Raw genomic sequence first — 55,185 nt, 5'->3', positions numbered from 1 at the left:
AACTCCGCCTGGGCGGGTGCCGGGTGGGGCACCGGCTCGCCGACTCCGCGCAGGTCGAGCACGGTGTCGGCGTAGCGCGCACCGGCGGGCCCGATGGAGTAGAGGCGGATCCGGGACAGCTCGTACATGGCGGCGGACTCTCGTTGTTTCTCGGTGTGTCTCGGTACGTAGGGCAGGTCGGGCGGCGGTGCTCGGCGGCGGGCCTCAGGCGTGGAAGGGCAGTCCGGCGTCGGCGGCGAGCTCCAGGTCGTCGCCCTCGGGCGGCGGGAGGAGGCTGGCGGAGCCGTCGCTGACGGGGACCACGCCGAGTTCCAGGAGCTCGGCCATGGCCGCGCTGCCCGCCATGTCGCGGACCTGGAGCTGGTAGCGGGGGGTGGTGCGGTAGGTGCCGCCGGCGTCGTCGCCGGTGCGCTGGAGGAACCCGGAGTCGGTGAGGAAGGCGGCGGCCTTGCCGACGATGCCCGTGGTGGAGCCGGCGAGGCGGCGCGCGTCCTTGGTGGCGCCGGTCGCACTGCGGCGGGCGTAGACGCGCCAGGCGGCCTCGAGGCCGGGGGCGCCGGTGGCCGGGTCGGTGTTCTCGCCGAGCTCCTCGGCGCGCTCCTCGAGGCGGCGGCAGGTCTGCCGGACGAACGCGTCGACGCCGTTGACGGTGACGCGGCCGATGTAGCCGTCGTCGGCGAGGTCCTCGGGCCGCGGGAAGGCGAGGGCGGCGACGGCGAGGTGGGCGAGGCCGTGCAGGAAGCGGTCGGCGGAGTCGGCGGTGGTGCGGCGGGCGTAGTCGCCCATCCGGACGGCGAAGACGGAGTCCTCGCCGGCGGCGACGGCCATGCCGGCGCGCGGGGACACCTCGAGGACGACGAGGCCGAGGCCGGTGGCGACGGCGTCGGCGAGACGCCCGAAGGCCGGGTCCTCACGGTAGCGGCGCAGCAGTTCGGCGTACTCGGCGTCGCGGGCCGGGAGGAGCTTGGGCTGCAGCCCGAAGGCGACGAGCCGTGCCGCGTCCGCGGCGTCGGCGGGGGTGACGGACCCTCCGGGGGCGGGCGCGACGGGAGCCGACGGCGCGTCGGGCTCGCTCCACGCGGGGTTCTCGGCGTGGTGGTCGCTCACGGGTGGATCTCCTCGGCGGTGGGGTGGTCGTGATGTACGGCGGCGGGGCGCCCGGCGGTCGGACCGGCGGCGACGCCGGTCCGCGGGCGCGGGCGGCGGCCCGGGCGGACGGCGGTCATGCCGCCTCCGTGCGGTCCGCGGTCATCGCGGCCGCGTCCAGGAGGGCCGTGCCGACGATCAGGTCCGCGCCGCCGAACTCGGGGTCGTCGAGCTCCGTGCCGTCGTCCACCGCGAAGAGCAGCCGCTCCTCGCCCTGCCGGTACGCCGTGCCGACCGCCGGGCTCGCCGCGTGGACGGCCAGCAGGGCCACCAGGTACGGCAGGTCCGGGTCGCTGCGCCGGGCCTGCGCGAGCAGCCCGGACAGGCGGCGCGGGGCGTCGTGCGGCAGGTCCAGGAGCTCCATCGCGGCGGCCAGCTGCTCCTCGCTGAAGCGGCTGTCGTCGGGGGTCGCGATGAGGTCCGGCTCCGGCATCTCCGCGCCGAGGTGCTCGCGCTCCACCGGCGGCGTCAGCAGTATCTCGACGAGGTCGGCGACGCGCACGGAGACGGGCGTGCGCAAGCCCGCGCCCGCGGCGAAGAAGGCGTCGGTGACCCGTCCGGCCTGCGCGACCGGCAGCGGCAGGATCGGGGCGACGAGCTGCCCGTACAGGTCGATCCCCGAGCGCGGGGAAGGCGCCGCGAAGGCCTGCCGGTCCTGTTCGGCACGGAACAGCGGGCCCGCGTCCAGCAGTCGCGACTGGAGCTGGGTGTGGCGGCGGATGCAGTCCTTGACGATGTCGACGAGCTCGGCGGCGCGCCGCTTGTTCTCCGGCTCTTCCGCCTCGTCGCGCGCCCGGCGGATGTTCGTGAGGATCGCGTTCTCGTGCCGGTAGCGGTCGGCGACATGGTCGAGGGCCTCCTCGATCATGTCGGGCACGGACTGCAGCCAGTCCACCGCCCGGACGTTGCGCCGGGTCGCGTCCAGCGTGCGGCGCAGCGTCTCGGCGTACTGGACCGTGCGGTACCGGGCCTGCTCGGCGGCGAGCTGGGCGTCCGCCAGGCGGCCCCGGCTGATCAGGACCTCCAGCTTCACCTCGGCGGCGATCTGCGCGCTGGTGACGTCCGTGTCGAGGGCGCCGACCAGCACGTTGACGGCTTCGTCCGTCGTACGGAGGTAGACCGCGCCGCCGTAGCCGGGGACCTCTTCGATCAGCTTGAAGTCGTAGTCCCGCCGTACGTACACCCCGTCGGGGCCGAACGTGCCGTAGATCGCCCGGAAGCCCCGGTCCACGCTGCCGACGTTGATCAGGTTCTCCAGCACCCAGCGGGCCACCCGCTCGTGCTCGGCGGCCGGTCGGTGTGGTGCCTGCGCGGCGATGCGCGGCAGCAGCCGGGCCACTATCTGCTCGTGGTCGGCGCCGGTGTCGAAGTCCATGTTGAGCGTGACCAGGTCGATCGCGGCGAGCGCGACCTCCGCCATCGCGTAGATCCCGTACTCGCCGGCGAGATTGGCCTTGCGTACGTCGAGGTCGTGCAGCGGGGCGGTGCAGGCGAGCGCGCGCAGCCGCCGGGCCAGGCCCTCGTCGGCGGCCGGGCCCGGCGCCGGGGACGGAAGGGTCTTCGCCGGGGCAGGGAGAGTCACGGACAAAGACTAGGCGCTGACACGGACAACATCCCAAACGGCATGGTTCGGCCGGATCGGTCCCGGGCACCCGCAGGCGTGGCACCGGACGTCCCACCGAACGCGCGGCCGAACCCCGTCACCGCCGTGCGGGCGCTGTTCTACGCTCACCGCATGGCTGCCATGATCACACCTCTGATCGATCTCAACGCCGACCTCGGCGAGGGCTTCGGGCGCTGGACGCTGACCGACGACGAGGCCCTGCTGTCCGTCGTCACCAGCGCCAACGTGGCCTGCGGTTTCCACGCCGGGGACCCGTCCATCATGCGCCGGGTCTGCGAGCTGGCCGCGGAGCGGGGCGTACGGATCGGCGCGCAGGTCTCGTACCGGGATCTGGCGGGCTTCGGGCGGCGCTCCATGGACGTGCCCGCGGGCGAGCTGGCCGACGAGGTGGCGTACCAGATCGGGGCACTGGAGGTCTTCGCACGGGCGGCCGGCTCCCGGGTGTCGTACGTGAAACCGCACGGTGCGCTGTACAACCGCACGGTCCACGACGCCGGCCAGGCGGGCGCCGTCGTCGCCGGCGTGCGGACGGCCGCCGGGGCCGGCGACCTGCCGGTGCTCGGCCTGCCGGGCTCGCTGCTGCTGGCCGCCGCCGAGGCGGCGGGCCTCACGGCCGTACCGGAGGCGTTCGCCGACCGGGCGTACACGCCGGCCGGGACGCTGGTGCCGCGCAGCGAGCCGGGGGCGGTGCTGCACGACCCGGACGCCGTGGTCGCCCGCGCGGTCGGGATGGCGACCGAGGGCGCGGTGACGGCCGCCGACGGCTCCCGGGTGGCACTGGAGGCGCGCTCGCTGTGCCTGCACGGGGACACCCCGGGGGCGGCGCAGCTCGCCCTGCGGGTCCGCGAGGCGCTGGGCGCGGCCGGCGTCCGGGTGGAGGCCTTCGCGTGAGGCCGCTGGTGGTGGGCGGTGAGGCGCTGCTGATGGAGCTGGACTCGGCGGCGGAGGTGGCCGCGCTCCACGCGGAGCTGCTGCGGCGGCGGGACGCGGGCGAGCTGGGAGCCGTACGGGACGTCGTGCCGGCCGCACGGACCGTGCTGCTGGACGGCGTGCGCGAGCCGCGTGCGCTGGCAGAACGGATCGCGCGCTGGGAGGTTCCGCCGCTCGCGGAGGCCGAGGGGCCCCTGGTCACCGTCCCGGTGCGGTACGACGGCCCGGACCTGGCGGAGGCGGCCCGGCTGTGGGGGGTCGCGGAGCGGGAGGTGGCGGGCATCGTCGGGGGGACGGTGTTCCGGGTGGCTTTCTGCGGGTTCGCCCCGGGATTCGGATACCTGACGGGGCTGCCGGAGCGCTACCACCTGCCGCGGCGGGCCACGCCCCGTACGGCCGTCCCGGCGGGCTCGCTGGCGCTGGCGGGCGAGTACGCGGGGGTGTACCCGCGCTCCTCCCCCGGCGGCTGGCAGCTGATCGGGAGCACGGACGCGGTGCTGTGGGATCCGGAGCGGGAACCGGCGGCACTGTTCGCGCCGGGGGTACGGGTGCGGTTCGAGGAGGTGGCGGGGTGAGCGGTGCTGCGCTGGAGGTGCTCCGGGCGGGGGCGCTGACCACCGTCCAGGACCTGGGGCGGCCCGGGTACGCGCATCTGGGGGTGCCCAGGTCCGGCGCGCTGGACACGGGGGCGCACGGCCTGGCCAACCGGCTGCTGGGCAACCCGCCGGAGGCTGCCGCGCTGGAGACCACCCTGGACGGGGTCGGCCTGCGGGCGCTGACGCCCGTGACCGTGGCGGTCACGGGCGCTCCCTGTGCGGTACGGGTGTCCGGCCGGGCGGTGGCCTGGGGAGCCCCGGTCCGGCTCCGGGCCGGGGCGGAGCTGGAGGTGGGCCGGGCGGAGTCGGGGGTGCGCAGCTACGTCGCGGTGCGGGGAGGCTTCGCCGTACCGCCGGTCCTGGGCAGTCGCTCGACGGACCTGCTGTCGGGGCTGGGGCCGGCCGTCCTGTCGGCCGGGACAAAGCTGCCGGTGGGTCCGCCCGGGCCGGATCCGGTCAGCGGGGCGGATGCGCTGCGGGTGCCGGGGGCGCCGACCGAGCTGGTGCTGCCGTTGCGGCTGGGGCCGCGGGCGGACTGGTTCGAGCCGGCTTCGCTCGCGGCCCTGTGGCGCGCGGAGTTCCGGGTCTCGTCGGAGTCGAACCGCATCGGACTGCGCACCGAGGCCGGGGCCCCGCTGATCCGCAGCCGCGGCGGTGAACTCCCGAGCGAGGGCATGGTGCTGGGCGCGGTCCAGGTCCCCCCGGACGGCCTGCCGGTGGTGTTCCTGGCCGACCACCCGGTGACGGGCGGCTACCCGGTCGTAGGCGTGGTCCCCCCGGGCCCACCCCTGAACGCAGCAGCCCAGGCCAGACCGGGGGTGGGGGTCAGGTTCGTGCGGGGGTAGGGGGAGGGGCAGGCGGGGGGGGGCGGGGGCGGGGGCGCCGCGCTCGGCGCCGGGGGCGCCGGTCGGGAGGGCGGGGGCGGGGTCTGAGCAAGCGGCGTCGGGGGCGCCGGTCGGGAGGGCGGGGGGCGGGTCCACGCGCTCGGCGCCGAAAGGCTCGATCGGGACGCCGAGGGCGGGGTCCGTGCATTCGGCAGCAGGCGAGCGGATCGGGAGGACGGGGGTGGGGCTCGTGTTCTCGGCGTCGGTGAGGCGAGCGGGGGCCTGGGGAGGCGGGGCGGGTTCTGAGCTGAGCGGCGTCGGAGACATTTGCCGGGATGTCGGGGGGCGGGGTCTGTGTGAGCGGTGTCGGTGTGTGTCCGGGGGCGTCCCGTCAGTCCACTGTCCTTCCGTGTCGTGCCGGTCCCTCAAGGGCGCTCCTCCTTCGTCGTCGCGTCGCTTCGCGATGGCCTTCGGCCACCCTTGACCGACCGACCCGCCCCGGAATGCCATAAGACTGCCGGGAAGCCCCCGAAGGAATGGCCGGGGGGTTCGGATACGGATGAGGGCCCCTCAGAGATGCCGAGCAGGGGCCCCTGTCCATCCGCACCCCATTCCCCGGGACCACCGAGGTGGAGCGGGATGGGGCCAGGGGGAGGCCACAGTCCCCTAAAGGGCCCAAAGGAAGCCCTTTCCGGACCCAGGCAGGGTCAACCTGCACCAGACAGCGGCCAGATGACCATGCCGGGAGGTGTGGGCCCGCAGGCGCCCCAGATCGCTACGCGCTCCTCCCGGCTTGGCGGCTGACGGCCGTCTGGGGCTGGGCATAGGCCGCCCAGACGCCTCGGTGGGCGGGTTTTCGGGCGTCTGCGAGCCGTTCGGGGCGAAAAGCGGGCCAGACGGAGTCTGGTGGCGGATTTCTCAACCTCTCACTCCGACAAGCGCCCGTTCACGTCTCAACTGGGCGTCAAAACGGGACAAACAACCCGCAGTCGCATCCCATGCCGGACCGTGCCGGCCGTGGGCGGCCTATGCCCAACCCCAGACGGCCGGCGGACGCCGAGAGATGAGGAGCGCGTAGCGATCTGGGGCGTCTACGGACCAACTCCTACCGACAGGGGGATCTGGCCGCTGTCTGGTGCGGGTTGACCCTGCCTGGGTCCGGAAAGGGCTTCATCTGGGCCCTTGAGGGAGGCGTTCCCCTCCCCGCGGCCCGGCACCGGCCTGGATCGGTGGTCCTGGTCGCCTGGGTGCGGATGGACAGGGGCCGCCGGTCAGCATCTCTGATCGGGGCCAATCGGAACATGAACCCCCCGGCCATTCCTTCGGGGGCTTCCCGGCAGTCTTATGGCATTCCGGGGCGGGTCGGTCGGTCAAGGGTGGCCGAAGGCCATCGCGAAGCGACGCGACGACGAAGGAGGAGCGCCCTTGACGGGCCGGCACGACACGGAAGGACAGTGGACTGACGGGACACCCCCGGACACACACCGACACCGAGTTCGCGAACCCCGCCCCCTGGCCCCCGATCCACTGTCCTGATGCCGAGGGCGCGAACCCCGCCCCTGGCCCCCGATCCGCTCCCCCGACTCCGATTGCGCGGCCCTGCCCCGACGACGTCCCGATCCGCTCTCCCGGTGCCAATGCGCGAACCCGCCCCCGGCGTCCCCATCCGCGGCCCCGACCCCGCTCGCGCGGCCGCCGGCGTCCCGGCCCGCCCTCCGGTGCCGAGTCCGATGGGCCCCGCCCCCGGCCATCCCGTCGGCTCCTCCGACGCGCCACACGTCCGCCCCCGGCATCCCGCCCGGCCTTCTGCGCCGAGTCCGATGGGCCCCCCGGCATCCCGTCGGCTCCTCCGACGCCAAGTGCCCAGGGCCACCCCCGGCATCCCGCCCGGCCTCCGACGCCGAGCGCCCCCGGCCGCCCCGGTTCCCGCCGCCCGCCGTCCCCGCCCCCAGGCCGGCACCCCCCGCCCTACACCGCCGACTCCGGCGCGATGCGGCTGCGGACGGCCGACTGGACGTCCTCTTCCTCCGCCGGGTCCGACGCCAGCCTGCGGAGCCTCGGCGCTACGCGGGCGTCCGCCGTTTCCGCGTGGCGGGCCGCCACCTCGCGGGTGGTCTCCTCGCAGTCCCAGAGGCATTCGACGGCGAAGCCGGCCGCGAAGGACGGGTCCGTGCTGGCCAGGGCGCGCGCCGCGCGCCCGCGCAGGTGGGACGAGGCCGTCTCGCGGTAGATGTGGCGCAGCACCGGTGCCGCGCAGCCGATGGAGAGCCGGCCCGCCCCGTCGACCAGGGCGAACAGCCGCTGGGCGTCCGGGCCCGAGCCGCGGACGGTGGAGCGGAGGGCGCCCAGGACGAGTCCGGTGTCCTCGGCTGCGCCCCGGGCGGCCAGGAGGGCGGCTGCGGCCGCGCCCAGCGCGTCGGGGCGGTGGACCCACTGCCGGGCCCGGTCGACGGCCGCGGGGCCGCACATGCGCTCGTAGGCGGCCACGGCGGGCTCGTCCCCGGCGGCTTCGATGAGGTCCAGCACGGCCGGGTTCTCCGGCTCGGCGAGGACCAGGTGGTGCAGGGCGGTGGCCCGGGCGGCCTCGCCCGCGGCGCCGGCGGCGGCGGCGAGGATCGCGGAGCGGTCCTCGGGTGCGGCGACGGCGGCGAGACAGCGTGCGGCGGGCACGTGCAGCGGGGTGCCGCGGCGCAGCCCGTCGGCGGCCCAGTCGAAGACGGCCTGTACGCCCCAGCCGGGCCGGGGGCCGTTCGGGGTGAGCTGGCGCTGCCAGCGGTCGAAGGAGCCTTGCTGGCGGGCTGCGCGCAGGCGGTCGCCGTACTCCGGTGACTCTTCCCACAGGCACCACGGCCGGGGCTCGTACGCGTCGCGGACGGCGGCGGCCAGCCGCGCCTCGCCCTCGGCGGTGGCCGGGAATCTGGCGAGGACGGGCGTGGCGAGGCTGCGCAGCCCCTCGTCGTCGTCGCGCAGGGCGAGCTCGTCGAGGGCCCAGGCCCAGTTGGCGCCGGAGGCGGCGTAGCGGCGCAGCAGCATGAGCGCGTCGTCGCGGCCGTACGAGGCCAGGTGGCCCAGGACGGACAGGGCGAGTCCGGTCCGGTGGTCCGTGTCGTCGACGAGGTCGTCGGCGCTGAAGAGGTGGCTCTCGATCTCGCCGAGGGGGCCGTCGAGGTCCAGGTACAGGCGTGCGTAGTACAGCGAGCGGTTCTCGACCTGCCAGTCCTGGCGCGGATCGCTGACCACGCACTGGTTGAGGGCCGCGAGGGCCTCCGTGCGGGGCGCCGCAAGGGCGTGCAGCGTGCCGTCGCCGCGGCCCCGCTGGAGGAGCCCGAGCAGGGTGCCGCTTGGCGCTATGACTGGTTCGAACATGGGAATGGCCTCAAATCAAGCTGGGGACGCAACCGGGAATCGGGATTCACAGGGCCGCGTAACAGCATGTGAGGACGTTCGCCGTCATGTTCCGCTCGATGTAGACCATTGCCTTCTCACTCTCGTCGGTGCTTCGCGACCGGGACGGCCGGTCTGCGCAGGGGGTGGGTACGGACACCCTTCGTGTCCTGCCCGCTCCTGCCCGTCCGCCGTGTTCGCAAATCGAATCCGACGCCATGATGACCCAGCCGGTTTGTGCACCGCGACCACATTTACGGCTGCCGTGATCAACCCGTGAGGTGGCGGACCGGTCGGACCGTGCCAGGTCACGGGCAAAAACGGACTAGTTGGCTCCGAAGAGTTCCAGCAGGTCCGCCTTGGCGAACATGCGGGCGGTGTCCACGGCGGAGGGGGTTCCGGCCGTCGGGTCCGCGCCTCCGGCGAGCAGGGCGCGGATGACGGCTTCCTCGCCCTTGAAGACGGCGCCGGCGAGCGGGGTCTGGCCGCGGTCATTGGCGCGGTCGGCCTCGGCGCCGCGGGCCAGCAGGGCCGTGACGGTGGCGGCGTGGCCGTGGTACGCGGCCAGCATGACGAGGGTGTCACCGCGGTCGTTGGTGAGGTTGGCCGGTACTCCGGCGTCGAGGTACGCGGTGAGCGTCTCGGTCTCGCCCTGGCGGGCGAGGTCGAAGATCTTGGTGGCCAGTTCGATGACGTCCTCGTCGGGAGCGCCCTGGGAGCCGCCCTCGGTGGGCTCGTGCTCGCTCATCTGTCGTACCGCCTTTCACTCGCTGTCGGCATGAGGTTCCCCAGTCCGGCGGGCAGGGGGGCGTACGGCGCTGCGGCCGTACGGGTGAATCGCCAGGGTAGCGCCCGGACCTGCACATACGGGGGCCGGACCGAGGCAAGGATCCCCGTCGGCACTGGTGGGGGCCGGGCCGGTCCGGTTGGCCCCGCTCGGCGCCGGACGCGCCAGCGGGGCTGCGCCGGTCAAGTGAAAAAAGCCCACATTCACCCGTATGCACCTTTTATCGCATTGATACTTCCTGTGAGCCTGGAACAACTGATGGTGACTGTCCCCACCCACCAGGAGAACCTCTCATGATCCTGTCCATCTCAGGCGTCGTCCTGCTCGGCATCATCGCCTTCCTCTTCTTCAAGAAGGACGGGATGAAGCTGTCCCACGCGTTCGTCTGTGCGCTGTTCGGCTTCTTCCTCGCCGGCTCCGCCATCGCGCCGAGCATCACGGCGAGCACCGCGAGCCTCGCGAGCCTGCTCGGCGGGATCAAGTTGTAGGGGGTGCCCGGCGGATCAGGCCCTCCCCGCCCCCCGACCGCACCGTCCCGCTCCACGACAACTCCAGGAGACGCCCGTGGCCCGGCGCCCACTCCCCCGCATCCTCAGCAGCGGCACCACGTCGCTGGCCCGGGGCCGCGACCTTGCTCGCACGGCCGCCGACAGCGCCACGGACGTCCTCCATCCGCTCCTCGTCATCGGGCGCGGCCTGCGCGTCCTGGCCTCGGCCGGGCGGCGCAAGTGGACGCAGACCCCCAGGGACAAGCGTGGTCCCGCGCTGTTCCTGGGAGCCGCCTGCGTCCTCGTGGTCGCGCTCGTCCCGTACGGGCCCCTCGTCGCCCTGATCACCCTGATGGCGGCGGCGGCCTGGCAGGGGCGCGACCGGACCCCGGTGAAGACCGGGCCCAGCGACGCCGAGACCGAACGGCTCGGCTCCCTCTACGAGGCCCTCGTCCCGTACTTCTCCACCCCCGAGGACCCCAGCCCGCTCTTCGCCCACGGCGGGGAGTGGGACAAGGCGTTCAGCGACTACGCCTTCGACGACGCGGGCCGCATCACCCGGCTCCGGATCCGCTACCCCGCCTACTTCACCGACGCCGAGGCCGCCTCGCGGGCCCGGATCGAGGCCCTGCTGCACGCCAAGTCCGGGCGCGGCCGGGAGTACCTCTTCGACTGGGACGAGGAGGGCAACCAGCTCGACCTGACGGTGCTCACGGCGCTGCCGACGGGCATCGCCGCCCAGCCGTTCGTCACCTCTCCCGGCGAGACCGTGCTCGGCTTCACCGATGCCGGCAGTGTGCAGCGCACCCTGCCGGTCCTGGAGGACGACCAGCCGCGCGACGTGCCGCCGGTGATCTGGCGCACCGGCCCCCGCTCCACCGAGCCGCACCTGCTGGCCGTCGGCCAGCCCGGCAGCGGCACCTCGACCCTGCTGCGCTCGATCGCCCTGCAGGCCCTGCAGCACGGGGGCGAGGTGCTGGTCGTCGAGGGCGGCGGCAGCGGGGAGTTCTCCTGCCTGTCCGGGCGTACGGGCGTGCTGGCCGTGGAGTGCGGTCCGGCCGGGGCGCTGGCCACCCTGGAGTGGGCCGCGCGCGAGACCGAACGGCGGCTGATCGCCACGCACCGGGCCCGCGAGGCCGGCCGCCCCGCGCCCGAGGACACCCGGCGGCCGCTGTGGATCCTGCTGGACCGGCCCAGCGTGCTCGCGCACCTCGCGGCGGCCGACGGGAGCCCCGACCCCCTCGCCCGGCTCCAGGTGCCGCTGCGGCACGGGCGCACCGCGCACATCACGGTCGTGGTGGCCGAGCAGTTCGACCACCTGGAGCTGCTGAACGACGCCGTCTGGCAGCACACCCGGGCCCGGGTCGTGCTGGGGGCCGCCGCGATCCAGCAGATCACCGACGTGCTGGGACTGCCGCCGCACACCACCCCGACGGCCCAGGTGCCTCCGGGGCGCGGGTACGCGCGGCTCGGCGCGGGTCCCGTGCACCGCTTGCAGGTGCCCGCCACGCCGGACCCGTACGACGACGCCACGCACCCGGCGCACCGCCATGCGGTGCAGGAGCTGCTGCCCGGCCGGCAGCTGCCGGCCCCGGGCGTGCCGGGCCGCGTGACGCTGTCGAAGCCGCTGCACATCGTGCAGCCGCCGGCCCGGGCGCAGGATCCGTCGGCCGACGCCGAGGAGGCCGAGGAGGCCCCGGCCGAGGCCCCGCCGGCGCGCGGCCCCTGGCCCGTCGGCCCCTGAGCCCTGAACCGCCGGGTCCGCCGTCCCCCGGGTCCTACGCGACGAACGTGCGCGGGGGTTCGGCGCCGCTGCCGCCCGCGCCCGTGCCGACCAGGCGGGCGGCCGCCGCGAGGCGGACCGCGGCCTCCTCGGCCACGGGCCCGCCGACGGTGAACGGCAGCCGGACGTAGCCCTCGAAGGCCCCGTCGACGCCGAACCGCGGCCCCGAGGGGACCCGTACGCCGACCCGCTCCCCCACCTCGGCCAGCCGGGATCCGGACAGGCCGCCGGCGCGGGCCCACAGGGTCAGCCCGCCCTGCGGCACCTCGAACTCCCAGTCGGGCAGCTCCCGGCGCACCGCGGCGACCAGCGCGTCCCGGTTCTCGCGGGCCTGGTCGCGGCGGATCTCCACGGCCTCCGCCCAGCCGCCGGTCCGCATCAGCCAGTTGACCGCGAGCTGCTCGAGCACCGGTGTGCCGAGGTCGGCGTACGCGCGCGCCGCGACCAGGCTGCGGATGACGTCGGGTGCCGCGCGGACCCAGCCGATCCGCATGCCGGCCCAGAAGGCCTTGCTGGCGGAGCCGACGGTGATCACGGTGGAGCCGGACGGGTCGAAGGAGCAGACCGGGCGGGGCATCTCCAGCGCCGGGTCCAGCTGGAGCTCGGCCATGGTCTCGTCGGCGACGAGTACGGTGCCGGCCGAGCGGGCGGCCTCCACCATGGCGCGGCGCTGCTCGTCCGAGGCCAGCGCGCCGGTGGGGTTGTGGAAGTCGGCGACGACGTAGGCGAGGCGGGGCGCGGCGTCGCGCAGTACCTGGCGCCACACGGTCATGTCCCAGCCGGCCAGGCCGTCGGCCATCGCGACGGGCACGAGCCGGACGCCGGCGGCGCGCATGAGCTGGAGGATGTTGGCGTAGGAGGGGGATTCGACGGCGATCCGCTCTCCGCGGCCGGCGAAGAGGCTGCAGATGGCGTCGATGGCGCCCATCGCGCCGGTGGTGACCATGATCTGCTCGGGCATCGTGGGGATGCCGCGCTCGGTGTAGCGGTCGGCGAGCATCCCCCGCAGGGCGGGCAGCCCGGCGGGGTAGTCCCCGTGGGTGTGCGCGTACGGGGGGAGCTCTTCGAGGGCGCCCTGTACGGCCTTGGTGAGCCAGGGCTCGGGGGCCGGGAGCGCGGCGCAGCCGAGGTCGATCATCGAGCCGAGGGACTCGGGCGGCAGCGGTTCCAGCCCCCGGGCGGGCAGCGGGTTCCCGGCCGGTACGGAGGTCCAGCTGCCGGCGCCGCGCCGGGACTCCAGGAAGCCCTCCCCGCGCAGGGCCTCGTACGCGGCGGCGACGGTGGTGCGGGAGAGGGAGAGGGAGACGGCGAGCTCCCGTTCGGCGGGCAGCCGGGCGGCGACGGGGACGCGGCCTTCGAGGACGAGCAGCCGGATGCCGTCGGCGAGGTTGCGGTAGGCGGGCAGCTTCCGCGCCCCGGGGACACCGGGCCGCTCCTGCTGGGAGGTGATGAGACGGGCGAGCTGTGCGGCACCCACCGCCGAGGTCCACTCTGCCATGCTGTCCGGTCCACCTTCATCGAATTGGCCCCGCCCGCTGGCGGGCGCGGCCGGTATTGGATTGCTTCCGCCCCCACAGCCTGTCACGCCGCGGTCCACCCGGGCCAGGGGCGGTGCGGCGTTCACCACGCAGCCATCCGGCCGCTCCCTCCCCGCCGGTGACACCGTGCATACTGCGGCGGGTGACGCACGTACGCCTTCGCCATCCGTATCTGGACCACCCCGCTCCGATCCCCTTCGCGCATCGGGGAGGTGCCGCGGACGGGCTGGAGAACACCGCCGCGGCCTTCCGGCGGGCCGCCGATGCGGGCTACCGGTACTTCGAGACCGATGTGCACGCCACCGCCGACGGGAAGCTCGTCGCGTTCCACGACTCCACGCTCGACCGGGTCACCGACGGGCAGGGCCGGATCGCCGAGCTGACCTGGAGCAAGGTCCGCGAGGTCCGGGTGGCGGGCACCGAGCCGCTGCCGCTGTTCGAGGAGCTCCTGGAGGAGTTCCCCGACGCCCGCTGGAACATCGACGTCAAGTCCGAGTCGGCCCTGCATCCCCTGGTCAATCTGATCGCCCGGGCGGGCGTCTGGGACCGGGTGTGCGTGGGCTCCTTCTCGGAGAGCCGGGTGGCCCGCGCCCAGAAGATCGCCGGACCCCGGCTGGCGACCTCGTACGGGGTGCGCGGGGTGCTCGGGCTGCGGCTGCGCTCGTACGCGATCCCGGCGGCGCTGCGGGTCGGGGCGGTGGCGGCGCAGGTTCCGGAGACGCAGGCGGGCATCCGTGTGGTCGACCGGCGGTTCGTGCGCACGGCGCACGAGCGGGGACTCCAGGTGCACGTCTGGACCGTGAACGAACCGGAACGTATGGAGGCTCTCCTTGACCTGGGAGTCGATGGCATCATGACCGACCGGATCGACATCTTGCGCACGGTGCTGGACCGCCGCGGGGCCTGGGCCTGACGGGCCCGTACGGCCGCCGTGCGGATCCGGTGGGCCGTGCGGTACGGGGACCAGCGAGGGGGCACCTATGAGTGCGCAGACCATGGACGAAGCGGAACCGGGGGCCGAGGACGGCAGAGCCGGCGCGGCCGCGCGCAAGCGCGAGCAGCGGGGCTGGTACTTCTACGACTTCGCGGTCTCGGTGTACTCGGCGAGCGTGCTGACCGTGTTCCTCGGGCCCTACCTGACCTCGGTGGCGGAGGCCGCCGCGAAGGCGCAGGGCACCCCCGGGTTCGTGCACCCGTTGGGCATCCCGGTGCGGGTCGGGTCGTTCTTCGCCTACTCGGTCTCGGCGTCGGTGATCCTCGCCCTGCTGCTCATGCCGCTGGTGGGGGCCGTCGCCGACCGGACCGGCCGGAAGAAGCCGCTGCTCGCGGTGGCGGCGTACACGGGCGCGGCGGCCACCGCCGGAATGTTCTTCCTGGGCGGCGAGCGCTACCTGCTGGGCGGACTGCTGCTGATCGTGGCGAACGCCGCGCTCTCGGTCTCGATGGTGCTCTACAACGCCTACCTGCCGCAGATCTCCACGCCGGACGAGCGGGACGCGGTGTCCTCGCGGGGCTGGGCCTTCGGCTACACGGCGGGCTCGCTGATGCTCGTGGTCAACCTGGTGCTCTACCTGGGCCACGACTCCTTCGGGCTCAGCGAGGGCGAAGCGGTACGGATCTGCCTGGCGTCGGCGGGCCTGTGGTGGGGAGCCTTCGCGATCGTCCCGCTGCGCCGGCTGCGGGACCGCGCCGTGGCGCGGGAGCCCGGGGCGGCACCGGCCGTGAGTGGCTGGAAGCAGCTCGTCGCCACGCTGAAGGACATGCGGCGCTACCCGCTGACCCTGTCGTTCCTGCTCGCCTATCTGATCTACAACGACGGCGTGCAGACGGTGATCTCGCAGGCCTCGATCTACGGCAAGCAGGAGCTCGAGCTCGAGCAGTCCACGCTGATCGCGGCGGTGCTGCTGGTGCAGGTGCTGGCCGTGGCGGGCGCTCTGGGCATGGGCCGGCTGGCCGTGATCTACGGCGCGAAGCGGACGATCCTCGGCTCGCTGGCGGCGTGGGCGCTGACGCTGGCGGCGGGGTACTTCCTGCCGGCCCGGACGCCGGTGTGGTTCTTCGCCCTCGCCTCGATGATCGGGCTGGTGCTGGGCGGCAGCCAGGCGCTGTCGCGCTCGCTGTTCTCGCACCTGGTGCCGGCGGGCAAGGAGGCCGAGTACTTCTCCGCGTACGAGATGAGCGATCGCGGGCTGAGCTGGATCGGACCGCTGGTGTTCGGCCTGACGTACCAGGTCACGGGCAGCTACCGGGACGCGATCATCTCGTTGGTGGTGTTCTTCGCACTGGGTTTCGTGCTGCTGGCACGGGTGCCGGTGCGGCGCGCGGTGGAGGCGGCGGGCAATCCTGTTCCCGAGCGGATCTGAGCGGATCCGGCGGGCGCTCCGGCAGCGGATCCGGCCCGGATCTTCATACGAATTCCGAACGGATTTCGACGTTGAAGCGAAGGGCCGGTAGTGTACGCCTTTGGCCTGCCAGCGGGACCGTTACTGCGCGCTGAAGAAGTGAAGACGTTGGGTGACATCTGCTGCCAGATGTGACAAAACGGGCACTGGTGGGTACAACAAGGGGCGGCACGACGGGCGACGCATCACCCGGAGCGGGAATCTATACCGCCGACCGGACGTTGACCGGATGACGACGACAGCGACACCTGTCCTGTGGGCGACAAGCCCGGGAGGCACGATTCATGAGTGAGCGAGCTCTCCGCGGTACGCGGCTCGTGGTTACCAGCTACGAGACGGACCGCGGCATCGATCTGGCCCCGCGCCAGGCGGTGGAGTACGCATGCCAGAACGGACATCGATTTGAGATGCCGTTCTCGGTTGAGGCAGAGATTCCGCCGGAGTGGGAGTGCAAGGCGTGCGGCGCCATGGCACTCCTGGTGGACGGGGACGGGCCCGAAGAGAAGAAGGGCAAGCCTGCGCGAACGCACTGGGACATGCTCATGGAGCGGCGCACCCGCGAGGAACTGGAGGAAGTGCTGGCCGAGAGGCTGGCGGTCCTGCGTTCCGGCGCCATGAACATTGCCGTGCATCCGCGGGACAGCCGCAAGTCCGCCTGACAGCCGGACACGGAGAACGAAGCCGAGGGCCCCTGCCACGAACTGTGGCAGGGGCCCTCGGCTTCGTTGCGTCTACGGCCCGGCTGCGCCGGATGCCGGTACGGCCTGTGCCGTACGGGGCTCAGGGCGCCAGCGGCGGCCGGTACCCGGCGTCCGGGCCGGGCTGCCGGGGCTCGTCCTCGCGGATGACCTCGCCCTGGACGACCTTGCCGTCGGGGTAGTGGATGCGGGCCTGCTGGAAGGCGTCGCCGAAACTGCCGGCCGGGGCCGTGGCCATCTTGCGCTCCAGGGAGCCCGCGACCCGGCGGCCGATCCACGCCCGGACGGGCGGGAGCAGGCAGAGCAGACCGACCACGTCGGAGACGAGTCCCGGCAGGATCAGGAGCAGGCCGGCCAGCATCGTGAGGCCGTTGCCGCTGCCCGGCTGCTGCGGGGTGGGCTGCTGCCCCTGCTGAGCCTGCTGGAAGGTGGTCGTCAGGTTCTTGAAGGCGCGCCGCCCGGCCCGCTTGATGACCACGACGCCGAGCACGATTCCACCCGCGAGCAGCGCGGCGACGGTCAGCCCGCCGGCCGTGCCGGCGACCAGGCTGAGCAGCCAGATCTCCAGGACCAGCCAGGCGGCGACCGCCAGGGGGAGGAACGTGCGGGCGCGCGAACGCCGCCGGGGGGCCGTCGAGAGGGGAACGCCGGTCGTCATGACACCCAGTGTGCCTGGGGCGGCGTAAAAGCGACCTCAGCCGGAGGTACCGGACATCCCCTAAGGGGCGCCGGGTACCCGTCAGGCGCGGTTCCCGCCCTTGTCCGAGCCCGTGTCCGAGCCGTTGTCCGTGCCCTTGTCCGAGCCGTTGTCCGTGCCCTTGTCCGAGCCGTTGTCCGTGCCCTTGTCCGAGCCCTTGTCCGTGCCCTTGGGCTTGTCCTGGCCGGTCAGCTTCGCCGCGTGGGCCTTGAGCCCCCACTGGGTGACCCGCCACAGGGCCTCCACGACGATGTCCCTGCTCATCTTGCTGTCGCCGAACTCACGCTCGACGAACGTGATGGGCACCTCGACGACCCGGAAGCCCTGGCGCACGGCCCGGCGGGCCAGGTCGACCTGGAAGCAGTAACCCGCAGAGGCCACCTCGTCGAGGCCCAGCCCCTCCAGGGTCTCGCGGCGGAAGGCGCGGTAGCCGCCCGTCACGTCGCGGATCGGGACGTCCAGCATCAGCCGCGAGTACGTCGAGCCGCCGCGGGAGAGGAACTCGCGGCTCTTGGGCCAGTTGACCACCCGGCCGCCCGGCACCCAGCGCGAGCCCAGCACGAGGTCGGCGCCGGCCAGCGCGGTGAGCAGCCGCGGCAGCTCCTCCGGCTGGTGGGAGCCGTCGGCGTCCATCTCGACGAGCACGCCGTAGTCGCGCTCCAGGCCCCAGGCGAAGCCCGCCAGGTAGGCGGCGCCGAGGCCCTCCTTGCCCCTGCGGTGCAGGACGTGCACGTGGTCGTCGCCGGCCGCCAGCTCGTCGGCGAGCTTGCCGGTGCCGTCGGGGCTGTTGTCGTCCGCGACCAGGATGTGCGCCTCGGGCACCGCCGCGCGCACGCGGGCGACGATCGGCCCGATGTTCTCCGCCTCGTTGAAGGTCGGAATGATCACCAAGGCCGTGCCGAGCGGTCCGTGGCCTCGCTGTCCGCCGTCGCTCACTGAGTCCGCCTTCGTGTTCTTGTACGTCCTGTCACAGAGGATGACTTTAGAACAGTGGTCGGGGCCCGCGGTCCTTCGGGCCGGTCAGGCTCCCGCTGGCTGCGGGTCTCCGTGACCGTTGTCTACTGGACCGCAGGGCCCCGACGCGGGGCCACCCTCCCCCGAGCTCCCTTCGGAGCAGGGGGGACCCCCATCCCGACGAAACCTTCCCTCGCCCCCGAGGCGCGGGCGCGCTGAGCAGACGGATCCGCCCGGTACGGACGTCCGGTGGTGGACCCGGCCGAACTTATCCGGGTCCGAGCGCCCGTACCGAACCGAGGCCGACCGGATCACCCCTGTGGCCGTACGAATACCTCCCGCCCGCCGACGACCGTGGCGAGGCACACCGGCAGTTCCCTGCCGGGGGTCAGGTCGGGCAGTCCGGGGGTCCCGGAACGGGGGTCCGTGGACCAGCGGGCGACCCGGTCGTCGGGGGCCTGGACCACCAGTTCGGCGGTCTCCCAGAGCGCGTAGTCGGCGGGGGCGCCGGGCACCAGCACGCCCGCGCCGTCGCGGCCCAGGGCCCGCCAGCCGCCCCGGGTGTGGGCCGTGAAGGCGGCCCGGACGGAGATCCGGTGCTCGGGGGTGCGGTGGAAGGCGGCCGCCCTGACGGTGCCCCAGGGGTCGAACGGGGTGACCGGGGCGTCGGAGCCGAAGGCGAGGGGCACACCGGCCTTGAGCAGTGCGGCGAAGGGGTTGAGGGTACGGGCGCGCTCCGCGCCGAGCCGGTCGGCGTACATGCCGTCCTCGCCGCCCCAGGCGGCGTCGAAGGCGGGCTGCACGGAGGCGGTGAGGCCGAGGTCCGCGAAGGCGGCGATGGTGGCGGGGGTCATCATCTCGGCGTGCTCGACGCGGTGCCGGGCGGCGCGGATGCGGGCCAGGCCGACCTTTTCCGCGGCGGCGCGCACGCCCTCGACGACGGCGGTGAGGGCTGCGTCGCCGATGGCGTGGAAACCGGCCTGCAGGCCCGCCTCGGTGCAGGCGGCTACGTGCTCGGCCACCTCGGCGGCGTCGAGGTAGCCGGTGCCGGTGTGGCCCGCGTCGGTGTACGGGGCGTGCAGGCACGCGGTGTGGGAGCCGAGGGCTCCGTCCACGAAGAGGTCGCCGGCGGCGCCGATGGCGCCGAGCGCCTTGGCCTGTTCGAGGTCCCGGTCCGCCCAGTACCCGAAGACGCGCGGTCCGGGCCTTTCCCGGGCGAGGTTGAGGAGGTCCGCGAAGTCCTCGGCGGAGGAGATGTCGGGCCCGCCGCACTCGTGGACGGAGCCGATGCCGAGGGAGGCGGCCCGGTCGAGGGCGGCCCGCTGGGCCTCGGCGCGCTGGGCGGGGGTGACGGCGGCGAGCGCGGCCCTGCGGACGGCGTGGTGGTCGTCGCGGGTCAGCGGCTCGTCGCCGCGGACGGAGACGGCCGGGACGAGGTCCAGCAGGGCGGTGGTGGCCACGGCGGAGTGCACGTCGATGCGGCTGAGGTAGAGCGGCCGGCCGCCGGCGGCCTCGTCGAGCTCCTCGCGGCGGGGCGCGCGGCGCTCGGGCCACCGGGAGGCGTCCCATCCGTGGCCGAGGAGCACCCGGTCGGCGGGGCGGCGCTCGGCGTACGCGCGGACGAGGCCGAGGGCGTCGGAGAGGGAGGCGGCGCCGGTGAGGTCCAGGCCGGTGAGGGCGAGGCCGGCGGAGGTGGTGTGGACGTGCGCGTCGGTGAAGGCGGGGGTGACGAGCGCCCCGCCGAGGTCGACGACCTCGTCGACGCCCTGTGCGAAGGCGTCGGCGGCGCCTTCGGAGCCGACCCAGGCGATGTGTCCCCGCTCGACGACCATCGCGGTGGCGAAGGGGTCGGCGGGGCTGTGTACCTCGCCCCCGCGGAGGAGGACGGTCCGTTCGGATGCGGGGGCGCCGGCGGCGTCGACGGAGCTGGCGGTGCGGTCAGTCATGCCCTCAGTTTCGCGGGTCCGGTGCCCCGCCTCGACCGCGCCCCCGCGGGGCGCGGCGGAAAAGGCGTCACACGCGGGGCGGGCGGGCCTCGTACGGGGTGGAGAGGACCACCGTCGTGCGGGTCGAGACGTGGGCGAGGGCGCGCAGGCGGCCCAGGAGGTCCTCCAGCTCCAGCGGGGTCGCGACGCGGACCTTCAGGATGTAGTTCTCGTCGCCGGCGACGCTGTGGCAGGCCTCGATCTCCGGTACGCCGGCCAGCCGGTCCGCGATGTCGTCCGGCGCGCTCGGGTCGAAGGGCTTCACCGAGATGAAGGCCGTCAGGGGCAGGCCGACGGCTTCGGGATCGACGACGGCCGCGTACCCGCGGATCACCCCGCGCTGTTCCAGACGGCGTACTCGCTGGTGGACGGCCGATGTGGACAGTCCGGTGGCCTTGCCCAGGTCCGTGTAGCTCATCCGCCCGTCCCGCACGAGCAGATCCACGATCTGGCGGTCCAGCTCCTCCATTGCGCTCATAGCCGCTCAACCTAAGGCCCAAGGGCGCTTCAGGCACAGTGCTGTCCACGTACAAGTGGCACCTGCGGCGGGCATGTGACCAAGGCCACAAGGGTATGCAGGCGTACGCCGGGATGTTGTGGTTACTCGTGCCGCGCGGCGGGAAGTGCTTCGTGTGGCCGAGGCCGCAGAACCTGCCCGCCCGGCCCACCCAAGGGGGAGTACAACCATGCTGAACACCAAGCGTGCCGGTCGCACCGCACCGGAGCCCGCGGAATTCGACGAAACCGGGTACCCGGACGACGGGGAGTACCTCGAAGACGTCGACGGTTTCGAGATCCACCACGCGATCTGCCCCGACTGCGGCCAGTCGATCGCCCTCGTCGCGGACGAGGAGTACCTGCCGGAGCACGCGCTCTGCCTGACCCCGTGGAACCCGTTCGGGCTCACGGTGTGCGCGGGCACGGGCCGCCCGGCGTCCGAGGCGCTGCCGACCGTGGGCAGGGGCCTCGAGGAGCCCCAGGAGCTCGAGGTGGTCCTGCTGGACCTGCCGCAGGGTCTGGACTGGCGGACGCAGCCCTTCTCGCACGTCGGCGGTCCCGGTTCGCGTCCCGTGCGGATGCCGGCGCCGACGCTGCTGCCGCAGATGCGGCAGCACGCGCAGGCGGCCTGAGGACTTTCCCGGCCGGATCCGCCGCGGATCGGGATCCGCCGGATGGTCCGGATCTGCCGGATCTGCCGGATCTACCAGTACGTGCCCTGCACCATCGCCGCGAGGCTGGCGTGGTGCAGGATCAGGCCGTCCGGGTCCGCGGGGACCTCGACCTCCCCGAAGTACGCCTGCCGGTAGGCGATCCGCAGCATCACGATCCCGTGCCGCAGGGCGGCATACAGGGTGTGGAACTCCATGTCCCGCGGGCTGTGGCCGGTGAGTTCGGCGTACCGGCGCTCCAGGTCGGCGCGGCGCAGGAAGTCCGGCAGGCCGCTCTGGCCGAAGCCGACGGTCAGGTCCTGGAAGAAGCGGTGCAGGTAGACGGTCCAGCCGAGGTCGACCTCGCGGGGGGCGTACGCGGCCATCTCCCAGTCCAGTACGGCCACCGGCCGGAAGCCGTCGGCTTCGTAGACGACGTTGCCGATGCGGGCGTCGCCCCAGTTGAGGACGGCGGGGCCCTCGTCGGCGGGCCACAGCTCCTCCAGCCGGTCGAAGGCCCGCTCCAGCAGCGGTGACGGCGCGAGTCCGTCGACCACCCAGGCGTAGTAGGCGCGTTGGGCGTCGACGTGCCGGCGCAGCGGGCTGCCCGTGCCCTCGGGGAGGAGGAACTCGGCCTCCTTGGCGGGGAACTGGTCGTGCAGCCGGGCCAGCAGCGAGATGCTGGCCTCCTGGAGTACGGCGCGTTCGGAGTCGCTCGCGGCGTGCAGCCAGTTTCCCTCGTACGTGTAGGGCATGACGTCGGGCGGGACCCGGCCTTCGGCGCGGGCCATGACGAAGAACGGCGCCCCGAGCGGGCCGGGGTCCTGTTCCAGCCACAGCACGCGCGGGACGGGCAGGTCGGTGTGGTCGGCGACCAGGCTCATCACGCGGTGCTGGCGGGGCATGTCGTACGTGGGGAACACGCTGTAGGCGGCCGGGTCGGCGGCGAGGCGCAGGGCGCAGGCGCGGACCGGGGTGTCGGGGTGCTCGATGTCGAAGAGCAGGGTCTCGCTGGACATGCCGTTGGATCCGGGGACGGAGACGCCTGTGATCTTCGCGCCGGGGAGCTCGGCGTCGAGCCATGCGGCGAGGCGCCGGCGGAGTTCCTCGGGTTCGCGGGTGGAGGTGCGCGGGCGTGGTGCCGGTGCTGCCATGACTTCCCCTTCCTTCTGCTGGCTTCTCGTACGGGGGCGTTGCTACGGGGCCACCGAGCCGTAGTCGGTGAAGCCGCTCGGGTCGTGGCGGCCGAAGCTGCCGTGCTCGAAAATGCCGAAGCCGGTGCGGCCGTCGAGGGTGAAGCGGGCGGAGTGGTCGGTGACGCCGAAGGCGGCCATGGGGTGGGCGGCGGGGTCGGAGAGGTCGTAGACGCGGCGGTCGGCCCAGCCGCGGCCCTGCCAGGTGCCGTGCTGCCAGTCGGCGGCGGGCGGGTAGCCGGCGCCGACGGCGAGCGGGGAGGAGCCCAGGATCTCGACGCCGAGTTCGAGGGGTTTGCGGGCCGGGTCGGCGAGGTGGACGACGGCGCTCTCGGGGTGGCGGGTGCCGGGGCGGTAGCGGATCTCGGTCTGGGGCCAGCCGAGCTGTACGTCGCGGCGGCCGCTGTCCTCGGGGAAGACCTGGACGGCCTCGTTCAGGCTGCGGTGCCCGTCGGCGTCCTCCTGGGCGATGACCATGACGAAGCGGTCCTCGAAGCGGACCGGGATCCAGAGCCAGTGGAAGCCCTCCGGCCGGTACTCCTCGGCGGCCCGGCCGCCGTCCTCGCCGGGTATGGGGCGCACGCCCCAGCTGCGGTCGCGGGTGCCGGTCCACTCGGCGGCGTTGAGGGTGTACTGCTCGCCCTTGGCGCGGATGGTGCCGGTGACGCCGCCCGCCTGGACGAAGCGGCGGCCTTCGAGCATGAGGCGGTCGCCGCGCCGCTGGACGTGGTGGGGTTCCCAGACGGCGGGGAATTCGGCGGTCCAGGTGATGTCGTACGAGAGCCCTGCGGGGTCGGCGGGGTCGGCGTCGCACTGGAGGGTGATCCGCTTCAGGGGTTCGTCGACGACGATCCGCAGGGGGCCGACGGAGAGGTTCATGCGGTCGTCGGTGAGGGCGTCGGAGGCGCGGACCGCGAGGAGTTCGTCTCCGGTGCGCAGGGTGGCGTAGGCGTCGATGACCCCGGCGTTGGGGTACACGCCGAGGCCGAGGATGAGGACGGCCCGGCCGGCATGGTCGAAGACGTGGAAGATGCAGCGGTCGTAGGCGTTCCGGTCGCCGCTGACGAGGTGCTTCATCGACAACGGGGCCTGGTGGACGGGGTATTCGTCGAGGGGTACGGGTCGGTCCGCGGGCATGGCAAACCTCCTGGGCGGGGCGGTGGCGCGGGGGGTGCGGGGCCGCGGGGCGCGGCGTCGGCTCGAGCGGATATGACGGTACGTCAGAAACTGTGCCTTGGGCCAGACTTCTGTCATTGCCTGACAGCCCGGCACGTCTGGTCACGTGCGGGGAGGCGCGGCGGGGACACCTCGAACGGATACCCGGAGGGCGGGGGCGGTTACCCGTGCGTCGGGTGGCGCGTTGGCGCTGTATGACCACGCTCGAAACCCCTGGGGCAAGAACGGGACGGCGGCGGCGGCCGACGCCGCCCGGCTACGAAGAATCGGTTCCGCAGCGGCAGCCCGATCCGCCGATCTACCGTGCGCTGCTGGCCCGTTGGGCCGACGACGGCCGCACCCTGCCGGGCCGGCGCGATCCGGAGTGGTCCCGGGTCGTCTCCTCCCCGATCTGGCCGACCGGCCGGCTCTTCGGCGGCGGTGGTACGTAGGGGTGTCGGGGTGACCCGGCGCACCTCTCGTGCGCTCACCGTGCGCCTCGCCGGGCCGCGGGCCGCGCGGCACGCTGGGGGCCATGAGCGACCCGACGCAGCTCCTGGCCGCATACCGCCGCGACGGCTTCGTCGTCGTACCCCCGATGACTCCGCACGAGATATGGGCGCCCCTGGCCGGGGGAACTGCCTTCGGTCCTCGCGGAGGCGGGGCCGCAGCGGTTCTTCGAGGAGGACGGCACGACCGTGCGCGCCGTGTACGGACTCCACCGCAAGGGCGGCCCCTGGCGGGCCCTGGCCGAGGCGTCACCGCTGACGGCCCTCGCCCGGCTGCTCATCGGCGAGGACATGTACGTGTACCAGTGGAAGGTCAACCCGAAGGCGGCCCGGCTCGGCGACCGCTGGCAATGGCACCGGGACTTCGACTTCTGGCAGGCCGCCGACGGGATGCGGCGCCCGGCGGCCCTCACCGCCGCGGTCTTCCTGGACGAGGTCACCGAGGAGAACGGCCCGCTGCGCCTGATCCCGGGCACGCACACCGACCGCCCGGCCGCGCACCCGCACCCTCGCCCTGATCAGCTACAACGCGGTGTCCAACGCACCGCCCGCCCGCCATCTCGGTGCGCGCCCGGACTTCTTCGTCAACCACGACGCGAAGCCCCTGTCGGTCGGGGAGGACTAGGGGGTGCCGTCAACGTCCCTCCCCCAGCTACTGCCGGGAGGTGCCCCCGGGCCGGGCCGCGCCGGACGGCTCGTCCGGTTCGGCGTCGGCCGAGGGGGCCGGGCGTACCTCGAGGACCGGGTCGGTCCTCAGCGCGACTCGGGACCTGCCAGGTGGCGGGCGATGACCATGCGCTGGATCTGGTTCGTGCCCTCGACGATCTGGAGGACCTTCGCTTCGCGCATCAGCCGCTCCACCGGGAAGTCCGCGGTGTAGCCGTAGCCGCCGAGGACCTGGACCGCGTCCGTGGTGACGGCCATGGCGGCGTCCGTGCAGAACAGCTTGGCCATCGCCGCCTGGCGGGAGAACGGCTTGCCCGCGTCGCGCAGTCGCGCCGCCGCCAGGTACAGCGCCCGGCCGGCCTCGATCTTGGTCGCCATGTCGGCGAGCATGAAGCGCAGGCCCTGGAAGTCCGCGATGGGGTGCCCGAACTGCTTGCGGTCCAGGGCGTACGTGAGGGCCTCGTCCAGGGCGGCCTGCGCGACGCCGATGGCGCAGGCGGCGATGCCCAGGCGGCCCGCGTCCAGGGCGGCGAGCGCGATGGTGAAGCCCTGGCCCTCTTCGCCGATGCGGCGGGTGTCCGGGACGCGGACCCCGTCGAAGTGCAGCTGGGCGGTGGGCGAGCCCTTCATGCCCATCTTCTTCTCGGGGACGGCGGCCGTCAGACCCTCCGCGTCGCCCGGCACCAGGAAGGCGGTGATGCCCTTGGGGCCCTCGCCGCCGGTGCGCGCGAGGACGGTGTAGAAGTCGGCGACCCCGCCGTGGGTGATCCAGGCCTTGGTGCCGGTGATGATCCAGTCGTCGCCATCACGGACGGCCTTGGTGGTCAGCGAGGCGGCGTCGGAGCCCGAGGCGGGCTCGGAGAGGCAGTACGCGCCGAGGAGGCCGCCGCCGAGCATGGCCGGCAGGTGGGCCTTCTGCTGCTCCTCGGAGCCGTATCCGGCCAGGCCGTGGCAGGACAGGGAGTGCACGCTGACGCCGAGCCCGACGGTCAGGCGGGCCGCCGCGAGCTCCTCCAGGACCTGGAGGTAGACCTCGTACGGCTGCTCGCCGCCGCCGTACTCGCCCGCGTACGGGAGACCGAGCAGGCCGGCATCGGACAGCAGAGTGAAGATCGCACGCGGGAACTTCCCGGCGTCCTCCTCCTCGGCGGCCACGGGGCGGATCTCCCGCTGGGCGATCTCTCGTACGAGCGCGAGGAGGTCCCGGGACTCCTCGGTGGGCAGCTGTCGGTCCACCGGCTGCGGGGCGCGGTCAGTCATGGCGGCGCTCTCCTCCCTCGTCGGGCACGGCGGCGACGCGTGAGGTGTGGGACGCGCCGCCGGGTCTCGGTGCTCTCACAGCCGATACTGCCCTCCCGGATCACGGAAGGGGCAGTTCAGTGGCTGCGGCGGCTTGAGTATGCCCGATCAGGAGCGTCCCGTCACCGGGGCAAGATCACCGGCTTTCTCGAACGCCCCTTCGGTAAGGGGTGGCGGCGGACACTCCGGGACGAATTCCCCGATCACCGTCAGCGTCGCGCGCAGCTGGCGCACGAGCAGGGCGCCGAGCCGGGCCCGGTCGGGCTGCGGTGACACGCCCTCGGCGCAGGCCTCCACCGCTGGGTCCGCCTCGGCATTCGCATCCGCATCTTCGCCGGCCTCGGCCTCGGCCTCGACGACAGCGTTGTCAGAGGCTTCCGCAGGGGCGGCCCGTGCGCCGATCCACTCCAGGGTGGTCCCCTCGACCGCGGACAGCCAGCCCACGAGTGCGAGCCGGGCGATCGGCGGGACGGTGCGGCGCCCGTACGCACCCTCGGCGATGGTGGCCACCAGTTCCTCGCGGACCGCATCGCGGATCGCCAGCACCTCGGCGTCGGAGCCGACTCCCCCGGTGACGATGGTCCGGTAGGCGGCCTGGTGGTGCTCGGCGTAGTCCAGGTAGCCGTCGACGGTGCGGCGCACCCTCTCGACGTTGGGCAGGTCCGGTTCCCCGGCGGCGCAGGCGACGAGCTCGGCGACCGAGTCCTCGACGATGGCGAGGTAGTAGCCGCGCTTGCTCTTGAAGTAGTAGTAGATCAATCCCTTGGCGACGCCCGCCTGTTTGGCGATGTCGTCCATGGAGAGCGCGTCGTACGACGTATCGGCGAACAACTTGCGGCCGATTGCTATGAGTTCGGCCCTGCGGACCTGCGAACGCCCGGTCGCACCACGCTGTTGACTAATATTCAAATTCGGCCCTAGCCTCGAACTGCCACAGGATGCCCGCAGTATGGCAGAGCTGTCTCATGGCACTTCCCCTGCGCACCGGACGGCTTACGGGAGGCACTTCGATGGCCGCGGTCGTGGCGCGGGGCGCGCCCGCCGCGTCGTTCGCCGTTTCGGGGAGGCTGCGCGCCTGACGCCGGACCCGGCCGTTCCGGGGCGGGCCGCCGGTGCTCCCGGGCGGGGCCGAGCCGGCGCTGGTCCCGCTCTCCCCGCTGACCGTGCCGGTGAGTCCGGGGCTCGGGTCAGAGCCAGCCGACCTGGGTGACGAACATGGCGACGACGACCACCAGCGTCCAGCCGAGCACGTGCTCCAGCCACTTGGAGTGGTCTTTGGGGCCGCCGGTGCGGACGAGGTTCCGGGCGCGGGAGGCGAGGGCGGTGCTGTATGCGGTCATGTCGTCCAATGTGACAGCGTTTGCGGCTTTCGCGGTAGAGACGCTCGTCACTCGTGGCACGTATCACGTCCCGGCACGCCACCGGGCCCCGGCCGGCTCGCGGTCGGGGCCCGGCGCCTACGGATGTCAGCCGGAGACGGCCCGGTTGCGGCCCGCCATGCCCGCCATGGCAAGGGCGAGGCACAGGGCGACGCCGCCGGCGATCACGTTGCTGACCACGGTGCGGGTCGTGCTGACATCGCCGGCGATGACCCACGGAGCCACGATCGTCCAGGCTCCGATGGCGACCGCCGTCCAGGCCATCGCGTGGGTGCGTTCATAAGCGGAGCCGAGTCCGCTCATGCACAGGCAGTACGCCAGGCCGGCGATCAGGTTGTTGATCGCCAGCGAGCTGAGGCCGCTGAACCCGGCGATCCAGGGCGAGGCCGCCAGGTACAGGCCCGTGATCAGGGCCAGTGCCTCCACGGCCTGCGCGGCGGGGGTGCTGGTGACCCGCTCGAACCGCGAGCGCATCTCGGCGAGGTCGGGGTGGTGTTCGATGCTGTGGGTGGTCATGGCGGGCCGCCTCCTATAGAAGCCTTTATGTGCCCTTTATGACTTTATGTTCCGCTTAGCTGCGCCCCGGGTCAACGGGAAGTTCCGACACTCGGATCACAGCACTCCCACCGCCCGCAGGGCCGCGATCTGGGCCAGGCTCGGGCGGGCCGGGGCGTACAGGTAGCAGATGCCTCCGGAGCCGGAGGCGATCTTTCCGGCTGAATCGTGACGCTTCGTCCGCAACCACACGTTTTCCCACTCTCGCCGCCTGTACACGCGGCGGACGGCCGTGTTGTCGCGCGAGTTCGGGTCGTTGGCGACCACGTCCCCGGTCGCGGTGAAGCCGATGACGGTCATCAGGTGGCCGGCGGTGCCGTAGCCCGCGCCCGTGAGCTCCTCGCTGCGGAAGGACTGCGAGGTGATCGCAGGGATGCCCGACCGGACCAGGACCTCCAGGTCGGCGAGGGAACGCAGCCGGGTGACGACCCCGGCGAGTCCGCTGTAGGTGGCCGCGTACGCGGCGTTGAAGGGCCAGTTGCCGCAGCCCCTGTAGGCGCTGTCGTAGGTGGAGCGGGCCGCGTGGCAGACCTGCGGGTCGGCGTAGCGGGGATCGACCCAGGCCAGGTCCTCGGCCGCGGGCTTGCGGCCCCAGTACTCGATGATCATCTGGGAGGAGGTGGGGCTGCACCAGGCCTCGCCGCCGTTGTCGTACTGGGGGTACCGGCCGGTGTGGATCTCCTGTGAGTAGCGCGGGACCTTCAGCTCGTGGGCCGTGCCCGAGGGGGCGGAGGCGGGGACGGTGTAGCGGTCCGGGACGTCGGAGACCATGGCCCCGGCCAGCCACACCGTCGGGCCCTGGGCGGCTCCCGGCTTGCGGTGGAGGGTCAGGCGCAGCTGCCAGTGCGTGATCCGTACGCCGTTCGCCCGCGCGGGGGCGTCGACGGCCAGGGTGTCGGTCCACACGGTGGAGGTGCCGTCGGTCTGGCCGTCCACGGAGGTGCGCCGGATGTCGCCGTCGCCGGAGGCCCAGCGGCCCAGTACGTACCAGGGGGTGGTGGCGCCGCTGCCGTAGGTGGCGCGCAGTTCGACCTGGATCCAGGTGCCGGGCGGGGTGTGCGCGTTCCAGGAGGCGATGGTCTCGGTGCCGGGGACGGCGGAGCGGTGGACCGGGGAGGTCCAGGCGGCGTACTCCCAGGTGCCCTTCCTCCCGGTGTGCGGGTCGGTGTACTCGGTGCGGCCGGCCGGGGCCTCGATCACCAGACCGGGGCGGTCGCCGGCGAGGGCGGCGGTGCCCCAGTGGGTGCCGGCCCGCCAGTGGGCGTACGAGTACCAGAACCGGTTGTCGACCGTCGCGCCGGCGGCGGCTTCGGCGGCCACCGCTTCGGCCGGCGCGCCGTGCGCGGCTCCCGATTCGGCCTGCGCGCCGCCTGCCTGCGCGCCGCCTGCCTGCGCTCCGGTCGCCGAAGCCCTGCCGCCGGGGACGGTGGCCGCGGTGGCCGCTGCGAGGGCGAGGGCCAGCAGGGCCCTGCGGGGTGTGGGTGCGGTCATCGGTGTGGCCCCCAGGGGTCGGTGCGGTGGATCGGCTCCTCCACCCTTCCAGTTCCCGCCCACCCGGCGGCGAAGCCGTGGCCCGTGTCGGGGGTGACGCGGGGCGGGGGGGCCGGGGGCCATACGCTGGCCGGGTGGAGCCTCAGCAGTCACTTCAGTCACTCGCGCGCGAACTTGCCGCCCTGCCGCCTTCCCTCGGCCCGGTCCGGCTGATCGGGATCGACGGGCACGCCGGGTCCGGGAAGAGCACGTTCGCCGGGCTGCTCGCGCAGGCGCTGGGCGGGGCTCCGGTGCTGCACCTGGACGACGTGGCCACCCACGAGGAACTCTTCGAGTGGCCGGAGCGGCTGCGCGCGCAGGTGCTGGAGCCGCTGGCCGCCGGGCGGGCCGCGCACTGGGCCCCATATGACTGGGTGGGGCGCCGGTTCGGTCCGGAGCGGGTGCTGGAGCCGGTGCCGGTGCTGCTGATCGAGGGGGTGGGCGCCGGCCGGCGGGCGCTGCGCCCGCATCTGGCGCGGCTGCTGTGGATGGAGACACCGCGCGCGCAGTCCTGGGGGCGCGGACGAAATCGGGACGGGCGTGAACTTTCCGACTTCTGGGACGGATGGGAGCGCGCGGAGCTCGCGCACTTCTCGGATGATCCTTCGCGCCCCTTCGCCGACACTTTGGTACGCCAGAGCGGTACGGGATACGAGTGGTCTTCCGGGACGGATGCGACCGCCGGAAGGGCCACTTCCGTCACCGAAGGTGACGGACTCCCCCGGGCCTGAGCCGCTCCGGAAAACCGTCGGCGCGGGCCTGCACCGACCTGCTTGACCTGGCCCCCGGACCGGCCTTACGTTCTGAATGCGCGGTCTTTCCAGGCCGCAGCGGACGCGAAGCCCCCGATTGTTCCCCCGTGATCGGGGGCTTCGTTCTGCCCCCGCCCGGCTCGGAGCCGGCGCGGCAGGGGCCCGACCTCCCCGAAATCTTCACCCTGAGTCACTTTGTGCGCCCCCGGAACCCGGCCGACCGGTGCCCGCAGCACCCTACGTATGGTGCGTAGCCGCAGGTACGATGCATCCCTGATTTCATCGGCGCAGTGGACAACTCGCGGGCGCGACGCGGGGGTTGCTGTGCACCACGGGGGCAGGCTTGTGGGGGATGTGATGGATTTCGGCACGCCGGGCACGCACGCCCCGGCCGAACTCGCCTGGCTGCGCGGAGTGGACGCCTGCACGATGGGCGCCTATCCGCAGGCCGAGGAGGAGTTCCGGGCGGCCGTACGGCTGGATCCCTCGATGGCCGACGCATGGCTGGGCCTGCACGCGCTCCGGGTGGACACCACGAACGCCTTATTGCGCATGTACGCCCACCGCGACCGCTTCGGCGAGCAGCGGGCCCGCCACCGGCGGACGCTGAACTCCTGGTACTGGCTCGGCTGGTGGGTGCAGCCCGTCCTGGAGAGCCGGCGCGACCTCCTGCTGGCCCACGCCTCGCACTGGCTGGACGGCCGGCACGTCCCCGAGCTGGACCAGGCGCTGGCCGCACTGCCGCCGGTGGACACCGATGCGCAGGTGCGGTTCCTGCACGCCTGCCGGGCCTACCTGGTCAAGGACTGGGAACAGCTGGTGCGGCACACCGAGCCGCTGGTGGACGATCCGCTGCTGGGGATCGAGGCGGGCCTGTTCGGCGGGATGGCCCGGGTCCGCCTCGAGATGTACGGGCAGGCCGAGCCGATGCTGTCGGCGGCGCTGATGCGGTGCCGCAGCGAGCAGCCGCAGCGCAAGGAGCTGCGGTACTGGCTGGCACGGGCGCACGAGGGGACCGGGCGCAGCGCGGCGGCGCTGCCGCTGTACCGGGCGGTGCACCGGGTGGACCCGGCGTTCATGGACACGGCGGCCCGGCTGACGGCGATCGAGGACAGCGACTACGTCGACGGGGCCGACGGATACGCCGGATACGCCGCGTCCGGCTACGAGGGCTACGCCGGGCACGATCTCTCGCCGGTCGGCGGGGATTTCGCGGCGGTGGCCCTCGGCGGCGGCCCCGTCCAGGACATCGCGGCGGACGGGCAGGTGGAGCAGGACCCGCTGATCGCGCCGGAGGCTGATCCGCGGTTCGGGGCTCCGGGTACGGGCACGGGCCGGGCGGAGGGCGTGCGCCGCAAGGTGGCGGTTCCGCCGCAGAGCGCGCCCGGAGGCCTGCCGGCGGGCCCGTCCGATCCGGCGCTGCTCGCCGAGGCGCTGGCGGAGCTGGAGCGGATGGTGGGCCTGGAGCCGGTGAAGCGGCAGGTGAAGGCGCTCTCGGCGCAGCTGCACATGGCCCGGCTGCGGGCCGGGCAGGGCCTGCCGGTGCAGCCCCCGAAGCGGCACTTCGTGTTCTCCGGGCCGTCGGGCACGGGCAAGACGACCGTGGCGCGGATCCTGGGCCGGGTCTTCTACGCGCTCGGGCTGCTGGGCGGAGACCATCTGGTGGAGGCCCAACGGGCCGATCTGGTGGGAGAGTTCCTCGGGCAGACCGCTGTGAAGGCCAATGAGCTGATCGATTCCGCGATCGGCGGGGTGCTGTTCGTGGACGAGGCGTACAGCCTCTCCAACACCGGCTACACCAAGGGCGACGCGTACGGCGACGAGGCCCTGCAGGTGCTGCTGAAGCGGGCCGAGGACAACCGGGACCACCTGGTGGTGATCCTGGCCGGCTACCCCGCGGGGATGGACCGGCTGCTGGCAGCCAATCCGGGGCTGTCCTCGCGGTTCACCACCCGGGTCGACTTCCCCAGCTACCGCCCGCTGGAACTGACCGCGATCGGCGGGGTGCTGGCGGACGCGAACGGGGACTGCTGGGACGAGGAGGCCCTGGACGAGCTGCGCAGCATCAGCGGGCACGTGGTGGAGCAGGGCTGGATCGACGAGCTGGGCAACGGCCGCTTCCTGCGCACCCTGTACGAGAAGAGCTGCGCGTACCGGGATCTGCGGCTGGCGGGGTTCCCCGGCGAGCCCTCCCGTGACGACCTGTCGACGCTGCGGCTGCCCGACCTGATGCAGGCGTACGGGGAGGTCCTGTCGGGCCGGGGCCCGCAGGACCGCGACCGCCCGGAGCCGCCGCCGCTGTAGCGGAGTGCCGGGGCCGGAGCCCCGGCACCCCGTGCCTCACACTCCGGCGGTGCTGGTCGCGCGGGGGCCGGTCCGGCGGGCCGGGATGCGGTGCGCGGGGTCGCGCACCTCGCCGACGAGCATCTCCAGTACGTCCTCCAGGGCGACGAGGCCCAGCACCCGCCCGGCCGGGTCGGCGACCTGGGCCAGATGGGTGGCGTCCCGGCGCATGACGCTGAGCGCGTCGTCCAGCGGGAGGGTGGCGGACAGGGTGGGCATGCGGCGCCAGACCCGCTGGGGTACGGCCCGCTCCCGGTCCTCGACGTCCAGCACGTCCTTGACGTGCAGGTAGCCCATGAAGGCGCCGTTCTCGGAGCGGACGGGGAAGCGGGAGTAGCCGGTGCGGACCGTCAGCTGCTCGATCTGCCGCGGGGTCGCCGAGGGGCCGACCGTGACGAGCCGCTCCCGGGAGAGCAGGACGTCGGTGACCGGGCGGCTGCCCAGCTCCAGGGCATCCTCCAGGCGCTCCTGCTCGCCCGGCTCCAGGAGCCCGGCCTGCCGGGAGTCCTCGACGAGCCGGCCGAGCTGGGCGCTGGTGTAGACGGCCTCGACCTCGTCCTTGGGCTCCACCTTGAAGAGGCGCAGCACCAGGTGCGCGCAGGAGCCAAGCGCGGTGGTGACGGGGCCGCACAGCCGGGCGAACGCCACCAGGCCCGGGCTGAACCAGAGGGCGGTCTTCTCGGGCGCGGCCATGGCGAGGTTCTTCGGCACCATCTCGCCGATGACCAGGTGCAGGAAGACGACGGCGGCGAGCGCCACCGCGTAGCCGAGCGGGTGGATCACGCCCTGCGGGACGTGCGCCGCGTGGAAGAGCGGCTCCAGCAGGCGGGCCATCGTCGGCTCGGCGACCGCGCCGAGGGTCAGGGAGCAGACGGTGATGCCGAACTGGGCCGCGGCCATCATCCGCGGCAGGTTCTCCAGGCCGTGGAGCACCTGGCGGGCCCGCTTGGACTCCTTGGCCAGCGGCTCGATCTGGCTGCGCCGTACGGAGACGAGCGCGAACTCGGCGCCGACGAAGAAACCGTTGGCCAGGACCAGGAGCAGGGCGAAGAGCAGTTGGAGGGCATTCATCGGCCGGCGCCTTCCAGCTGGGCCGGCTGCGGCGACCGGACGTCCGGGGAGGCCTGCCGGCCGGGCCCGGTGCGTACGCCTGCGGCGTCGATCCGGACGGTGGCGCGGGCGGCCTCGGGGCCGGTCCCGTGGGCGGAGGCGGGGACGGTACCCAGCCGGACCAGCCGGACGCGTTCGGCGCGGTTGCGGCCGACCTGGCGGACGGACAGCCTCCAGCCGGGCAGTTCGGCGCGGTCCCCGGGGGCGGGGATCCGCCCGAGCAGGTCGGCGACGAGACCGGCGACGGTCTCGTACGGGCCTTCGGGCACCTCCAGGCCTATCCGGCGCAGGGTCTGCACCCGGCAGCTGCCGTCGGCCTCCCAGGAGGGGCGGCCGTCCTCGGCGGGCACGGCGGCCAGTTCGGGGCCCTCGTCCTCGGCGAGGTCGTGCTCGTCGCGGACCTCGCCGACGAGCTCCTCCACGATGTCCTCCAGGGTGACGACCCCGGCGGTGCCGCCGTACTCGTCGACGACCACGGCCATCGGCTGCTCGCTGCGCAGCCGCTCCAGCAGCGGCTGCACCGGCAGCGAGCCGGGCACCAGCAGCGGGGCGACGCAGATCCGGCTGACGGTGGTGCGGGCGCGCTCGGACTCGGGCACGGCGAGGGCGTCCTTGAGGTGGACGACACCGGTGACCTCGTCGATGCGCTCCCGGTAGACCGGGAACCGGGACAGCCCGGTGGCGCGCGTCAGGTTGAGCACGTCGGCCGCGGTGGCCGTGTGCTGGAGGGCGCTGACCTTCACCCGGGGGGTCATGACGTGCTGGGCCGTGAGCTCGCCCAGCGAGAGGGTCCGTACGAAGAGGTCGGCGGTGTCCTGTTCGAGGGCGCCGGCCTGGGCCGAATGGCGGACCAGGGAGACCAGTTCGCCGGGGGTCCGGGCGGAGGCCATCTCCTCGGCGGGTTCCACGCCGAGCGCCCGCACGAGGCGGTTGGCGACGGCGTTGAGGCCTGCGATGACCGGCCGGAAGGCCCTCGAGAAGACCTGCTGCGGGCCGGCCACGAACCGGGCCACCTGCAGCGGCCGGGAGACCGCCCAGTTCTTCGGGACGAGCTCGCCGACGACCATCTGGACGGCGGAGGCGAGCAGCATGCCGATGAAGACGGCGATGCCGGAGACGGCTCCCGCGGGCAGGCCGGTCGCCGCGAGCGGCCCGGCCAGCAGTCCGGCGAGGGCCGGTTCGGCCAGCATGCCGACCACGAGGGAGGTGATGGTGATGCCGAGCTGGGTGCCGGAGAGCTGGAAGGACAGCTCCCGCAGGGCCTCGACCACCGTGCGGGCACGGCGGTCGCCGTCGGCTGCGGCGCGTTCGGCCTCGGGTCGTTCCACGGTGACGAGGCCGAACTCGGCCGCCACGAAGAAGCCGTTGGCGAGGATCAGGGCGAATGCCGCCACGAGCAGGAGTAGCGGGATGGTCATGCCGCCGCCTCCGTGGGGAGGGCGGCGCGGGTACTACCGGACGATCCGTCCATTGCTGGAGGGAGTCACTCCTCAAGTCGCAGGTTCCCCCGGACCTCGGGGTCCCGGGGGCCGGTGGGAGGGCGCACGGGTGCGCCCCGCCACCAGGGTAGTCACTGAGATCGCCGCCGCAATGGGACGCAGCGGTCGGGTGTGGCTCCGGTACTTCGTACGGGAGCCGCTCAAGGCCCGTTCAGGGGCCGTTCGATGGATGTTCGACATCCGTTCCAGGTCCGCGCGGCCGCGGCTCAGCGGTCGTGCGGTCCGGTGCCCCGGGCCTCGGCGAGTGCGCGCAGGGCGCGGGCGTCGCCGATCGCCTGCTGCCTGGCCACTCCGGGCTGGATGCCGAGGGCGGGCAGGCTCGTGCCGTCGCTGAGGTCCAGGAACACCCACGGGTCGCCCGGGCGCAGGTTCACGCGCAGGATCTGCGCCCACTCCAGGCGGCGCGTGCTGGTCAGGTTGACGACGGTGACGCCCCCCTCGTCCGCGACCACCTTGGGGCGGCTGAGCAGGACGAGTACGGAGGTCAGCAGGACGGCGGTGAAGATGAAGCTCATCCGCTCCCCCGGCCCGAGGTTCTCCAGCAGGAGGGCGATCGCCGTGATGGTGGCGAACATGGCGAGCCCGACGCCCAGCAGGACGGCCCGGGTACGGGTCGGCCGGAAGGTGACCGGCAGGGCGGGCGGTGCGGGCTGGGCGGCGGACTCGGCCATGATGCTGGTGATGCCTTCTGCAGGGGGCGTAGGACGTAGGGGTCAGAGACGGCAGGCGTGGATCGAGGTGGTGAGGATCGCACGCGCGCCGAGCTCGTACAGGTCGTCCATGATCCGCTGCGCGTCCTTGGCCGGGACCATCGCGCGGACGGCGACCCAGCCCTCGTTGTGCAGCGGGGAGACGGTCGGCGACTCCAGCCCCGGGGTGAGGGCGACCGCGCGCTCGAGGTGCTCGGCGCGGCAGTCGTAGTCCATCATCACGTAGCTGCGGGCCACCAGGACGCCCTGGAGGCGGCGCAGGAACTGCTGGGCCTGCGCGTTGTCGGCGTCGGCGCCGTTGCCGCGGATGACCACGGCCTCGGAGGTGAGGATCGGCTCGCCGATGACCTCGAGGCCGGCGTTGCGCAGGCTGGTGCCGGTCTCGACGACGTCCGCGATGACCTGGGCGACGCCGAGCTGGATGGCGGTCTCGACCGCGCCGTCGAGGTGCACGACCGAGGCGTCGATGCCCTGCTCGGCGAGGTGCTTGGCGACGATTCCCTCGTACGAGGTGGCGATCGTCATCCCGTGGAAGTCCTCGGGGCCCTTCGCCGTGCCGGGCTTGGTGGCGTAGCGGAAGGTGGAGCGGCCGAAGTTCAGCGGGAGGATCTCCTCCGCGCTGGCGCCGGAGTCGAGCAGCAGGTCACGGCCGGTGATGCCGATGTCCAGCTTGCCCGAGGCGACGTAGATCGCGATGTCCTTGGGGCGGAGGTAGAAGAACTCCACCCCGTTCTCGGGGTCGAGGACCACGAGCTCCTTGGACTCCTTGCGCTGGCGGTAGCCGGCCTCATGGAGCATCGCCGACGCCGCTCCGGAGAGTGAACCCTTGTTGGGGACGGCGATGCGCAGCATGGTGCTTCCTTCAGTGCGTGGATTGCGAAAGGTGTGGGCTAAGCGGCGGGCGGGGGCCCGGGAGGGGCTCCGGCCTAGAGGTGCGCGTAGACGTCGTCGAGGGAGATCCCGCGGGCGACCATCATCACCTGGACGTGGTACAGCAGCTGGGAGATCTCCTCGGCGGCGGCTTCCTTGCTCTCGTACTCGGCGGCCATCCAGACCTCGGCGGCCTCCTCGACGACCTTCTTGCCGATGGCATGGACGCCCTTGCCGACGAGCTCGGCGGTGCGGGAGGTGCTGGGGTCGCCGTCGGCGGCCTTGAGCTGGAGCTCGGTGAAGAGCTCTTCGAAGCTCTTGGAGGGTGTGTTCGCCATGATGGTCCTCAGAATACGGGCTCCCCCGCCGCCACTCAGCGCCAGGGTTCGCTGACGGACCGCAGGGTCGCAGCGGTGGAGACGGCGGCGATGACCGCTTCGTGCCCCTTGTCCTCGTTCGACCCCTCGAGCCCGGCACGGTCCAGCGCCTGCTCGTCGTTGTCGCACGTCAGAACACCGAAGCCGACGGGGACTCCGGTGTCGATCGACACCTGTACCAGGCCTTGGGTGACGCCCTGGCAGACGTAGTCGAAGTGCGGGGTGCCGCCGCGGATGACGACTCCGAGGGCGACGATGGCATCGTAACCGCGACCGGCGAGTACCTTCGCCACGACCGGGAGCTCGAAGCTGCCCGGGACGCGGAGCAGGGTGGGCTCGTCGATCCCCAGCTCGTGCAGGGCCCGCAGGGCGCCGTCGACGAGCCCGTCCATCACCTTCTCGTGCCACTGGGCCGCGATGACCGCGACCCGGAGGTCTCCGCAGTTCCTGACACTCAGTTCGGGTGCGCCCTTGCCGCTCACAGCTGTGCTCCTCGTGCTTCGTGGTTCGTGGTGCTTGACGGGTGGTGGTTCGTACTTACTGGTTGCCGCAGGCGGAGGTGGTCGCGGCCTGCTCCAGCCAGGGCAGGTCGTGGCCCATCCGGTCCCGCTTGGTGCGCAGGTACCGCAGATTGTGCTCGCCCGCCTCCATCGGCATGGCCACCCGGTCGTTGACCGCGATGCCGTGCCGGACGAGGGCGGCGGACTTGTCGGGGTTGTTGGTCAGCAGCCGGACGCTCTTGACGCCGAGGTCGGCGAGGATCTGCGCGCCGGCGGCGTAGTCGCGGGCGTCGGCCGGCAGGCCGAGCTCCAGGTTGGCGTCCAGGGTGTCGCGGCCGCGCTCCTGGAGTTCGTACGCGCGCAGCTTGGACACCAGTCCGATGCCGCGGCCCTCGTGGCCGCGCAGGTAGACGACCACGCCGCGGCCCTCGTCCTTGATGCGGGCCATGGAGGCATGCAGCTGGGGGCCGCAGTCGCAGCGCAGCGAGTGGAAGATGTCGCCGGTCAGGCACTCGGAGTGGACGCGGACCACGATGTCCTGGCCGTCGCCGATGTCGCCGTGGACGAGGGCGACGTGCTCGACTCCGTCGGCGGTGGAGCGGTAGCCGTACGCCGTGAAGTCGCCGTGGGCGGTCGGCAGGGCGACCGTGGCCTCGCGGCGCACGGTGGGCTCGGCGGAGCGGCGGTAGGCGATCAGGTCCTCGATGGAGATGATCGTCAGGCCGTGCTTGCGGGCGAAGGGGATCAGCTCGGGCAGGCGCAGCATGACGCCGTCCTCGCCGGCGATCTCCACGATCGCGCCGACGGGGCGCAGGCCCGCGAGGCGGGCGAGGTCGACGGCGGCCTCGGTGTGGCCGTTGCGGACCAGGACGCCGCCGGGCTTGGCGCGCAGCGGGAACACGTGGCCGGGGCGCACGAAGTCGGAGGGCTCGGAGACCCCGTCGGCGAGCATCCGCAGGGTGGTGGAGCGGTCGGCGGCCGAGATGCCGGTGGTGACGCCGTGGGCGGCGCTCGCGTCGACGGAGACGGTGAAGGCGGTCCTCATCGACTCGGTGTTGTGCTGGACCATCTGGGGCAGCTCGAGCCGCTCCAGCTCGGGGCCTTCCATGGGGGCGCAGATCAGGCCGCGGCACTCGCTCATCATGAACGCGACGATCTCGGGGGTGGCCTTCTCGGCGGCGACGACGAGGTCGCCCTCGTTCTCGCGGTCCTCGTCGTCGACGACGACGACCGGCCGGCCGGCCGCGATGTCGCGGATGGCCTGCTCGACGGGGTCGAGCCGGAAGACGGTCTCGAGGACGGCGTCGATGTCGGGCACGGGCTTGAGGGTGGTCATGCCGTTGCTCCTTCCAGGGCCGGGGCGGGGGTGGTGCGCGAGCGCTGGTACCAGTCGTGGGCGCCCCACAGGACGAGCGCGAAGTAGACGACGTAGACGAGGCCGGAGAAGGCCAGTCCGTTGGTGAAGGCGAGCGGGACGCCGACCAGGTCGACGAGGAGCCAGGCGAACCAGAACTCGACCAGGCCGCGCGCCTGGGCGACCATCGCGACGATCGTGCCGACGAAGATGTAGGCGTCGGCCCACGGGCTCCAGGACAGGTCCGGGAAGAGCGTGAACAGGCCGCCGACGGCGAGGGTGCCGAGGGCCGCTCCGGCGAGGAGCAGCCCGCGCTCGGTCCAGGTCGCGGTGCGCACGGCGAGGGTGCCGTCCTGGGCCTGCTTGCGGCCGAGCTGCCAGGCGCGCCAGCCCCATGCGGCCACGCCGATGACGAGGAGCTGCTTGCCGACGCCGCCGGCGAGGTGGGCGGAGGCGTAGGCGGCTATGAGGATCAGGCCGGACAGGAGCTGGGCGGGCCAGGTCCATATGGAGCGGCGCCAGCCGAGGGCGAGGGCGGCCAGGCCCATCAGGTTGCCGATCATGTCGGACCAGATGACCTTCTGGCCGAAGACCGTGAAGGCCTCCGCGTTGAGCCAGGTCAGGGCGGTCACTGCTGCTCCTCCTTGGCGGTCAGCGGGTCAGTTCGGAGGCTGCCTGCGGCCATCAGGCGCTCGACGTACTTCGCGAGGACGTCGACCTCGAGGTTGACCGGGTCGCCGGGCTGCTTGATGCCGAGCGTGGTCAGCGCGAGGGTGGTGGGGATGAGGCTGATGGTGAACCAGTCGGCGGCGGCTTCGACCACGGTGAGGCTGACGCCGTCGACCGTGATGGAGCCCTTCTCCACGACGTACCGGGACAGGTGCGCGGGGAGCGCGACCTTGACGATCTCCCAGTGCTCGGAGGGCGTCCGGGAAAGGATCTCGCCGGTGCCGTCCACGTGCCCCTGGACCAGGTGTCCGCCGAGCCGTCCGCCGAGGGCCATCGGGCGCTCCAGGTTGACGCGGGAGCCCGGGTGGAGGGTGCCGAGGCTGGAGCGGTTCAGGGTCTCCTGCATGACGTCGGCGGTGAACTCGCCGTCGGCGCTCTCCACGACGGTCAGGCAGACGCCGTTGACGGCGATGGAGTCGCCGTGCTTGGCGCCGTCGGTGACGACGGGGCCGCGCAGGCGGAAGCGGGAGGCCTCGGCGAGCTGCTCGACGGCGGTGACCTCGCCCAGTTCTTCGACGATTCCGGTGAACACTCAGTGCTCCTTGGGGGCGGTGGTGGGGGTGGCTTGGGGGACTGCGGTGATGCGGAGATCGGTGCCGACGCGGACGGCCTCGGTGATGTCGAGGCGTACCGCGTGGGCGATGTTCGTGATGCCGGCGTCGGCGAGGGCGACGGGGCCGGAGCCGAGGAGGGCCGGGGCGAGGTAGCCGATGACGCGGTCGACGGCTCCGGCCTCGAGGAAGGCTCCGGCCAGGGTGGGGCCGCCTTCGAGGAGTACGGAGCGCACGCCGCGGGCGTGCAGCTGCGCGAGCAGGTCGTGGACGGCGATGCGGCCGTCGTGCAGGGGGAGGCGGAGCAGCTCGACGCCCGGGAGGTGCCGGGTGTCGGCGTCCTCGCCGGTGACGAGCAGCGTGGGTGCGGCGTCGTCGAGGATGCGGGCGGTCGGCAGGAGGCCGGCGCGGGTGTCGAGGGCGACGCGCAGCGGCTGGGTGGCGCCCTCGATGTCGCGTACGGCCAGGTGCGGGTCGTCCTCGCGCAGGGTGCCGCCGCCCACGAGGACGGCGTCGGCCTCGGCGCGCAGCCGGTGGACGTCGGCGCGGGACTCCGGGCCGGTGATCCAGCGGCTGCTGCCGTCCGCGGCGGCGCTGCGGCCGTCGAGGGTGGCCGCGTACTTCCAGGTCACGTGCGGGCGGCCGAGGCGTACGGAGGTGAGCCAGGCGGCGTTGCCCGCGGCGGCCTCGGCCTCCAGGAGCCCGCCCTCGGCCTTGATCCCGGCAGCGCGCAGGGTGTCGGCGCCGCCGCTGGCCTGCGGGTTCGGGTCTGCGACGGCGTAGACCACGCGGGTGACGCCGGCCTCGGCGAGCGCCTGGGCGCAGGGCCCCGTGCGACCGGTGTGGTTGCAGGGTTCGAGGGTGACGTAGGCGGTGCCGCCGCGGGCTGCCTCGCCTGCCGCGCGCAGGGCGTGCACCTCGGCGTGCGGGCCCCCGGCCCGCTCGTGCCAGCCCTCGCCGACGACGGTGCCCGCGCCGTCCGTGACGACGCAGCCGACGACCGGGTTGGGGCTGGTGGAGCCGAGGCCGCGGGCGGCGAGCTCGATGGCGCGGCGCATGGCCTGCGCGTCGGCATCGGCACCGCCGACGGCGTCGTGCGGTGCGTTCGCGGCGTGGTTCGCCACCGGGTCCTCCTGCCTCATCGGGCACGGACTCCGGGGCCTGTCGGGCTACGACAGATGAAGCGGTTCAGCACACGCGGGGACGCCGAGGCCGAAAAAACGGTCCGCCCGGAGTATCCGCAGGGGATACGCCGATGAACCGCCGACGGCGGCGTACCGGTGACTGGCCCGCCGCGCACTGCCTCCCATCCGGACTTTCACCGTCGGTCCAGGAATTTCACCTGGTCAACCGGCCGCTGGCTGCGGACGGGTCGCGGACTATACCGCCGGTTCGGAATTACACCGACCCCGGAGTGCGCTGCTTACTGGTACTCCTGCCAGTTTGCCACGGGTGATCGGCGGCCATGCGAGTGAGGAGCTGTGGCCTGGGTCACAGAGGGGGTCTTCCGCGGGAGTCTGTCAAGTACGCCTCCGATTGGTACAGACCTATTGACGAGGTGGTCTAGTCCTCTTAACGTTCCCTTCACCCTCCCCGGGAGACAGCCCGTCAGATGTGCGCACGTCACGGGCCAACACGCACCACTTTTCCGCCTGTTGTGCCCTTTCGTTCCTGCCATCCTCCCCTCCCCAGGAGGCACCATGCCGTCCCCCACCCGTACGAGAGCGATGCTCCTGGCATCCGGCGCCGCAATCGCCGGACTGCTGGTGGGCGGGCTCTCGTCCGGCGTCTCGCACGCCGCCGACAACGAGGGCTGTCGCCCGGACGGGCTGTACAAGACCGCCGGTGTCGACGTCCCGTACTGCTCGGTCTACGACTCCGAGGGCCGCGAGAAGATGGGCGCCGACCACCAACGCCGCGTCATCGGATATTTCACCGGGTGGCGGACCGGCAAGGACGGCACCCCCGCCTACCTCGCCAACAACGTCCCGTGGTCCAAGGTCACCCATCTGAACTACGCCTTCGCCCACGTGGGCGCAGACAACAAGATCTCGGTCGGCGCGGACAACGCGAACAACGCCGCCACCGGGATGACCTGGCCGGGTGTTGCCGGCGCCGAGATGGATCCCGCCCTGCCGTACAAGGGCCACTTCAACCTGCTGAACAAATTCAAGAAGCAGTACCCGAACGTGAAGACGCTGATCTCGGTCGGCGGCTGGGCCGAGACCGGCGGCTACTTCGGCGACGACGGCAACCGCGTCGCCTCCGGCGGCTTCTACTCGATGGCCACCAACGCCGACGGCTCCGTGAACCAGGCCGGCATCGACACGTTCGCCGACTCCTCGGTCGAGTTCGTCCGCACGTACGGGTTCAACGGCGTCGACATCGACTACGAGTACCCGACCACCATGAAGGACGCCGGCAACCCGCTGGACTGGCAGCTCTCCAACGCCCGCCGGGCCGGCCTCGTCCAGGGCTACGCCGCACTGATGAAGTCGCTGCGCGAGAAGCTCGACCGCGCGGGCGCCGCCGACGGCAAGCACTACCTGCTCTCCGTCGCCGCCCCCTCCTCCGGCTACCTGCTGCGGGGCATGGAGACGTTCCAGATGCAGAAGTACCTGGACTACGTCAACATCATGTCCTACGACCTGCACGGCGCCTGGAACGAGTACGTCGGCCCCAACGCCTCGCTCTTCGACGACGGCAAGGACGGCGAACTGGCCGCCGCCGGCGTCTACTCCACCTCCCAGTACGGCGGCATCGGCTACCTCAACTCCGACTGGGCCTACCACTACTTCCGCGGCTCCATGCCGGCCGGCCGCATCAACATGGGCCTGCCGTACTACACCCGCGGCTTCAAGAACGTGCAGGGCGGCACGGACGGCCTGTGGGGCAAGGCCCCGGCGACCACCTGCCCCGCCGGGGCGGGGCTGACCAAGTGCGGTGACGGCGCGGTCGGCATCGACAACCTGTGGCACGACCTGGACACCAACGGGGCCGAGTCCCCGGCGGGCTCCAACCCCATGTGGCACGCCAAGAACCTGGAGAAGGGCGTCGTCGGCGACTACGTCACCAAGTACGGCTTCCCGGCGAACACCACGCTGACCGGCACCTACGCCCGCAAGTACGACTCCACCCTGGTGGCGCCGTGGCTGTGGAACGCCCAGAAGAAGGTCTTCCTGTCGACGGAGGACGAGCAGTCCGTCGCCGCCAAGGCCGACTACGTGGTGAACAAGGGCATCGGCGGCACGATGGTCTGGGAGCTGGCGGGCGACTACGCGTACAACTCCGCCAAGGGCCAGTACGAGATGGGCGACACGCTCACCTCCCTGATGTACGACAAGTTCAAGGCGGCCGCGCCGTACGGCGCGAAGAAGGCGGGCAGCGGACTGCCGGCCCAGGCCGTGGACATCAAGACGGAGTTCACCGAGTTCAAGCTGGGCGACTCCAACTACCCCATCACCCCGAAGCTCAAGATCACCAACAACACGAAGACCACGCTGCCCGGCGGCACCGAGTTCCGGTTCGACTACGGGACCTCGGCCCCGGACAACGCGTCCGACCAGTCCGGCTTCGGTACGAAGGTGATCAGCAGCGGCCACACCGGCACCAACGTCGGCGGCCTGAAGGGCGACTTCCAGCGGGTCTCGCTGAAGCTGCCGGCGTGGCAGACGCTGGCCCCCGGCGCCTCGGTGGACCTGGCGTTCAACTACTACCTGCCGGTGTCCACGCCCTCCAACTGGACGGTGAACATCTCCGGCACCACCTACGCCCTCGCCGGTGACCTGGCACGCGGCACGGCGCTCGTCGAGCCGGGGGGCTCGACGATCCCGCCGACCACCCCGCCCACGACCCCGCCGACCACTCCCCCGACGACGCCTCCCACCACTCCCCCGACCACGCCGCCGGGCGGGACCTGCACGAACCCGGCGTACGTCGCGGGCACCGTCTACAACGGCGGGAACGTCGTCTCGCACAAGGGCCACAACTGGAAGGCCCAGTGGTGGACGCAGAACGAGGAGCCCGGCACCACCGGTGAGTGGGGCGTCTGGAAGGACCAGGGCGCCTGCTGACACCCCGCCGGTTCCCGTAGGCGGACGGACGTGAGGACCCGGTGGCCCGGCGGCCACCGGGTCCTCGCACGCGCCGGCGCGGCCCCTCGTAGGCTGCTGCGGTGATCACACAGGACGCCGCACCCGTCGCGGACTTCGAGGAGCACCGGCCCCGGATGTTCGGCATCGCCTACCGCATGCTCGGCTCCGCCGCCGAGGCCGAGGACACCGTCCAGGACGCCTGGCTGCGCTGGAGCTCCGCCGGACGCGAGGACATCGAGCACCCCGGCGCCTGGCTCGCCAAGGTCGTCACCCGTCTGTGCCTGAACCGCCTCACCTCGGCGCGGGCCCGGCGCGAGGAGTACGTCGGCCCCTGGCTCCCGGAGCCGGTCCTCACCGGGGACGGAACGCTCGGCCCGCTGGAGTCGGCGGAGCAGCGGGACAGCGTGTCCATGGCCCTGCTGGTGCTGCTGGAGCAGCTGACGCCGGTGGAGCGGGCGGTGTACGTGCTGCGCGAGGCGTTCGCGTACGGCCACCGGGAGATCGCCGGGCTCCTGGACCTGACCGAGGCCAACTGCCGGCAGCTCTACCGGCGGGCCGCGGCCCGGGTGGCTGCGGGCCGGACGGCCGGGCCGTCCGACGGACGGGAGTCGCGCCCCCGCTTCGAACCGGATCCGGCGCAGTGGCAGAGCCTGGTGGAGACCTTCCTGACGGCGGCGCGCGACGGCGACCTGGCCCGGCTGGAGGGCATGCTGAGCGCCGACGTGCGGTACGTGGCGGACGGCGGCGGGATCGTGGGCGCGGCACGGCGGCCGATCCTGGGCCCGGACAAGGTGGCCCGCTTCCTGGTGGGTGCGCTGCGCAAGTTCGCGGCCGGGATGCCGATCTCCTTCGCGGAGGTCAACGGGGAGCCCGCGCTGATCGTGGGCGGGACGGTCCTGCAGGTGGAGATCGAGGACGGGCGGGTGCGCGAGGTGCGGAGCGTGGTGAATCCGGAGAAGCTGGAGTTTCTTCAGCGGCAGCTGTCACATTCCTGAGGGCTGTCCGGTCTCAGCCGGTGAACGCACCCCTTCAGGGAAGGAACGATCACCATGAGCACGATCCTCGTCACCGGAGGCACCGGAAACCTCGGCGCGCTGGTCGTCACCCGGCTGCGGGCAGCGGGTCACGACGTACGGGTCCTGAGCCGGCACGCGAAGGACCACCCGGTCGATCTCCGGGACGGCAGCGGGCTCGATGCCGCGATGGCGGGCGCGGAGGTGGTCGTGCACTGCGCGAGCACCCCGCGGGGCGGCGACGACGTGGCCGCCGGGCACCTGATCGAGGCGGCCCGGCGGGCCGGAACGGTCACGAACATCGTCTACATCTCGATCGTCGGGGTCGATGTGGTCCCGTTCGGCTACTACAAGGTGAAATACCGGGTCGAGCGGATGCTGGAGGCGTCGGGGCTGGGCGTGACGATCCTGCGGACCACGCAGTTCCACGACCTGGTGGCGATGGCGGTGGACGCGCTGGCGAAGGTGCCGCTGGTGCCGCTGCCGCTGCCCAGAGGGGTCAGGGTGCAGCCCGTCGCCGTGGAGGAGGTCGCCGACCGGATGGCGGAACTCGCCGTCCCGGCCCCGGCCGGCCGGGTCACGGACATGGGCGGCCCGGAGATCCACACGCTGGTGGAACTGGGCCGGTCGTACCTGGCGGCGACGGGACGGCGGCGCAAGGTGTTCCCGCTGCCCCTTGCGGGAAAGGCGTACGCGGCCTTCTGCCGCGGCGGCAACCTGACCCCGTCCCATGCGTCCGGCAAGGGCACGTTCGCGCAGTTCCTGGCGGCGCGGGCCGAAGCGGCGGGGCGATGATCGTTTCGGTGGTGTCCATGCCGGAGGGCATCGCACGGCGCACCCCGGTGTCCGAGGCCCGTGAGCGTCTCGCGGCGGCACCTTTCCTGTTCGTGGACGCGGAGCTGCCCGAGGAGGCACCGCCCGGCGAGCAGCCGGTCGCCCACTTGCTCGGCCTGGAGGCCCAGGACCTGGAGTGGCTCGGCCGGGAGAGGGAATCCGTCCGCGCCGAGTTCCTCGGCGACAGCGCCGCGTTCGTCGTCCCCGCGGTCGAGGCGGGCCAGGTCATCCACCTCCATGTCGTGGCCACCGAGCGGTACCTGGTCACGGTGCACCGGGGACCGGCCGGGCTGGTGGAGAGCCTCGTCGCCCGCTTCCCGCACGAACGGCCCCCCGACGCCGTGGCCACGCTGTTCCTGCTGCTGGGCGAGGCCCTGGAGACGTACCGGCGCTCTGCCGTCCAGGCCCTCCTGGAGGTGGAGGACCTGGAGGACGAGATGTTCCGGCAGCGGGAGCCGGAGCAGCTCTACCGCCTGGCGCGGCTGCGCCGGACCGCGGCCCTCCTGCACCACACGCTCCTCCCCTACCACCAGGTGGCGGACGAGACCATCACGCGCAGGGTGCTGAACCCCAATTTCCCGCAGGAGCGCCAGCGGCTCGCCCGGGAGTACCAGCGCACGTCGAGGCTGGTGCTCACGGAGATCGAGGCACTCCAGGAGGCCGCCCGGCGGGGCTTCGGCACCTACTCCTCGCTCGTGTCCGGCGAGCAGAACGGCGTGATCAACCGTCTGGCGATCGTGTCGACGATCTTTCTGCCGCTGAGCTTCCTGACCGGGTTCTTCGGTATGAACTTCGCCTACCTGACGGACGAGTTGGAGAGCGGGGCCATCTTCTGGCTGCTCGCCGTGGGCCTCCAGGTGGTCTTCCTGGTCGGCGCGCTCTACGTACTGCACCGCACCCGTATCTGGCGCCGGCTGCGCGACGACGAAAGCATCGACGACGAGTAGGCCGTCCGGCTTGGGAGCGACCCGGTGCGGCCTGGTCCGGCCCGGTGCGCACCGGGCCGCACCGGGCCGATGCTGCCCGGCGCGGCTCAGGGGGCGAAGAGGTCCGCCTGCGCGGCTTCGCGGGCGGCCAGCCGCGCCCCCGTCAGGACCGCCGGATCCCCGAGGGCAGTGGCCCTGACCTCCATCGGGACCGGGGTCAGCGCCGTCAGGCGGCGGGCCACCGCGGAGGCGAGGGCCGCGCCGCCCGCGTGGCCCAGCCCACCCGCCAGGACCAGGCACCCCGGATCCAGCACCGCCGCGACGGCCGCCGCGCCCAGCGCGAGCCGCTGCGCCAGGGCCTCGATGAAGGCCTCGCCCGCGGCGCCCGCCACCGCCTCCTCCACCGGCCCGGCCCAGCCGTGCTCCGCCGCGAGCGCGGCGACGGCTTCCCGGCCGACCAACGCGTGGAACCCGCCCTCGCAGTCCGTGGCGGAGGGCAGCCGGCCCGTGCCCGGCACCGGCAGGAAGCCGATCTCGCCCGCCCCGCCCGACGCGCCCCGCCGCAGCCGCCCGTCCAGGACCACGGCCGCGCCGACGCCCGCCCCGAGCCACAGCAGCACGAAGGAGTCCAGGTCCTGCGCGGCCCCGACCCGCTGTTCCGCGAGGGCCGCGAGGTTGGTCTCGTTCTCCACCACCACCGTGGCCGACAGCCTCCGCCGGAGGGCCGCCACCAGGTCCCGGTGCCAGGCCGGCAGGCCGGCGGTGCTGCGCAGCACCCCGTCGGACGGGGCCACCAGGCCCGGCGCTCCGGCCACCACGGTGTGCAGCCCGTCCGCTCCCGCCTCCCGCGCGAGCGCCTCGAGCAGGTCCACGGCCTCCTCGACGGCGTCCACCGGGAGCTCGGCCTGGGCGAGCGGGCGGCCGAGCAGGTCCGCGACCACCGCGGTCGCGCTGTCCGTCCGTACGTCCAGGGCCGCCAGGTACGCACGGCGGGCGACGATCCCGTACAGCCTGGCGTTGGGTCCGCGGCGCTGTTCGCCCGACTGCCCCACGACCTCGATCAGCCCGGCCCCGGTCAGCCGCTCGACGAGATCGGCGACCGAAGGACGGGAGAGGCCGGTCATCGTCTTGAGCTGAGTGGCGGTCAGCGGTCCTTCCTCCTGGAGGAGTCGCAGGGCGAGCCGGTCGTTGATGGCCCGGGCCGTGCTCGGCGACGCGGGCGACGGAGCGGTGGCGGCCGGGGCCAGGGCTTTGGCAGGAGTCACGGCGCCCATCCTAGGGAGCTCCACGCCACTAACTATCAGGCAGGGTCCCTGATAGTTTAATGCCATGACAGGGGAAACAGACCTCGGCCCGGCGCGCCTGCGCCGGGCCCGCTTCGCCATCGCCGCCGTCTTCTGCGCCCACGGGGCCGTCACCGGCTCCTTCGCCACCCGCATCCCCTGGATCCAGGACCACGCCCAGCTCAGCGCGGGCACCCTGGGCCTCGCCCTCGCCTTCCCCGCCCTGGGCGCGGCGCTCGCGATGCCGCTGGCCGGCCGGATCAACCACCGCTTCGGGGCCCGCACCGCGCTGCGCGCGCTGCTGGCGCTGTGGACCCTGTCCCTGATCCTGCCGAGCCTGGCGCCGAACCTGGCCACGCTGTGCTGCGCCCTCTTCGTCTACGGCGCCACCTCCGGGATGTCGGACGTGGCGATGAACGCGCTGGGCGTGGAGACCGAGAACCGGCTCGGCCGCTCGATCATGTCCTCGCTGCACGGCATGTGGAGCGTGGGCGCGCTGCTGGGTTCGGCGGCGGGCACGGTCGCCGCCCATGCCGGTGCCGACGCCCGGCTGCACCACCTCTTCGCCGCGCTCGCCCTGACCGCGGCCGGGCTGGTCGCCGTACGGGGGGTGCTGGACCTGCGCAGCGCCGCGGGGGCCGAGGCGCCGCCGCATTTCGCGCTGCCCCCGAAGTCCGCCCTGCTGATCGGCGCGATCGGGTTCTGCGCCGTCTTCGCGGAGGGCGCGAGCCTGGACTGGTCCGCGGTCTACCTGCGCGACGTCCTGGACACGGATGCCGGTCTCGCCGCCGCCTCCACCACGGCGTTCGCGCTCACCATGGCCGTCGCCCGGCTCGCCGGGGACCGGGTGGTGGACCGGTTCGGGCCGGTGCGCACGGTGCGGGCCGGCGGGGTACTGGCCACCGCGGGCGGGCTGCTGGTGGTGACGGTCCGCCACCCGGCCGCGGCACTGGCGGGCTTCGGCCTGATCGGACTCGGCATCGCGGTGGTGGTCCCGCTGGCCTTCGCGGCAGCCGCGCGCAGCGGACCGGCCCCGGCGCAGGCCATCGCGGGCGTCGCGACGATCACGTACACGTCGGGACTGATCGCGCCGTCGGCGATCGGTGCGGTGGCGGACGCGACCTCGCTCGTGGTGTCCTTCGGGCTGGTCACCCTGCTCGCGTTCGCGCTGATCGCAGGGGCGGCCGTACTGCGGCAGAAGCCGGTGACCGCGGGCCCCGCGCCCGCAGAGCGGGACGAACCGGCAGGCATCCGGCCGTAACCTTCGCGAAGCGATCTTCCTGCTCGCCACGCGCGGGCGGGTCCCCTCGTACCTGGGCTGCTCGCTCTCCTTCGTGGGCGTCGCGGCGGCGATCCGGGCGAGCGGCGGGGTGGACCTGCGCAATCCGCTGCACCTGGTGCCGGCCGCGGCGGGCACCGTCATCGGCGTCGGCGGCGTGGAGCTGCACCTGACGGACGGCTTCGAGCTGGGCGGTATCGCGCTCGGCACGATCGTCGTGATCACGGGGTACCACACGCTGCGGTACTTCGCGCCCGCCCACCTGGAGACCCGGGAGCCGCTGCTCGACGCGGGCACGTCGGCGTAGGGTGCGGGCGGTGCGGGCGAGGGCGGCGCGGGCGGGGAAACGGCCGCGCGGGACACGCGTTCCTGAGCCGGGTTCGCCCGAACCGGGGAAGCACACGGCCAAGTTCCCCGGATCCGCACCGCCGGCTGGGACGCTGCCTCCCATGGAAGCGGTGCTCGCGCGGATGCGCGCCCTGGACGAGCGGCTCCCCGCGCAGGACGGTGTCGCCGTCTTCAACCGGGTGTACCTGACGGTGACGGAGACGCTGCACGCCCGCATCTCCCACGGGGAGTTCCCCGCGCCGCGGCGGGCGGAGGCGCTCAGCGTACGGTTCGCGGAGCGGTACCTGACGGCGGTGGAGGCCGACCGGGCCCCGGCGTGCTGGCGGCCGCTGCTGCAGTACCGCCGTCACCCGGGGATCCGCCCGCTGCAGCACGCGCTGGCCGGGATCAACGCGCACATCGGGCACGACCTCGCGCTGGCGGTGGTGGCCACCTGCCGGGCGCTGGACTGCGAACCGCGGGCCCTGGAGGCGGACTTCGACCGGGTCGGCGACACCCTGGTCTGCCTGGAGGAGCACATCCGGGAGGACCTCATGCCGGGCCCGGACCTGCTGGAGGTCGCCGACCCGCTGACGCACCTGCTCGGCTCGTGGAGCCTGGACCGGGCCCGGGGCGCCGCCTGGTCGGCGGCCCGCCTGCTGTGGACCCTGCGCCGCTCCCCCGAACTGGCGGAGGAGTTCACGGATTCGCTCGACGCCGGCGTCGGCCTGGTCGGCCGCTGCCTCCTGACGCCGACCTCCTGAGCCGGGGCATGAAAACGGGCCGCCGCCGCGCTCGTGGCGCGGGGGCGGCCCGTGGTCATGGGGCCGGAGGGACCGGGTGGGTCAGTCCTCCGGGAGTTCGACCGGGGCGATCTCGTCGTAGAGGTCGCCCGGGCCCGGGTTGGTGGCGTCCGTGGAGCCGCCCAGGTGGTGCATGACGCCCCAGACCGCGTTCAGCGCCGTCTGGACCGCGCCCTCGGCCCAGCCCGCCGTCCAGGAGATGTCGTCGCCCGCGAGGAAGATGCCGCGCTTGTCCTCGGGGAGGCGGTCCTGCATGAAGTGGGTGAACAGGCGCCGCTGGTAGCGGTAGTGGCCCGGCAGGTTGGCCTTGAACGCGCCCATGAAGTAGGGCTCGTTCTCCCACGACACGGTCACCGGGTTGCCGATGATGTGGCGGCGGATGTCGACCTTCGGGTAGATCTCGCCGAGGGACTTCAGCATGACCTCCATCCGCTCGTTCGCGGACAGCGGCAGCCACTTCAGGCTGTCGTCGCACCAGGTGTACGAGAGGCAGATGACGGCCGGCTGGTCCGGGCCGTTGTCCAGGAGGTACGTGCCGCGCGTCATGCGGTCCGTGAGGGTCATCGACATGACGTCGCGGCCCGTCTCCTCGTCCTTGTCCAGCCAGAACGGGCGGTCCACCGGGATGAAGAGCTTCGAGCTCTCCATGTAGTGGGTGCGCTCGATCGCCGTCCAGTGGTCGATCGGGAAGAGCGTGTCGTCGCACGCGATCTTCGACAGCAGCATCCAGGACTGGGCCGTGAAGATCGCGGCACGGTACGTACGGATGTCGCCGTCGGCGTCGGTGACCGTGATGCGGTTGCCGGCCGTGCGGTGCAGGCGGGTCACCGCCGGACGCGGGGTGCCGTCGTGCAGGGAGGACAGCGAGGTGCCCTGGGCCCAGTGGACGATCTTCTCGGGCTCGCGCTCCCACAGGCGCACCGGCAGCTGCTGCGAGCCGCCGACGATGCCGCGGTGGTGGTCGTCCGCCTCGGTGTAGACGACGCGGAGGATCTCCAGGATGGAGTTCGGGAAGTCGGTGTCCCAGCCGCCCGTGCCGAAGCCGACCTGGCCGAAGATCTCGCGCTTGCGGAAGGACTGGAAGGCCTCGGACTTGCAGAGGAAGCCGTAGAAGGTCTCGTCGTCGAGCTTCTCGACGAGCTTCGCCCAGATCTCGCGGATGCGCGGGACGTCCCGCTCGCGCATCGCCTGGTTCATGTCGGAGAAGTCGGCGCCCTCGTCGAGGCAGGCGTTCCACGCGTCGGCGACGTCGCGGTAGATCTGCGGGAGGTCGGCGATGGTCTCGGCGTAGTGCGTCTCGCCCTTGAGGTCGACGACCGTCGAGGGGGTCGCGTCGGCGAGCGGGTTCGGGAAGGGCTCGGTGACCAGGCCGACGAGGTCGATGTAGTGCTGGAGCGCGGTGGAGGACGGCGGGAAGCGCATGGCGCCCATCTCCGCGGTCAGGCCCTCGGTGCCGGCGCCCTCGAAGCCGACGGTGCGCAGCCGGCCGCCGATCTGGTCGGCCTCGTACACGACGGGCTTGAGGCCCATCTTCATCAGCTCGTACGCCGAGATGATGCCGGACAGGCCGCCGCCGATGACCGCGACCTCGGTGCCGAACTCGGTCGCCGGGACCTGGCCCAGGCCCGCAGGGTGGGCCAGGAAGTCGTCGTACGCGTACGGGAAGTCCGGCCCGAACATGGTGATCGGCGGCTGTCCGTCGCTGTGCGGGACGGCGGTGGTGGGCACCGTGGACGTCATGGGGTACGGCTCCTTGCGGGGGTGGGGCAGGGGGGAGGGCGCTGGCGGGACTCAGACGAGGGAGGCGTAGAGCCCGGGGCGGCGGTCGCGCAGGTACGGGTTGTTCTCGCGCGAGGCGGCCAGCAGCTCGGGGTCGGCCTCGCCGATCACCAGCTCCTCACCGCGGCCGGCCCTGGTCCGGGTGACCCCGTCGGGGCTCGCCAGGCAGCTGAGTCCGACGAACTCGAACTCGCCTTCCGGACCGGTGCGGTTGACGTACGCGATGTACATCTGGTTCTCGAAGGCCCGTACGGGGACGAGCTGTTCGGCGACGAACTGGAAGGGGTGCATCTGCGCGGTCGGCACCAGGAGGAGGTCGGTGCCGGCCAGGGCGTGGGAGCGGACGTTCTCCGGGAACTCCACGTCGTAGCAGATCATGATGCCGATGCGGAGGCCGTTCAGCTCCGCCTGGACGACGGGGGTGTCGCCGGGGGTGAAGGCGTCCTGCTCGAAGCAGCCGAACAGGTGGGTCTTGCGGTAGTTCGCCAGCCGGACCCCGTCCGGGCCGACGAGCTGGGCCGCGTTGTACACCGTCTCGCCCTCGCGCTCCGGGTAGCCGTACAGGACGGCGACCCCGTGGCGGCGGGCGATCTCGCCGATGGCGCGGGCCGACATGCCGTCGGCCGCCTCGGCGAGGGCGGCGATGTCCTGGACCTCCAGCGCGTAGCCGGTCAGGAACATCTCCGAGGTCACGAGGAGTCCGGCACCCGCCTGTGCGGCGCGCTCCACAGCCTCGTCGAGCGCCTTCAGGTTCTCGGCGGTGTCGCCGAGCCGTCCGGAGCTCTGGAGGAGGGCGGTGCGCAGCGGGGGCATGGGCGTACCTCTGTGGCAGGAGGGGAGTGGGTCCTATTGAAGGTACGTTCACCCGTTCGACCCCGACAAGCCATGACTGTTGCGCTCAGCGCATCGATTCGTTGCGTGTTTCGCAGCGGGTACGGAGATTCGTTGCGCGGGGCCGTCGGCCGCTCTGCACGGCGGCCGGGGCATAAACCGGCCCTCGGCGGACGCTGACCCTCATGACCGTCGTCACCAGCAGTCTCGTGGCGGTGCGCGGGGCCGTCAAGGAGCTGGTGGACGGGCCTGCGGCCGCTACCGAGGGAAGGAGTCCGCCACCCCATGTCGCCCGACACCGGCACGGCCACGCCCGTCCACGTACTCGACAATCCGGTCTGGGCCGCTCTGAGCGGCCCGAGTCGTGCCTTCGCCGAGACCGGGCCCGCCGGCCTCGCGGCCCGGTACGTCGCGGAGGCCTCGCCGTTCGCCGCGCTCGCGGACCCGGACGACCCGCGGGCCTGGGCCGATCTGGCCGCGCTGGCCGGGCCCGGCGCCCCCGTCTGGGTCACCGGGCTGCCGACCCCGCCCGCGGGGTGGACGACGACGGCCTCGATACCGGGCGTACAGCTGGACGGCGGGGCGGTACGGGCCGAGGCCGCGCCCGAAGCGGTCCTGCTGGGGCCTGCCGACGTACCGGAGATGCGGGAGCTGGTCGACCTCACGAAACCGGGGCCGTTCCTGTCACGCACCGTCGAGCTGGGCACGTACCTCGGGATCCGGCACGAGGGCCGGCTCGTCGCGATGGCCGGGGAACGGATGCGGCCGCCGGGCTGGTCGGAGATCAGCGCGGTGTGCACGCACCCGGACCACCGGGGCAAGGGGCTCGCGGGCCGGCTGATCCGGGCGGTGGCCGCCGGGATCCGGGAGCGCGGCGATCGCCCGTTCCTGCACGCCGCGGCGGACAACACCGGGGCGATCGCGCTCTACGAGTCGATGGGATTCACGCTGCGCCGCCGGCCGCTCTTCATCGGGCTGCGCACCCCGGACGCCGGGGTCTGACCGGAGGGCTGCGCCGGCAGGGGCGAAACGGCAGGTTTCAGGGGGCGCAGAGCGGTCACACGCGAGGTCATGCCGAGGACAGCGAAAGGAACTGCCATGACCGACGTCTCCCGCCTGCCCGGCGCCGCGCACCATCACTGGCAGTGGCAGCTACGGGCGGCCTGCCGGAACCTGGGCCCCGGACGCTTCTACCACCCGGCCGGCGAGCGGGGCGAGGAGCGGGAGGGCCGCGACGAGGCCGCGAAGCGGGTGTGTGCCGTCTGCCCGGTGCGTGCCGCGTGCCTGGAGCACGCGCTGCGGACCCGCGAGCCGTTCGGGGTGTGGGGCGGGCTGACCGAAGAGGAACGCCGGGCCCTGCTGGGCCCCGCGCACACCGCTGAGGCCGGCACGAGGGCGTAGCCGGGCCTTATGCAGGCGCGCCCGAGGTGAAGCGGCGCAGCAGCGGGGAGAGGACGAGCACCGATTTGGTGCGCTCCACGAAGGGCTCGCCGGCGATGCGCTCGAGCACCCGCTCGAAGTGGCGCATGTCGGAGGCGAAGATCTGGACGAGGGCGTCCGCGTCGCCGGTGACGGTCGACGCGGACACCACCTCCGGGTACCGCTCCAACCCCCGCCGGATGTCGTCCGGCGAGGTGTTGTGGCGACAGTAGATCTCGATGAAGCCCTCGGTCTCCCAGCCCATGGCGGCGGGGTCGACGCGGACGGTGAAGCCGGTGATGGCTCCCTCGGCCCGCAGCCGGTCCACGCGTCGCTTCACGGCCGGGGCCGAGAGTCCGACCTCGGAGCCGATGTCCGCGTAGGAGCGGCGGGCGTCCTCGGCGAGGGCGTGCACGATGCGTTCGTCGAGATCGTTCAGTCGCACTGCGGGTGGATCACTTTTCTGCTGCGGCCACGTCTTCCGTGGCCAGGCGGGAGCGGCGGATGCCGTACAGGAAGTAGACCACGAGGC

52 protein-coding genes, 3 pseudogenes and 1 riboswitch (2 of these 56 cut by a window edge) are annotated in these 55,185 nt (G+C 73.0%); of the genes and pseudogenes, 22 read left to right on the top strand and 33 right to left on the bottom strand.

Annotated elements, in window-relative coordinates; translation table 11 throughout:
• From AB5J51_RS32120 to AB5J51_RS32105, 4 genes are all read right to left on the bottom strand, one after another.
• Positions 1-128: the start of a hypothetical protein gene (locus AB5J51_RS32120; protein WP_369779213.1), read on the bottom strand. The gene continues 4,576 nt to the left of window position 1, outside the view; 128 of the gene's 4,704 nt are visible here — the first part of the coding sequence; its start codon is at positions 126-128; its stop codon lies off the left edge, out of view.
• Between the two features lie 76 nt (positions 129-204).
• Positions 205-1,107, bottom strand: coding sequence for a hypothetical protein (locus AB5J51_RS32115; protein ID WP_030303380.1), 903 nt, complete (start codon positions 1,105-1,107; stop codon positions 205-207).
• A complete protein-coding gene (locus AB5J51_RS32110; RefSeq protein ID WP_267887526.1) occupies positions 1,104-1,226 on the bottom strand; it encodes a hypothetical protein in 123 nt (40 codons plus the stop codon). The genes AB5J51_RS32115 and AB5J51_RS32110 overlap by 4 nt, the downstream gene beginning before the upstream one ends.
• Complete coding sequence (locus AB5J51_RS32105; RefSeq protein WP_369779212.1) at positions 1,223-2,728, bottom strand: hypothetical protein; 1,506 nt, start codon at positions 2,726-2,728, stop codon at positions 1,223-1,225. Before AB5J51_RS32105 ends, AB5J51_RS32110 begins: the two co-directional genes overlap by 4 nt.
• Before the next feature lie 174 nt (positions 2,729-2,902).
• On the opposite strand from AB5J51_RS32105, the gene AB5J51_RS32100 reads away from it, so the two are divergent.
• From AB5J51_RS32100 to AB5J51_RS32090, 3 genes are read left to right on the top strand one after another with little or no spacing between them, the layout of a single operon-like run.
• A complete protein-coding gene (locus tag AB5J51_RS32100; RefSeq protein WP_369780346.1) occupies positions 2,903-3,661 on the top strand; it encodes a LamB/YcsF family protein in 759 nt (252 codons plus the stop codon).
• Positions 3,658-4,275: an allophanate hydrolase subunit 1 gene (locus tag AB5J51_RS32095; RefSeq protein ID WP_369779211.1), complete on the top strand. Its 618-nt coding sequence runs from the start codon at positions 3,658-3,660 to the stop codon at positions 4,273-4,275. Before AB5J51_RS32100 ends, AB5J51_RS32095 begins: the two co-directional genes overlap by 4 nt.
• Positions 4,272-5,141, top strand: coding sequence for a biotin-dependent carboxyltransferase family protein (locus AB5J51_RS32090; protein ID WP_053790311.1), 870 nt, complete (start codon positions 4,272-4,274; stop codon positions 5,139-5,141). Before AB5J51_RS32095 ends, AB5J51_RS32090 begins: the two co-directional genes overlap by 4 nt.
• A 1,947-nt stretch (positions 5,142-7,088) precedes the next feature.
• On the opposite strand, the gene AB5J51_RS32085 is transcribed toward AB5J51_RS32090, so the two are convergent.
• Complete coding sequence (locus AB5J51_RS32085; RefSeq protein ID WP_133898620.1) at positions 7,089-8,486, bottom strand: HEAT repeat domain-containing protein; 1,398 nt, start codon at positions 8,484-8,486, stop codon at positions 7,089-7,091.
• A 343-nt stretch (positions 8,487-8,829) separates the two neighbouring features.
• Entirely contained in the window at positions 8,830-9,252 is a 423-nt protein-coding gene (locus AB5J51_RS32080; RefSeq protein ID WP_053789513.1) for an ankyrin repeat domain-containing protein, read from the bottom strand.
• Between the two features lie 332 nt (positions 9,253-9,584).
• On the opposite strand from AB5J51_RS32080, the gene AB5J51_RS32075 reads away from it, so the two are divergent.
• Both AB5J51_RS32075 and AB5J51_RS32070 read left to right on the top strand, forming a co-directional pair.
• Positions 9,585-9,779, top strand: a complete 195-nt coding sequence (locus AB5J51_RS32075; RefSeq protein ID WP_030162614.1) for a hypothetical protein — start codon at positions 9,585-9,587, stop codon at positions 9,777-9,779.
• Between the two features lie 76 nt (positions 9,780-9,855).
• Entirely contained in the window at positions 9,856-11,523 is a 1,668-nt protein-coding gene (locus AB5J51_RS32070) for a hypothetical protein (protein ID WP_369779209.1), read from the top strand.
• 34 nt (positions 11,524-11,557) lie between these two features.
• On the opposite strand, the gene AB5J51_RS32065 is transcribed toward AB5J51_RS32070, so the two are convergent.
• A complete protein-coding gene (locus AB5J51_RS32065; protein WP_369779208.1) occupies positions 11,558-13,060 on the bottom strand; it encodes a PLP-dependent aminotransferase family protein in 1,503 nt (500 codons plus the stop codon).
• Between the two features lie 182 nt (positions 13,061-13,242).
• On the opposite strand from AB5J51_RS32065, the gene AB5J51_RS32060 reads away from it, so the two are divergent.
• The 3 genes from AB5J51_RS32060 (at position 13,243) to AB5J51_RS32050 (ending at position 16,161) form a co-directional block, all read left to right on the top strand.
• Complete coding sequence (locus AB5J51_RS32060) at positions 13,243-14,013, top strand: glycerophosphodiester phosphodiesterase family protein (protein WP_053789516.1); 771 nt, start codon at positions 13,243-13,245, stop codon at positions 14,011-14,013.
• A gap of 67 nt (positions 14,014-14,080) precedes the next feature.
• The gene (locus AB5J51_RS32055; protein ID WP_369779207.1) at positions 14,081-15,463 is read left to right on the top strand and encodes an MFS transporter; all 1,383 of its coding nucleotides are present in this window, start codon (positions 14,081-14,083) and stop codon (positions 15,461-15,463) included.
• Between the two features lie 323 nt (positions 15,464-15,786).
• A complete protein-coding gene (locus AB5J51_RS32050; RefSeq protein WP_007262928.1) occupies positions 15,787-16,161 on the top strand; it encodes an RNA polymerase-binding protein RbpA in 375 nt (124 codons plus the stop codon).
• 121 nt (positions 16,162-16,282) lie between these two features.
• On the opposite strand, the gene fxsA is transcribed toward AB5J51_RS32050, so the two are convergent.
• The 4 genes from fxsA to AB5J51_RS32030 all read right to left on the bottom strand — a co-directional run bounded on the left by fxsA (position 16,283) and on the right by AB5J51_RS32030 (position 20,305).
• Positions 16,283-16,858 (bottom strand): FxsA family membrane protein, encoded by a 576-nt coding sequence (gene fxsA / locus AB5J51_RS32045; protein WP_369779206.1) that lies wholly within the window; start codon positions 16,856-16,858, stop codon positions 16,283-16,285.
• Between the two features lie 81 nt (positions 16,859-16,939).
• A complete protein-coding gene (locus tag AB5J51_RS32040; protein ID WP_369779205.1) occupies positions 16,940-17,833 on the bottom strand; it encodes a glycosyltransferase in 894 nt (297 codons plus the stop codon).
• Positions 17,834-18,162: 329 nt separating this feature from the next.
• Entirely contained in the window at positions 18,163-19,797 is a 1,635-nt protein-coding gene (locus AB5J51_RS32035) for an amidohydrolase (RefSeq protein ID WP_369779204.1), read from the bottom strand.
• A gap of 67 nt (positions 19,798-19,864) precedes the next feature.
• Complete coding sequence (locus AB5J51_RS32030; protein ID WP_030011705.1) at positions 19,865-20,305, bottom strand: Lrp/AsnC family transcriptional regulator; 441 nt, start codon at positions 20,303-20,305, stop codon at positions 19,865-19,867.
• 217 nt (positions 20,306-20,522) lie between these two features.
• Between AB5J51_RS32030 and AB5J51_RS32025 the strand changes: the two genes are divergently transcribed.
• Positions 20,523-20,966, top strand: a complete 444-nt coding sequence (locus AB5J51_RS32025; protein ID WP_369779203.1) for a hypothetical protein — start codon at positions 20,523-20,525, stop codon at positions 20,964-20,966.
• A 71-nt stretch (positions 20,967-21,037) separates the two neighbouring features.
• On the opposite strand, the gene AB5J51_RS32020 is transcribed toward AB5J51_RS32025, so the two are convergent.
• The gene (locus AB5J51_RS32020) at positions 21,038-22,138 is read right to left on the bottom strand and encodes a phosphotransferase family protein (RefSeq protein WP_369779202.1); all 1,101 of its coding nucleotides are present in this window, start codon (positions 22,136-22,138) and stop codon (positions 21,038-21,040) included.
• A 42-nt stretch (positions 22,139-22,180) separates the two neighbouring features.
• Positions 22,181-23,314: a hypothetical protein gene (locus AB5J51_RS32015; protein WP_369779201.1), complete on the bottom strand. Its 1,134-nt coding sequence runs from the start codon at positions 23,312-23,314 to the stop codon at positions 22,181-22,183.
• A gap of 233 nt (positions 23,315-23,547) precedes the next feature.
• Here AB5J51_RS32015 and AB5J51_RS32010 point away from each other — a divergent pair, with 233 nt between their 5' ends.
• Positions 23,548-23,784, top strand: coding sequence for a hypothetical protein (locus AB5J51_RS32010; RefSeq protein WP_078987781.1), 237 nt, complete (start codon positions 23,548-23,550; stop codon positions 23,782-23,784).
• 186 nt (positions 23,785-23,970) lie between these two features.
• Positions 23,971-24,351, top strand: a pseudogene (locus AB5J51_RS32005) (phytanoyl-CoA dioxygenase family protein); the annotation flags it as partial.
• Between the two features lie 243 nt (positions 24,352-24,594).
• Here the strand turns inward: AB5J51_RS32005 and AB5J51_RS32000 are convergent.
• The 5 genes and pseudogenes from AB5J51_RS32000 to AB5J51_RS31980 form a co-directional block, all read right to left on the bottom strand.
• Positions 24,595-25,767 carry an acyl-CoA dehydrogenase family protein gene (locus AB5J51_RS32000; protein ID WP_053789523.1) on the bottom strand — a complete coding sequence of 391 codons (1,173 nt, stop codon included), beginning with the start codon at positions 25,765-25,767 and terminating at the stop codon, positions 24,595-24,597.
• A 417-nt stretch (positions 25,768-26,184) separates the two neighbouring features.
• Positions 26,185-26,715, bottom strand: a pseudogene (locus tag AB5J51_RS31995) (TetR/AcrR family transcriptional regulator); the annotation flags it as partial.
• Between the two features lie 278 nt (positions 26,716-26,993).
• Complete coding sequence (locus tag AB5J51_RS31990) at positions 26,994-27,146, bottom strand: SCO1431 family membrane protein (RefSeq protein ID WP_107093647.1); 153 nt, start codon at positions 27,144-27,146, stop codon at positions 26,994-26,996.
• Positions 27,147-27,272: 126 nt separating this feature from the next.
• A complete protein-coding gene (locus tag AB5J51_RS31985) occupies positions 27,273-27,701 on the bottom strand; it encodes an SPW repeat protein (protein WP_053789525.1) in 429 nt (142 codons plus the stop codon).
• 96 nt (positions 27,702-27,797) lie between these two features.
• Positions 27,798-29,231: a peptidase C39 family protein gene (locus AB5J51_RS31980; RefSeq protein ID WP_369779199.1), complete on the bottom strand. Its 1,434-nt coding sequence runs from the start codon at positions 29,229-29,231 to the stop codon at positions 27,798-27,800.
• Positions 29,232-29,365: 134 nt separating this feature from the next.
• Between AB5J51_RS31980 and AB5J51_RS31975 the strand changes: the two genes are divergently transcribed.
• Together AB5J51_RS31975 and AB5J51_RS31970 are read left to right on the top strand one after the other, a co-directional pair.
• Positions 29,366-30,001, top strand: a complete 636-nt coding sequence (locus AB5J51_RS31975) for a uridine kinase (RefSeq protein ID WP_369779198.1) — start codon at positions 29,366-29,368, stop codon at positions 29,999-30,001.
• Between the two features lie 378 nt (positions 30,002-30,379).
• Positions 30,380-32,326, top strand: a complete 1,947-nt coding sequence (locus tag AB5J51_RS31970) for an AAA family ATPase (protein WP_369779197.1) — start codon at positions 30,380-30,382, stop codon at positions 32,324-32,326.
• A 36-nt stretch (positions 32,327-32,362) separates the two neighbouring features.
• Here the strand turns inward: AB5J51_RS31970 and AB5J51_RS31965 are convergent, their stop codons facing one another.
• The 10 genes from AB5J51_RS31965 to ribD all read right to left on the bottom strand — a co-directional run bounded on the left by AB5J51_RS31965 (position 32,363) and on the right by ribD (position 41,123).
• On the bottom strand, positions 32,363-33,436 hold the full coding sequence (locus tag AB5J51_RS31965) for a hemolysin family protein (RefSeq protein ID WP_136224349.1): 1,074 nt from the start codon (positions 33,434-33,436) through the stop codon (positions 32,363-32,365).
• A complete protein-coding gene (locus tag AB5J51_RS31960; RefSeq protein WP_168724231.1) occupies positions 33,433-34,893 on the bottom strand; it encodes a hemolysin family protein in 1,461 nt (486 codons plus the stop codon). The genes AB5J51_RS31965 and AB5J51_RS31960 overlap by 4 nt, the downstream gene beginning before the upstream one ends.
• Positions 34,894-35,180: 287 nt before the next feature.
• Complete coding sequence (locus tag AB5J51_RS31955; RefSeq protein WP_053789530.1) at positions 35,181-35,645, bottom strand: PH domain-containing protein; 465 nt, start codon at positions 35,643-35,645, stop codon at positions 35,181-35,183.
• 42 nt (positions 35,646-35,687) lie between these two features.
• The gene (gene hisG / locus AB5J51_RS31950) at positions 35,688-36,536 is read right to left on the bottom strand and encodes an ATP phosphoribosyltransferase (protein WP_053789531.1); all 849 of its coding nucleotides are present in this window, start codon (positions 36,534-36,536) and stop codon (positions 35,688-35,690) included.
• Between the two features lie 74 nt (positions 36,537-36,610).
• On the bottom strand, positions 36,611-36,892 hold the full coding sequence (locus AB5J51_RS31945) for a phosphoribosyl-ATP diphosphatase (protein ID WP_030298870.1): 282 nt from the start codon (positions 36,890-36,892) through the stop codon (positions 36,611-36,613).
• 35 nt (positions 36,893-36,927) lie between these two features.
• A complete protein-coding gene (ribH, locus tag AB5J51_RS31940; RefSeq protein ID WP_030298869.1) occupies positions 36,928-37,413 on the bottom strand; it encodes a 6,7-dimethyl-8-ribityllumazine synthase in 486 nt (161 codons plus the stop codon).
• 55 nt (positions 37,414-37,468) lie between these two features.
• Positions 37,469-38,767: a bifunctional 3,4-dihydroxy-2-butanone-4-phosphate synthase/GTP cyclohydrolase II gene (locus AB5J51_RS31935; protein WP_369779196.1), complete on the bottom strand. Its 1,299-nt coding sequence runs from the start codon at positions 38,765-38,767 to the stop codon at positions 37,469-37,471.
• A complete protein-coding gene (locus AB5J51_RS31930) occupies positions 38,764-39,417 on the bottom strand; it encodes a nicotinamide mononucleotide transporter family protein (protein ID WP_030298867.1) in 654 nt (217 codons plus the stop codon). The genes AB5J51_RS31935 and AB5J51_RS31930 overlap by 4 nt, the downstream gene beginning before the upstream one ends.
• A complete protein-coding gene (locus AB5J51_RS31925) occupies positions 39,414-40,046 on the bottom strand; it encodes a riboflavin synthase (RefSeq protein ID WP_053789533.1) in 633 nt (210 codons plus the stop codon). Before AB5J51_RS31925 ends, AB5J51_RS31930 begins: the two co-directional genes overlap by 4 nt.
• Positions 40,047-41,123, bottom strand: coding sequence for a bifunctional diaminohydroxyphosphoribosylaminopyrimidine deaminase/5-amino-6-(5-phosphoribosylamino)uracil reductase RibD (gene ribD / locus AB5J51_RS31920; protein WP_369780345.1), 1,077 nt, complete (start codon positions 41,121-41,123; stop codon positions 40,047-40,049). It abuts the gene before it with no gap.
• 234 nt (positions 41,124-41,357) lie between these two features.
• Positions 41,358-41,487: riboswitch (FMN riboswitch) on the bottom strand.
• A 278-nt stretch (positions 41,488-41,765) separates the two neighbouring features.
• On the opposite strand from ribD, the gene AB5J51_RS31915 reads away from it, so the two are divergent.
• From AB5J51_RS31915 to AB5J51_RS31900, 4 genes are all read left to right on the top strand, one after another.
• The gene (locus AB5J51_RS31915; protein WP_369779195.1) at positions 41,766-44,138 is read left to right on the top strand and encodes a chitinase C-terminal domain-containing protein; all 2,373 of its coding nucleotides are present in this window, start codon (positions 41,766-41,768) and stop codon (positions 44,136-44,138) included.
• Positions 44,139-44,239: 101 nt separating this feature from the next.
• Positions 44,240-45,154, top strand: a complete 915-nt coding sequence (locus tag AB5J51_RS31910; protein ID WP_369779194.1) for an RNA polymerase sigma-70 factor — start codon at positions 44,240-44,242, stop codon at positions 45,152-45,154.
• A gap of 54 nt (positions 45,155-45,208) precedes the next feature.
• Complete coding sequence (locus AB5J51_RS31905) at positions 45,209-45,967, top strand: SDR family oxidoreductase (RefSeq protein WP_136224345.1); 759 nt, start codon at positions 45,209-45,211, stop codon at positions 45,965-45,967.
• Positions 45,968-45,984: 17 nt separating this feature from the next.
• A complete protein-coding gene (locus AB5J51_RS31900; RefSeq protein ID WP_136224370.1) occupies positions 45,985-46,953 on the top strand; it encodes a CorA family divalent cation transporter in 969 nt (322 codons plus the stop codon).
• An 86-nt stretch (positions 46,954-47,039) separates the two neighbouring features.
• Here the strand turns inward: AB5J51_RS31900 and AB5J51_RS31895 are convergent, their stop codons facing one another.
• A complete protein-coding gene (locus AB5J51_RS31895) occupies positions 47,040-48,206 on the bottom strand; it encodes an ROK family transcriptional regulator (RefSeq protein ID WP_133898599.1) in 1,167 nt (388 codons plus the stop codon).
• A gap of 55 nt (positions 48,207-48,261) precedes the next feature.
• Between AB5J51_RS31895 and AB5J51_RS31890 the strand changes: the two genes are divergently transcribed.
• From AB5J51_RS31890 to AB5J51_RS31880, 3 genes and pseudogenes are all read left to right on the top strand, one after another.
• The gene (locus AB5J51_RS31890; protein WP_369779193.1) at positions 48,262-49,476 is read left to right on the top strand and encodes an MFS transporter; all 1,215 of its coding nucleotides are present in this window, start codon (positions 48,262-48,264) and stop codon (positions 49,474-49,476) included.
• Positions 49,477-49,582: 106 nt separating this feature from the next.
• A pseudogene (locus AB5J51_RS31885) lies at positions 49,583-49,801 on the top strand (nitrate reductase); the annotation flags it as partial.
• A gap of 142 nt (positions 49,802-49,943) precedes the next feature.
• Positions 49,944-50,585, top strand: a complete 642-nt coding sequence (locus AB5J51_RS31880; protein ID WP_133898597.1) for a DUF5995 family protein — start codon at positions 49,944-49,946, stop codon at positions 50,583-50,585.
• 81 nt (positions 50,586-50,666) lie between these two features.
• Here AB5J51_RS31880 and AB5J51_RS31875 read toward each other — a convergent pair whose 3' ends face one another.
• Positions 50,667-52,364 (bottom strand): NAD(P)/FAD-dependent oxidoreductase, encoded by a 1,698-nt coding sequence (locus AB5J51_RS31875; RefSeq protein ID WP_053788966.1) that lies wholly within the window; start codon positions 52,362-52,364, stop codon positions 50,667-50,669.
• A gap of 51 nt (positions 52,365-52,415) precedes the next feature.
• Positions 52,416-53,216: a carbon-nitrogen hydrolase family protein gene (locus tag AB5J51_RS31870; protein WP_053788965.1), complete on the bottom strand. Its 801-nt coding sequence runs from the start codon at positions 53,214-53,216 to the stop codon at positions 52,416-52,418.
• A 303-nt stretch (positions 53,217-53,519) separates the two neighbouring features.
• Here AB5J51_RS31870 and AB5J51_RS31865 point away from each other — a divergent pair, with 303 nt between their 5' ends.
• Both AB5J51_RS31865 and AB5J51_RS31860 read left to right on the top strand, forming a co-directional pair.
• The gene (locus AB5J51_RS31865) at positions 53,520-54,236 is read left to right on the top strand and encodes a GNAT family N-acetyltransferase (protein WP_369779192.1); all 717 of its coding nucleotides are present in this window, start codon (positions 53,520-53,522) and stop codon (positions 54,234-54,236) included.
• Between the two features lie 96 nt (positions 54,237-54,332).
• Positions 54,333-54,635, top strand: coding sequence for a WhiB family transcriptional regulator (locus AB5J51_RS31860; RefSeq protein WP_136224342.1), 303 nt, complete (start codon positions 54,333-54,335; stop codon positions 54,633-54,635).
• Between the two features lie 7 nt (positions 54,636-54,642).
• Here the strand turns inward: AB5J51_RS31860 and AB5J51_RS31855 are convergent, their stop codons facing one another.
• Both AB5J51_RS31855 and AB5J51_RS31850 read right to left on the bottom strand, forming a co-directional pair.
• A complete protein-coding gene (locus AB5J51_RS31855; RefSeq protein ID WP_030027017.1) occupies positions 54,643-55,098 on the bottom strand; it encodes an Lrp/AsnC family transcriptional regulator in 456 nt (151 codons plus the stop codon).
• Between the two features lie 10 nt (positions 55,099-55,108).
• Positions 55,109-55,185: the 3' end of an amino acid transporter gene (locus AB5J51_RS31850; protein ID WP_369779191.1), read on the bottom strand. 1,396 nt of this gene lie beyond the right edge of the window; only the last 77 of its 1,473 coding nucleotides appear in the window; its start codon lies off the right edge, out of view; the stop codon is at positions 55,109-55,111.

Source organism: Streptomyces sp. R33 (assembly GCF_041200175.1).
Classification (GTDB): Bacteria; Actinomycetota; Actinomycetes; order Streptomycetales; family Streptomycetaceae; genus Streptomyces; species Streptomyces katrae_B.
This window is presented reverse-complemented; position numbering and strand designations above follow the sequence as displayed.

Bases quoted from the DNA above. Each gene is read 5' to 3' on its own strand.
- AB5J51_RS31965 (WP_136224349.1), bottom strand. From the start codon at position 33,436: ATGAATGCCCTCCAACTGCTCTTCGCCCTGCTCCTGGTCCTGGCCAAC.
- AB5J51_RS31865 (WP_369779192.1), top strand. From the start codon at position 53,520: ATGTCGCCCGACACCGGCACGGCCACGCCCGTCCACGTACTCGACAAT.
- AB5J51_RS32030 (WP_030011705.1), bottom strand. From the start codon at position 20,305: ATGGAGGAGCTGGACCGCCAGATCGTGGATCTGCTCGTGCGGGACGGG.
- AB5J51_RS32075 (WP_030162614.1), top strand. From the start codon at position 9,585: ATGATCCTGTCCATCTCAGGCGTCGTCCTGCTCGGCATCATCGCCTTC.
- AB5J51_RS31915 (WP_369779195.1), top strand. From the start codon at position 41,766: ATGCCGTCCCCCACCCGTACGAGAGCGATGCTCCTGGCATCCGGCGCC.
- AB5J51_RS31980 (WP_369779199.1), bottom strand. From the start codon at position 29,231: ATGACCGCACCCACACCCCGCAGGGCCCTGCTGGCCCTCGCCCTCGCA.
- AB5J51_RS32080 (WP_053789513.1), bottom strand. From the start codon at position 9,252: ATGAGCGAGCACGAGCCCACCGAGGGCGGCTCCCAGGGCGCTCCCGAC.
- AB5J51_RS31985 (WP_053789525.1), bottom strand. From the start codon at position 27,701: ATGACCACCCACAGCATCGAACACCACCCCGACCTCGCCGAGATGCGC.
- AB5J51_RS31875 (WP_053788966.1), bottom strand. From the start codon at position 52,364: ATGACGTCCACGGTGCCCACCACCGCCGTCCCGCACAGCGACGGACAG.
- AB5J51_RS31900 (WP_136224370.1), top strand. From the start codon at position 45,985: ATGCCGGAGGGCATCGCACGGCGCACCCCGGTGTCCGAGGCCCGTGAG.
- AB5J51_RS31860 (WP_136224342.1), top strand. From the start codon at position 54,333: ATGACCGACGTCTCCCGCCTGCCCGGCGCCGCGCACCATCACTGGCAG.
- AB5J51_RS31890 (WP_369779193.1), top strand. From the start codon at position 48,262: ATGACAGGGGAAACAGACCTCGGCCCGGCGCGCCTGCGCCGGGCCCGC.
- AB5J51_RS32065 (WP_369779208.1), bottom strand. From the start codon at position 13,060: ATGGCAGAGTGGACCTCGGCGGTGGGTGCCGCACAGCTCGCCCGTCTC.
- AB5J51_RS31870 (WP_053788965.1), bottom strand. From the start codon at position 53,216: ATGCCCCCGCTGCGCACCGCCCTCCTCCAGAGCTCCGGACGGCTCGGC.
- hisG (WP_053789531.1), bottom strand. From the start codon at position 36,536: ATGCTGCGCATCGCCGTCCCCAACAAGGGTTCACTCTCCGGAGCGGCG.
- AB5J51_RS31945 (WP_030298870.1), bottom strand. From the start codon at position 36,892: ATGGCGAACACACCCTCCAAGAGCTTCGAAGAGCTCTTCACCGAGCTC.
- AB5J51_RS32000 (WP_053789523.1), bottom strand. From the start codon at position 25,767: ATGACTGACCGCGCCCCGCAGCCGGTGGACCGACAGCTGCCCACCGAG.
- fxsA (WP_369779206.1), bottom strand. From the start codon at position 16,858: ATGACGACCGGCGTTCCCCTCTCGACGGCCCCCCGGCGGCGTTCGCGC.
- AB5J51_RS31990 (WP_107093647.1), bottom strand. From the start codon at position 27,146: ATGACCGCATACAGCACCGCCCTCGCCTCCCGCGCCCGGAACCTCGTC.
- AB5J51_RS31905 (WP_136224345.1), top strand. From the start codon at position 45,209: ATGAGCACGATCCTCGTCACCGGAGGCACCGGAAACCTCGGCGCGCTG.
- AB5J51_RS32110 (WP_267887526.1), bottom strand. From the start codon at position 1,226: ATGACCGCCGTCCGCCCGGGCCGCCGCCCGCGCCCGCGGACCGGCGTC.
- ribD (WP_369780345.1), bottom strand. From the start codon at position 41,123: ATGCGCCGCGCCATCGAGCTCGCCGCCCGCGGCCTCGGCTCCACCAGC.
- AB5J51_RS32055 (WP_369779207.1), top strand. From the start codon at position 14,081: ATGAGTGCGCAGACCATGGACGAAGCGGAACCGGGGGCCGAGGACGGC.
- AB5J51_RS32015 (WP_369779201.1), bottom strand. From the start codon at position 23,314: ATGCCCGCGGACCGACCCGTACCCCTCGACGAATACCCCGTCCACCAG.
- AB5J51_RS32050 (WP_007262928.1), top strand. From the start codon at position 15,787: ATGAGTGAGCGAGCTCTCCGCGGTACGCGGCTCGTGGTTACCAGCTAC.
- AB5J51_RS32020 (WP_369779202.1), bottom strand. From the start codon at position 22,138: ATGGCAGCACCGGCACCACGCCCGCGCACCTCCACCCGCGAACCCGAG.
- AB5J51_RS32085 (WP_133898620.1), bottom strand. From the start codon at position 8,486: ATGTTCGAACCAGTCATAGCGCCAAGCGGCACCCTGCTCGGGCTCCTC.
- AB5J51_RS31960 (WP_168724231.1), bottom strand. From the start codon at position 34,893: ATGACCATCCCGCTACTCCTGCTCGTGGCGGCATTCGCCCTGATCCTC.
- AB5J51_RS31955 (WP_053789530.1), bottom strand. From the start codon at position 35,645: ATGGCCGAGTCCGCCGCCCAGCCCGCACCGCCCGCCCTGCCGGTCACC.
- AB5J51_RS31935 (WP_369779196.1), bottom strand. From the start codon at position 38,767: ATGACCACCCTCAAGCCCGTGCCCGACATCGACGCCGTCCTCGAGACC.
- AB5J51_RS32010 (WP_078987781.1), top strand. From the start codon at position 23,548: ATGACCACGCTCGAAACCCCTGGGGCAAGAACGGGACGGCGGCGGCGG.
- AB5J51_RS32035 (WP_369779204.1), bottom strand. From the start codon at position 19,797: ATGACTGACCGCACCGCCAGCTCCGTCGACGCCGCCGGCGCCCCCGCA.
- AB5J51_RS31895 (WP_133898599.1), bottom strand. From the start codon at position 48,206: ATGGGCGCCGTGACTCCTGCCAAAGCCCTGGCCCCGGCCGCCACCGCT.
- AB5J51_RS31880 (WP_133898597.1), top strand. From the start codon at position 49,944: ATGGAAGCGGTGCTCGCGCGGATGCGCGCCCTGGACGAGCGGCTCCCC.
- AB5J51_RS31970 (WP_369779197.1), top strand. From the start codon at position 30,380: ATGGATTTCGGCACGCCGGGCACGCACGCCCCGGCCGAACTCGCCTGG.
- AB5J51_RS32025 (WP_369779203.1), top strand. From the start codon at position 20,523: ATGCTGAACACCAAGCGTGCCGGTCGCACCGCACCGGAGCCCGCGGAA.